Here is a 57,671-nt window from a genome sequence, read left to right on the forward strand (position 1 = left end):
GAACAGGACCGTGAAACGACTCCGCGCCGATGATAGTGCGGATTCCCGTGTGAAAGTAGGTCATCGCCAGGCTCTCCATCTAAACACCCCAGCTCCAACACAGAGCTGGGGTGTTTGCCTTTGCGCGTTCAACTTCGATATCCAGCTCCTCCTGGCGCATCCTAGGCCGTGAATCAGATCGGCTCATTGCAGTGCGAGTGCGCATCAAACAAAAAAGCCTCCGAATGGAGGCTTTTTGCGCTTATGCGAGTAGCTGAGTGATTAGCTGCGTGTCAGGAATTTCTCAACGAGACGAACCCAATACGTGGCGCCCAGCGGCAGCAACTCGTCGTTGAAGTCATAGCTGGGGTTGTGCAGCATGCAAGGGCCGAGCCCATGCCCTTGCTCGCGGTGGTCGCCATCACCGTTGCCGATGAAGGCGAAGCAGCCAGGCTTCTCGATCAGCATGAACGAGAAATCTTCTGCACCCATGGTCGGATCGATATTGGAATCAACGTTATCCACACCGACGAGTTCGCGCATGACGGCCGCGGCGAATTGCGTTTCGGCTTCCGTGTTGACGGTCGGCGGGTAGTTGCGGTGAAAGACGAAGTCGACCGTGCAATCGTATGCGGAGGCGATGCCTTTGGAGACTTCTTCCATGCGGCGCTCGATGAGGTCGAGCACTTCAGTGGAGAACGTGCGCACCGTGCCGCCGATCCAGGCTTCATTCGGGATGATGTTGGTCGCATCGCCGGCATGGAACTGGGTGACGGAAAGGACGGCCGTGTCGATTGGCCGCTTGTTGCGCGTAATGATGCCTTGCAACGCCGAGACCACCTGAGCGCCGACAAACACCGGGTCGTTGCCGTTGTGCGGTAGCGCTGCGTGCGCCCCTTTGCCTTTGATCGTGATGCGGAATTCGTTGCTCGACGCCATCAGCGCGCCGGCACGCGTCCCGAATGCACCGACCGGAACGCCCGGCCAGTTGTGCAGGCCAAAGACGGCGTCGCATGGAAAACGATCGAACAGGCCGTCCTTGATCATCTCGCGCGCGCCGCCGCCGCCTTCTTCGGCAGGCTGGAAGATGAGGTTGACGGTGCCGCTGAAATTGCGATGTTTAGCCAAGTAATGCGCCGCACCAAGCAGCATCGCAGTGTGGCCATCGTGACCGCACGCGTGCATCTTGCCGTCGTGCTTGGAGCGATGCTCGAACTCGTTGGCCTCCGCAAGCGGCAGGGCGTCCATATCGGCGCGCAGGCCGATGCTCTTGCCTTCACCGTTGCGGATGACACCGACCAGGCCGGTCTTGCCCAGGCCCCGATGCACTTCGATGCCCCATTCGGCGAGCTTGGCAGCGACCAGATCGGAGGTGCGCTGTTCTTCGAAGCAGAGTTCGGGATGCGCGTGGATGTCGCGTCGCAGCGCCTGGATCTCGGGCTGCGCGGCTTGGATTTCTGGGATCAGCTTCATGAGGATGCTCGTGTTCTGGCTGAAAGTTCGGAGTCACGTTCGATGATACGCCGAAGGGCGATTTTCGACCCGCACTCAGCCGATTGCTTGATCCGCCCATGCAGTTGCGTATGGATTGCCCGCACAACGGTTTGTGCGCCCGCGCGTACAGACGAAGCGGGGCGGCCGAAACGCCTACACTGGAGGTTCGCCAATTGACCGCGCGGCCGATGCCGGCTTCCCGCCGCGGTCTTGCCCGCTTTGTGAACGACTCCGAGCCCATCATGTCCGCCGACGTTATCGCTGCTGCATCGCAGCCCTCCGACGAAGTTCTGCAATTGATCCGCACGCTGGTGGCGTTCGATACCGTGAGCCGCAATTCGAACCTCGGATTGATCGAGTGGGTGCGCGATCGCTTGCGCGCGCAGGGCGCGGAATGCCGGCTGACGTATGACGCCACGGGCGGTAAGGCGAACCTGTTTGCGACGTTGTCGCCGGGCCGCAAGCCGGGGCTCGTGCTGTCGGGGCATACCGATGTGGTGCCCGTCGATGGCCAGCCGTGGGTTACGAACCCGTTCGAGGCACAAATCCGCGACGGTCGCCTGTACGGGCGTGGCACGGCCGACATGAAGAGCTTCATTGCCGTGGCGCTCGCAAATGTGCCGGCGTTCATGGCGGCGGAGGGCGACGCCAGTTTTCATCTCTCGCTGTCGTATGACGAAGAGATCGGTTGCGTGGGCGTGCGCAGCCTACTGCGTGACCTCGAAGCCAGCGGCATTCAGCCGGCCGGTTGCATCGTCGGCGAACCCACGTCGATGCGGGCCATCATTGCGCACAAGGGCAAGCGCGAATACCGATGCTGCGTGCGAGGCAAGGAAGCGCATTCCGCGTTGACGCCGCAGGGTGTGAATGCGATCGAGTTTGCGGCGCTGCTGATCGCGCATATCCGCTCGCTGGCCGCGCGTCTGGCGGCGGAAGAGGCGCGCGACGCCGCCTTTGTCGTGCCCCACACGACGCTGAATACGGGCACGATCAAAGGCGGTATTGCCACCAACGTGGTGCCCCGCGATTGCGAATTCACCTTCGATTTCCGCTATCTGCCGGGCACCGATCCGGATTGGCTTTTCGGCGAGGTGGAGCGCTATGCCCAGCAGACGCTGCTGCCGCAGATGCGCGAGATTTCCGCTGACGCTGACATCAGCTTCGCCATGAAGGCCAATACGCCCGGCTTGTCGATCGCCCCCTCGCACGAGTTGGTTGCGCTGGCACAAGCGCTGGCTGATAGCCGGGCCGCGGTCGGCAAGGTCGACTATGGGACGGAGGCGGGTCTGTTCTCGCGCGCGGGCATCCCGACGGTCGTGTGCGGCCCGGGCAATATCGAGCAGGCGCACAAGCCGAACGAGTACATCGAACTCGCGCAGATCGCGCAGTGTGAAGCGTTCATGCGGCGCCTCGCCCAACGGCAACCGCAATTGCTGCCGGCCTGAACAAAAAAACCGGGCACATGGCCCGGTTTCTTTTTGTGCGATGCCCGTTCAGCGGATGACCTGGCCGTTCGAATTGATGATCGTCATCTCAACGAATTTCGAGCCGACATGGTTGGATGGCGAGAAGTTCACGTTGAAGCCCCCCACGTCGTAATTGCCCATCGACTCGAGCGCCCCGATGAACTTCTCGCGCGTCAGGTCCCGGCCGGCACGCTTGAGACCTTCGACGAAGACGCGCGCGGCGACGTAGCCTTCGATGCTTCCGTAGTCGAAATCGGTAATGCCGTCGGACTTCAGCAGCTTCTGGTAGTCGCGCACCAGCGGCGACGCACCGCTATACGGATACGGCATCACCTGTGAGATGATCACACCACCGCCGGCCTTGCCCAGCGTATTGGCCAGCGCCTTGGTCCCGACGAACGATACGTTGTAGAACTGGCCCGCGTACCCCTGTTCCTGGGCGCCTTTCACCAGCGCCGCCACGGTCTGGTAAGCGCTGATGACGACGATGGCATCCGGCTTCTGCGCAAGCACGGTCCCAATGGCACCCTTCACGTCAGTGGTGTTGCGCACCACGCTCGCCTTTGCGGCCAGCGACACGCCCTGGTTGGCGGGAAGCTTCAGCGCGTGCTCCACGCCGTCCAGCCCGGCCTTGCCGTACGCATCGTCGTTGTAGACCACGGCGATGCGCCTGAGGCCGGTCGTGCGGATCTGCTGCACGATGGCGGCGGTTTCATCGTTGTATCCGGCACGCACGTGAAATACGTTACGCGCGAACGGCTCGCGCAGTGCTGTTGCGCCGGAGTACGGCGCAAAAAACGGCACGCCCGCCGGGTTGGCGATCTTCAGCGCCGCGAGGCTCGTCGGTGTGCCGACGTAGCCGAACAGCGCAAAGACTTTGGTGTCGTCGATCAGCGTCTTGGTGTTGCGGGCCGTCGCATCAGGCTCGTAGAAATCGTCGAGCACCTTCAGCTCGATCTTGCGACCGTTGACGCCGCCTGCTGCATTGACGGCGTTGAAGTAAAGCTGGGCGCCGCGGTTCATCTGCTGACCGAGCTGTGCCGCCGGGCCGCTCATCGGCGCCGATTGGCCGACGATGATTGCGTCGTTCGTTACGCCTGTTTCGGCGTGCGCGCCGCCCGACGCCATGCCGACGATGCCCGCTGCGAACATGGCCAGCAGCGCGGTGATTCTGCGAGATTGCATTGCTCTCCCCCGAGAGTTGATTTGCCCGGCATCATAGCTAAACGGGCAGGGGAGGCAAACAGAATCGGGCGGGTTGCGTCGCTTTTGAGCCTTTTTGAGACAGAGAAGGCGCGCGATGTGCTCGCTTTCCTTCATGCGGGGGGCGTTTCAGGCGCCTTCGGCCACCCGTCGCTTCATCACCGCCAGCAGCGCGGCCGTGACGACGGTGCCGGCAACCAGCGCCGCCACGTAGCCGCCCAGGTGCGTGACCGCGTTCGGGATCGGCAGCACGAACGCCCCGCCGTGCGGCACGCGCAGCTCCACCCCAAACAGCATCGACAGCGCGCCTGCGCAGGCTGAACCCGCCACGAGCGCGGGAATGACGCGGAACGGGTCGCGCGCGGCATACGGGATCGCCCCCTCGCTAATGAAGGCGAGGCCGAGCACGGCGGTGGCGCGCGCCGCCTGGCGTTCGTCTGGCGTGAACCGCGACGGGAACAGCCACGCCGCCAGCGCGATGCCCAGCGGCGGCGTCATGCCCGCGGCCATCGTGGCTGCCATGGGCGTATAGACCTGCGCGCCGATCAGCCCGGTGCTGAAGGCATACGCCGCTTTGTTGATGGGGCCGCCCATGTCGAAGGCCATCATGCCGCCCAGCAGAGCGCCCAGCGGGACCGCGTTGGCGCCTTGCATGCCGCGCAGCCAGGCGGTCAGGGACGCCAACAGCGCGGCAACCGGCGCGCCGACCACATACAGCATCACCAGGCCCGTCAGCAGGCAGCCGAGCACGGGCAGGATCAGCACGGGTTTCAGCCCTTCCAGGTTGCGCGGCAGCTTCAGCCAGCGGTTGAGCGCCTCGGTGCCATAGCCAGCGACGAACCCGGCGACGATGCCGCCAAGAAACCCGGCCCCCAGGCTGGCGGCCAGCATGCCTCCGACCATCCCCGGTGCGATGCCCGGACGGCTGGCGATCGAATACGCGATGTATCCGGCGAGCACGGGCACCATCAACGCAAACGCGGACTTGGCACCGATCTGGAACAGCGCGCCGCCAAGCGTGTGGCTGGCCGAGGCGTCCGTCACGTAGATGCCGCCGAGGGCGAACGCCAGCGCAATCAGGATGCCCCCCGCCACCACGAACGGCAGCATGAAGGACACGCCGGTCATCAGGTGCTTGTACGGGCCGGTGCGCTGCTGTTCCGCAGCCGCGCCCGCGGTCCGCGTCGATTGGGCCGCCCCGGAGGATTCCACGGCGGCCTCATCGAAGGCGCGGCGGATCAGCGCCTGCCCGTCATGGATGGCGGCTTTGGTGCCGGCGCGGAAGACGCGCTTGCCGGCAAAGCGCGACAGGTCCACCTGCGTGTCTGCGGCGATCAGCACGAGATCCGCACTCGCGATGGCATCGGCCGACAGCGTGTTCTGTGCGCCAACCGAGCCCTGCGTTTCCACGTGGATCGTGTGGCCGAGCGCGCCGGCGGCCTGCGTGAGCGCCTCGGCGGCCATGAAGGTGTGCGCGATGCCGGTCGGGCACGACGTGATGGCGACAATGCGCCGAGCTTGCACACCCGATTCCGGCGAGGGTGAGGCGTTATGCATAACGCGCGCCAGCACCGCCCGCGCGTCGGCCAACACCTCGTCGAGCGTGACTTCAAGCGTGCGCGGATTGGCGTGACGAGCGGCGGCATCGGGCGACAGGCCGGCCCAGACGACGGCCTCGGCGGTGGCCAGCGCCGCGGTGTCAACCACGGAGGTGATGTCCGGGCCGCGCACGTCGACGTCGAGCTTGTAGCCGGATTCGCGCGCCGCGTGGCGCAGGGCCGCGCCGGCGAGCATCGCGCGGGTGGTGCGGCCGTCCGCACCGAGAATTGCCAACAGGTTTGCCATGATCGGCTCCTTGAATGCGTTGAGCGTGTGGCGATGCGATGGTTGGTCGGGGCGTCAGGCCACGCGCTGCATCTGGACGGCGGCGGCGCATTCGCGCACTTCGCCAGGGGCGGGGAGGTGCGGCCCCAGACGCTGCAGCTTGCATGCGGCAAAGGCCACCGAAAGGCGCACGGTCTCTTCCATGCCGGCACCGGCATGCCAGCCGGCCAGCACGCCGGCCACCATGGCGTCACCCGCGCCGACGGTACTGGCGGCCCGCACCGGCGGCAGGCTCGCTTGCCACGTGCCGTCTGCCGTGACGAACAGCGCGCCGTCTTCGCCGAGCGAGACGATGACCTGCGCCACGCCCCGCGCGTGGATGGCGCGCGCCACGTCCGCCGTTTCAGCCAGCGTCGGCAGCGATGTGCCCGCCCACAGTTCCAGTTCGTGCCGATTGGGCTTGATGGCCGTCGGCAGCGCGTCGCGTGGTGCAGCCAAGACCTGTGCGAGCGGGGCGCCGCTCGTGTCGACCAAGGTCGGTACGCCGCGGCGGTTGAGCCGTGCCAGCAATGTCACATAGGCATCCGGCGGCAAGCCACCGGCCAGGCTGCCGCACAGCGCCGCGCCCGCCATGTCGGAGAGCCCGTCAATGCGTTCGCACAGCGCGTCGAAGTCGGCGGGCGTGGCGTCAATGCCGGGCAGATTGATGTCGGTGGTCTGCCCGTCTGCCTGGTCGCTGATCTTGATGTTGGTGCGATTGGTGCCGGGCACGCGGCAGAAGCCGTCCACCACGCCCTTGCGCGCAAACAGCGCCTCGAACAGTTCGGCATTGGCGTCGCCGAGAAGGCCCGTCGCAATCACCGGAACCTGCCAGTCGGCGAGGCAGGCTGCGACGTTGACGCCCTTGCCGCCGGCCTGTTGCGTGACGCTGCGGCCGATGTTGACGCGGCCGCGTTCGAGACGCTCCAGCCCGACAGTCATGTCGATGGCCGGGTTGAGCGTGACGGTGACGATGCGCGATTGGCGGCTCATGCGGCCTTCTCCTCGCCACCAGCCTGCATCGGGAAGGCGGTTTCCAGGGCGCGCACTTCCTGGGCGGAGGCACAGGCCAGCGCGCGTTCTGCGAGCTGCGACAGCGCGCGGGCGTGCGCCTCGCGCAGCCGCGCCTTGACCGGGGCAATATCGCGCGGGCTCATCGACAATTCGTGCACGCCAAGCCCTGTCAGCAGCAGCGCGCCGAACGGGTCTCCGGCCAGCCCGCCGCACACGCCGACCCAGCGCCCGTGGCGCGCGGCGCCTTGCACCGTCTGCTGAATCAGACGCAGCACGCTCGGGTGCAGGCTGTCGGCCTCGGCGGCGAGGTCGGGGTGCTGGCGATCGATCGCCAGCGTGTATTGCGTGAGGTCGTTCGTTCCGATGGAGAAGAAGTCGACGTGTTCGGCCAGCCGATCGGCCAGCAGTGCGGCGGCTGGCACTTCCACCATGATGCCCAGCGGCACCGTCGGCGCGTCGAGTTCTGCGCGGATGCGTTCGCACGCGGCGCGCAGGGCGGTCACCTCCTCCAATGACGTGATCATCGGGAACATGATCGACAGCACCGCGCTATGGCCGGTATTTCCGGCATCGCGGGCCGCCCGATAGAGTGCGCGCAGTTGCGGCTCCATGAGGTCGGCGCGGCGCAGCAGCAGGCGCGCACCGCGCACGCCGAGGAACGGGTTCTCTTCCGTCGGCAGGTTCAGATGCGGGACCTGCTTGTCGCCGCCGATATCCAGCGTGCGCACGATCAGCGGACGGCCGCCAAGGGCTTTGAGCATGTCGGCGTAGACCGCGTATTGCGTGTCTTCGTCCGGCGCGTGGTCGCGTTCGAGGAACAGGAATTCGGTGCGCATCAGGCCGACGCCTTCCGCACCGAGCGTGAGCGCTTCGACCGCTTGTGCCGGCAGGTTGACGTTGGCGGCGATCTCCACCGTGTGGCCGTCACGCGTGCGCGCGGGCAGGCCTCGCTCCGCCTCCTCACGCTGCGTGCGCGCGGCGTCTTCCTGCAGCCATGCGCGGGCGCTCGCGATGCTGGCGTCATCGGGATCGAGCACCAGACGGCCGCCCGTGCCGTCGATGATGGCCTGCGTGCCCGTCGCCACATCGAGCACGGCCGGGCCGGCGGCCACGACGGCCGGGATGCCCAGCGTGCGCGTCAGGATGGCCGTGTGCGAGGTCGGACCGCCTTGCGCCGTGACGATGCCGATGATGCGTCGCGTGTCGAGCGCCGCCGTATCCGAAGGCGACAGGTCCGCCGCCACCAGGATGCAGGGTGTGTCGGGCAGGGTCTGCGCTGCACTGCGCAGCGACGGATCGATATGGCCCAGCACACGCCGTCCCACGTCGCGCAAGTCGGCCGCGCGCGCGGCCAGCAGCGGATTACCCAGCGCGCCCAGCCGCTCGGCGAGGCGCTCGACGGCCTGATGCCAGGACCACGCCACCCCGTGGCCTTCGACCATCGCCTGGCATGTCAGCGTCATGAGATCGGTGTCGCCCAGCAGTTCAGCCTGCGCCTTGAAGATGCCCGCTTCGGCTTCGCCCAGACGGGCGGCGGTGTCGCGCGCCAGGGCTTCCAGCTCCGCGCGCGTGCTGGCCAGCGCCTGGTCCAGCAGGTCGCCGCCGGTGGTGAGTGCGACGGGATGATCGGGCACGGTCGACGCGCCGTGCTGCAACACGTGGATGGGGCCGATCGCCAAGCCGGGGCTCGCCGCAATGCCGCCGATGGCGGGCAGCGCCGTGTCGGCTTGCCAGCCGTGCGCGGTCTGGCGCGTGCGAGCCGCCTGCGTGTCGCGCGCCGCCTGAGCGCGCTCCTGCGCCGTCAGGCCTCGGATGGTCTGCAGCAGCGCGTCGAGCGCGGCCCCGGCGTCGGGGCCTTCCGCAGAGAGACTGAGTTTGGCGCCGGCCGCCAGCCCCAATTGCAGCAACGCCACGAGATTCTTTGCATCGGCGGTTTCGTCGCCATGGCGGACTTGCACCCGCGCGGCAAAGCGACGCGCGGTTTCGACCCACTGCGCGGCCGGACGCGCGTGCAGACCGCTCGGGTATTCCAGCGTCAAGGTGCGCTGCTCGGCGAGGTCGGTGCCTGGTGTGCCGGCGGCGGGCGCGGGCGCGTCGCTGGAGAGTGCGGCGACAAGCTCTTCAGCATTCTGCGTGGTGAAGAGCTGCCGCAGGCGCGCATCGTCATTCAGCAGCCGCGTCAGCCGGCGCAGCAGCGTGATGTGTTCGTCCGACTGCGCGGCGATGGCAAATACCAGGTGCGTCGTCTGGCCCGGGTGCCACTCCAGCCCGTCAGGAAACTGCAGCACCGCAATGCCGGTCTGGCGGATCAGGTGACGGTCCTCGCCCATGCCGTGCGGAATGGCGACGCCGTGGCCGAGAAACGTGTTGGCCACCGTTTCGCGGCGCAAAAGGCTGTCGATATAGGCGGGGTCGATGCAGCCGGCGTCGGCCAGCAATTGGCCGGCGGCGCGGATGGCGCTTTCCTTGTCGGTGGCGCGTTGTTGCAGACGGATGCGTTCGGCGCAGATCAGGGCGGAAGCCATGCGGCGGGGTCTCCTGCGGCTGCCGTGCTCCAAGGCCCGGCATGCGTGTCGTCGATGATCGCGAATTGAAATCGATTACAGTTGGGGTGTCAATGTGCGTCGCGACACAAAGTGACGTCTATCCCGGTATTTACGGGGTTTTCCCTAGGTGCTTCGAGCATTGGTGGGGGTGCGCTCCTTCGCTATGATGACGCTTTCTTTGGAAACGATTTCAGTATGACGGTTCGAATCAAGGACGTGGCGGCGGCAGCGGGGGTGTCGGTGGCCACCGTGTCGCGTGCGCTTGCTGGCGGCCCCGTGAGCGCAGAACTGCGCCGGCGTGTCGATGCGGCGGTGGCGGCGTCGGGGTATCGGCCGAACCTGTCGGCGCGGCGGCTGCGCTCGCAGCAGGCGCAGACCGTCGGGCTGATCGTCTCCGACATCCGCAATCCGTTCTTCACCGGCGTCAGCCGGGCCGTGGAAGACGCAGCCTACGCGGCTGGCCTGCGCGTCATCCTCTGCAATTCCGACGAAGACCCCGAGAAGGAAGCGATGTACCTGCGCCTGATGGAAGAGGAGCGCGTGACTGGCGTGATCCTCTCGCCGACGCGCGGCATTGCCGAAGCGCAGCAACCCGTGGACCTCGGCTACCCGGTCGTGCTGATCGACCGCGCCGGCCCCACATGCGGCACCGATGCCGTCGTGCTCGACAACCAGCAAGCCGCACAAACGCTGGCCGAGCACCTCGCCGCGCAGGGTTACCGGCGTATCGGTGGGCTGTTCGGGCGGACGAGCAGCACAGGCGCTGAGCGTCAAGCCGGATTCGCGACGGCGCTGGCACGCCACGGCATCACCGCCGAGGCACGCTTCATCCTGCCGACCGCCGAGGCCGCGGAGGCTGAGACGCTGGCGTGGCTGTCCGGCACGGAAGGTGATCGCCCCGACGCGCTGGTCGCGAGTAACGCGCAATCGCTGCTCGGCGTGCTGCGTGCGTTGCGGCGGCTGTCGCTCGACGTGCCGCGTGACATCGCCGTGGCGGGCTTCGACAACGAGCCCTGGACAGAACTCGCCGGCCCGGGCATCACCGTGATCGAGCAACCGGTCTACGACATCGGTCGCATGGCAATGGCGATGCTGCAGGAGCGCCTCGCGCAACCCACCTTGCCGACGCGCCGCGTGCTGTTGACGGGGCGGCTCGTCACGCGCGGCTCCACGCCGCTGCGAAGCCCCTAGCGGGCGATTACAATTTCCGGATACTCGCGGCGGTGCGACAACGCCGACATGCACCCGCCGCCACCCACTCCGGAGCCCCCTGATGTCCACCCAAGTCATCCGTGCTGCCTGCCCGCACGACTGCCCCGACACCTGCGCCTTGCTCGTCACTGTCGAGGACGGCCGTGCCACCCGCGTGCAGGGCGACCCGGACCACCCGACCACCGCCGGTGTGCTGTGCACCAAGGTCAATCGGTATGCCGAGCGCACGTACCACCCAAACCGCTTGTTGACGCCGATGAAGCGTGTGGGCGCCAAGGGCGAGGGCAAGTTCGAACCGATTTCGTGGGACGAGGCCATCGACACCATCGCCACGCGCCTGGGCGACATTGCTGCGCGCAACCCGGAGGCCATCCTTCCGTACAGCTACGCCGGGACGATGGGCCTGGTGCAGGGCGAAAGCATGGCTGCGCGTTTTTTCCACAAGCTGGGCGCGTCGCTGCTGGATCGCACAATCTGCGCATCGGCCGGTGCGACAGCCCTGCGCTACACCTATGGTGCGAGCCTCGGCATGGACATCGAGCACGTGCAGGACGCCAAGCTGATCCTGATCTGGGGCGCCAATCCGATCGCGTCGAACCTGCATTTCTGGACGCGCGCGCAGGAAGCCAAACGGCGCGGCGCCACGCTCGTTGCCATCGATCCGTATCGCTCGCTGACGGCCGAGAAGTGCCATCGCCATCTGGCGCTGCGCCCCGGTACCGATGCAGCGCTGGCGCTGGCGATGATCCACGTGTTGATCCGCGATGATCTGCTCGACCACGACTACATCGCCGATCACACGCTCGGTTTCGAGGCGCTGCGTGAGCGCGCGCAGCAATACACGCCGGAATACGCAGCGACGCTGTGCGGGGTGGACGCGGCGGATATCGAATGGCTCGCCAAGCTGTACGGCACGACCGTCGTGCGCGACGAGCAGCCCGCGGCCATTCGCCTGAACTACGGCATGCAGCGTGCGCATGGCGGCGGGCAGGGGGTGCGCGCGGTCGCATGCCTGCCGTCGCTGGTGGGCGCGTGGCGCGATGCAGCGGGCGGGCTGCAGCTGTCGACGTCGGGTTTCTTCCCCATCGACAATGCGAAGCTGCAGCGTCCTGACCTGCTGCCAAGCTGGCCCGCGCTGCCGCGCACGATCAACATGAGCACCATCGGCGATGCGCTGCTGCATGCGGGCGACGCATCGTTCGGCCCGAAGGTCGAGGCGGTGGTCGTCTACAACAGCAACCCCGTGGCGGTGGCGCCGGACTCGCGCAAGGTCGCCGCCGGCTTTGCGCGCGAAGACCTCTTCACCGTGGTGCTGGAGCATTTCCAGACCGACACCGCCGACTACGCCGACATCCTCCTGCCCGCCACCACGCAGCTCGAACATGTCGATGTGCACAAGGCGTACGGCCACACCTACGTGCTGGCCAACAACGCTGCCATCGCGCCCATGGGGCAGTCGCTGCCGAACACGGAGATCTTCCGCCGCATTGCCAAGCGCATGGGCTTTAACGACGCCTGCTTTGCCGACTCGGACGACGACATCGCCAGCCAGGCCGTGCGCCGCGACGACCCGGCCGCCGCGCACATCGACTGGGCCACGCTCAAGCGCGAGGGCTGGCAAAAGCTGGCGCACCCGGCCGCGCCGCTGGCTCATGGCGGCTATCGCACGCCGTCGGGCCGCTGCGAGTTCTATTCCGAACAGATGGCCAAGGACGGTCTTGACCCGCTGCCCGGCTATGTGCCGCCGCATGAGTCGGCGATCAGCACGCCTGAGCTGGCGAAGCGTTATCCGCTGTCGATGATCTCGCCGCCGGCGCGTAACTTCCTGAACTCGACCTTCGTCAACGTCGACAGCCTGCGCAACACCGAAGGCGAGCCGCATCTCGACATCCATCCCGACGATGCCAATGCGCGCGGCGTCATTGATGGCGAGCTTGTCCGCATCTTCAACGATCGCGGCACCATGCAGGCGCGCGCCCGCGTGACCGACCGTGCGCGGCGCGGCGTGGTCGTCGGCCTGTCGATCTGGTGGAAGAAGCTCGCGCCGGACGGCACCAACGCCAACGAGCTGACCAGCCAGCGCCTGACCGACATGGGGCGCGCGCCCACCTTCTACGATTGCCTGGTCGAGGTCGCGCCGTTGGCACAGGCCGCCTGACGGAACCATCATGCGTGCCGCACGCGCGCTGTGCCTTGCGCTGTCGTTTGCCGGTTCGGCGTTGCTCGCCGGTTGCGACACCGTCGGTTATTACTACCAGTCGGTCAGCGGACATCTCTCGCTGATGGCGCAGCGCGAGTCGATCGACCAGGCGATCGACAACGCCCGGCAGGCTCACAACGACAAGCTCGCCAAACGCCTGGAGGATGCGCGCAGCATCCGCATCTATGCGTCGCGCGAGCTGGGCCTGCCCGACAACGGCAGCTATCGCGTCTACGCCAATCTCAAGCGCCCGTTCGCGGTGTGGAACGTGTTTGCCGCGCCGGAGCTGTCGGTCAAGCTCAAGGAATGGTGTTTCCTCGTCGTCGGCTGCGTGACGTATCGCGGGTACTACGACCGGAACGCCGCCATGGCCTACGCCGACACCTTGCGCGCCCAAGGCCTGGACGTGGATGTGGCCGGCATTCCTGCGTATTCCACACTGGGTTATTTCGACGACCCGCTGCTCAACACCTTCGTCGGCCTGCCGGAAGGCGAGCTGGCGCGGCTGATTTTTCATGAGTTGGCGCATCAGGTCGTCTACGCCAAGGGCGATACCGCGTTCAACGAATCGTTTGCCACCGCCGTGGAAACCATCGGCGTCGAACGCTGGCTGGCCGATGCCGCCACGCCGGAAATTCGCGCGGAATACGCCACGTACGACGCCCGCCGCGTACAATTCCGCGCCCTGCTGCTGGAGTACCGCAACCGGCTTGAGACGCTGTATGCCAGCCCGGTGTCGGACGACCAGAAGCGCGCCGGAAAACGCGCCATCTTCGCGAGCCTGCAGGCCGATTACGCCAAGCTCAAGGCAAGCTGGGGCGGTTATACCGGTTACGACCGCTGGTTCGCGCAGCCGCTGTCGAATGCGCATCTGGGCGCTGTCGCAAGCTACCTGGAATGGGTGCCGGCGTTCACGGCGCTGTACCACCGTGATGGCGGCGACTGGGCGCGCTTCTATGCCGACGTCAAAGCCATGGCGCGCGAGTCCAAACCGCAACGCGAGGCCGCCCTGCGATTGCTGGCGCCGCCCGCGATGGCGACGTCGGCCGGCATCACGCAAAAGTGATGCCAACAGCGGTTTCTGCACTAGTTTCAAGCGGGGCAGGCGGGCTGAGGGAACCGTCTAAGTTATTGTTTTGACACAGACATCCGCGTAGGATGCCGAAAAAAACGAACGACCATTCGAAAAAAATCGACAATCGCCAGGAGACACGCCCATGGATAAGCCGTGGCTGAAGCAGTATCCCGCCGGGGTACCGGCCGAGATCGATGCGTCGCAGTATCGATCGCTGGCCCATCTGCTTGAGGATTCTTTCCAGAAGAACCGCAACCGCCGTGCATTCGAATGCATGGGCAAGGTGCTGACCTACGGCGAGCTGGATACGCTCTCGCGCCAACTGGCGGCGTGGCTGCAATCGCGCGGTCTCGCACCTGGCGCACGCGTCGCGCTGATGATGCCGAACGTGCTGCAGTATCCGGTGGCGCTGGCCGCCGTACTGCGTGCCGGCTATGTGGTCGTCAACGTCAACCCGCTTTACACCCCGCGCGAACTCGAACACCAGCTCAAGGACAGCGGCGCCGAAGCCATCATCATCCTGGAGAACTTCGCGACGACGCTGCAGCAGGTGCTGCCCAATACGCCGGTCAAGCACATCGTGGTGGCCAGCATGGGCGACATGCTCGGCGGGCTGAAGGGCATGCTGGTCAATTTCGTCGTGCGCAGCGTCAAGAAGATGGTGCCGGCGTGGGAACTGCCCAACTGCATCCGCTTCAACACCGCGCTGGAAGAGGGCGCCAAGCAGACGCTCAAGCCAACTTCCGTCGGCCCCGACGACGTGGCCTTCCTGCAATACACGGGTGGCACGACCGGCGTGTCGAAGGGGGCGACGCTGCTGCACCGGAACATCGTCGCCAACGTGCTGCAGTCGGAAGCGTGGATGAACCCGGCGCTCACCAAGCCCGGTCGCGATGGCCGCATGCTGGCCGCCGACGAAGAGATCGTCACCATCACCGCGCTGCCGCTGTATCACATCTTCGCGCTGACGGTGTGCTGCTTGCTGTCGATGCGCAAGGGCGGCCTGGCGGTGCTGATCCCGAATCCGCGTGACATCCCGGGCTTCATCAAGGTGCTCAAGCAGTACCGCTTCCACATGTTCCCGGCCGTAAATACGCTGTACAACGCGCTGCTGAACAATCCCGAATTCAAGGATGTCGACTGCTCCAATCTGCGCGTGGCCAACGGTGGCGGCATGGCGGTGCAGGAAGCTGTGGCCAAGAAGTGGCTCGAGGTGACGGGGTGCCCGATCATCGAAGGCTATGGCCTGTCGGAAACCTCGCCGTCGGCCATCTGCAACCCGACGGATACCGACAAGTTCTCCGGCACCGTGGGTTTGCCGATTCCTGGCACGGAAATCGCCATTCGCGACGACGAAGGCCGCGACTTGCCGATCGGCCAGGCGGGCGAAATCTGCATCCGCGGCCCGCAGGTCATGGCTGGCTACTGGAAGCGCCCCGACGAGACCGCCAAGGTCATGTACGCCGACGGCTTCTTCAAGACCGGCGACGTGGGCGTGATGGACGAGCGCGGCTATACCAAGATCGTCGATCGCAAGAAGGACATGATTCTGGTGTCGGGCTTCAACGTGTACCCGAACGAGATCGAAGGCGTGGTGGCGATGTGCCCGGGCGTGCTGGAAGTGGCCGCCGTGGGCGTGCCCGACGTGCATTCGGGCGAGGTGGTGAAGCTGTTCGTGGTGCGTCGCGATCCGTCGCTCACGGAACAGAAGCTGCAGGAGTTCTGCAAGGACCAGCTCACCGGCTACAAACGCCCGAAGTTCATCGAGTTCCGCAACGAGCTGCCGAAGACCAACGTCGGCAAGATCCTGCGCCGCGAACTGCGCGACGAGGCGATGAAGAAGCGTGCCTGAGTCTGCGTAGCTGCAATAAAAAAGCCGCGAGGAATCGCGGCTTTTTTCATGCGTATCAGCCGACGTACAGCAGGATGCTGACGAACTGGCACGCACTGCCGGCCAGCACGAACAGGTGCCAGATGCCGTGGAAGTGCCGCACCTTCTCGTCAAAGAGGAAGAAGCCGATGCCAGCCGTGTAAAGCGCGCCACCCGCCACCAGCCACCACAGGCCCGGGGCAGGGAGCGCCGCTGCCAGCGGCCCCATGGCAATCAGCACCAGCCAGCCCATCACCACGTAGATCAGCAGCGAGAACAAGCGCGTGCGGCGGCCGATCCAGAGTTCCTGCGCAATGCCGATGGCCGCCAGCGCCCAGTTGATGCCGAACAGCGCCCACCCCCAGGGGCCGCGCAACGTCACCAGCGCAAACGGCGTGTAGCTGCCGGCGATCAACAGATAGATGGCGCAGTAGTCGAGCCGCTGGAAGATGCTTTTGGCCGGCCCGCGTACGCTGTGATACAGCGTGGAGATGGTGTAGAGCAGGACGAGCGTCGTGCCGTAGACGACGGAGCTGACGACCTTCCAGGCGTCGTGGTGCAGGGCGGACGACGTTACCAGAACGGCCATGCCAGCGGCGGCAAGGATGGCCCCGGCCAGGTGGCTGAAGCCGTTGAAACGTTCTCCGCGATACATACGCTGATCTCCAGAAAAAACGGGTTCTCCCTACAATGCCCCAATGCCTGGCACCGATCTCAAAATCACCCCCCAATTGTCTATTCCGGAGTCCGAACTGGTCGAGCGCTTTGTGCGCGCAAGCGGGGCGGGTGGGCAAAACATCAACAAGGTATCGACGGCGGTGGAGCTGCGCTTTGACATCGCCCAATCGCCGTCGTTGCCGGAGGCATTGCGGGCTCGCCTGTTGGGAAAGCGCGACCGCCGCTTGACCGACCAGGGCGTGATTGTGATTGATGCACAACGGTTTCGCACGCAGGACCGCAACCGCCAGGATGCGCGTGAACGTCTGGTCGCGTTCATCGTGACGGGGCTTTCGGTGCCGAAGTCGCGGATCGCCACCAAGCCTACGCGCGCTTCCAAGACGCGCCGTCTGGAAGGCAAGCGTGCGCGTGGCGACGTCAAGCGTGGTCGCTCGGGTCGCCACTCGTGGGATTAAGCGCGTCGCTATGCGGGGTGCTTACATCAGCCGCGTATCACGCGTCTCGCGCATGCACAGCACGCCGATCAGGCTGACCACCGCCGCCGCCGACACATACATGCCGACCCAGCTCAGGCCGCCTTGCTCAGCCAGCTTCTGGGCGATGTACGGCGCAATCGACGCGCCGAGAATACCGCCCAGGTTGTACGACACGCCGGCGCCCGTGTACCGCACGTTGGTCGGGAACAGTTCCGGCAGCAGCGCGCCCATCGGCGCGAAGGTCACGCCCATCAGGAACAGCTCGATGATGAGGAATAGCGCCACCAGCGGCGTCTGCCCACTCCCCAGCAGCGGCGCCATCGTGAAGCCCGACAAGATGGCTGCGACGATGCCGACGATCAGCACCGGCTTGCGGCCAAAGCGATCCGACGCCCACGCTGACAGCGGCGTCGCCAGCCCCATGAACACCACGGCCAGGCACAGCAGCCCCAGGAAGCTCGGGCGCGAGAAGTGCAGCGTACCCACGCCGTACGACAGCGAAAACACCGTCGAGATATAGAACAGCGTGTAGCAGACGACCATGGCGAGCGCGCCCAGGAGCGTCGGCCACCAGTGGCGCGCCAGCAACTCGGCGACGGGCACCTTCACGCGTTCGTGCCGATCGATGGCCGCCTGGAAGGCCGGTGTCTCGGCGATCTTCAATCGCACATACAGGCCGAGCGCCACGAGCACGGCGCTCACCAGGAAAGGCACGCGCCAGCCCCAGCTGCGGAACTGCTCGTCCGATAGGGCGATCGCCAGGCCAAAGAACAGCCCGTTCGATGCCAGGAAGCCGACCGACGGTCCCAACTGCGGAAACATGCCAAACCAGCCGCGCTTGCCCGCCGGCGCGTTCTCGGTCGCCAGCAAGGCCGCGCCGCCCCATTCGCCACCCAAGCCGATGCCCTGGCCGAAGCGCAGGATGCACAGCAGGATCGGTGCGAGTGTGCCGATGCTGTCGTAGCCCGGCACCAGCCCGATCAGCGTGGTCGAAATGCCCATCACCAGCAACGATGCCACCAGCGTGGATTTGCGGCCGATGCGATCGCCAAAGTGGCCGAACAGGAACGAGCCGATCGGCCGTGCGATAAATGCGATCCCGAACGTGACGAACGCCGACAGCGCTTGCGCCGTGGCCGATCCGTGCGGGAAGAACACCGGGCCGATCACCAGCGCCGCGGCCGTCGCATACACATAGAAATCGTAGAACTCGATGGCCGTGCCGATGAAGCTCGCAAAGACGATGCGCGAGCGGCTGGCCTCCGTGGCAGCATCGGCGGCGGGCGCCGCCATGGCGGAGGAAGTCGAAGAGGACATGCAGGTCTCCCGGGGACGTTGCGTTGTTGTCGTTATGAAGGCCGCCCATTGTGCGCGCGGCGGGCGGCGTGCTCAATGGCTGCGCGGTCAATCCACCTTGGCGCCCGAGGCCTTCACGACCGAGGCCCACTTCGCCGTCTCGGCACGGATGTGCGCGGCGAACTGCTCGGGCGTGTCGCCCACGGGCTCGGCGCCTTGCGCTTCGAGCTTCTCCTTGACGGCGGGGCTTGCCAGCGATTTCGCCACCGCCTGCTGGATGCGCGACACGATGGCCGGCGGCGTGCCGGCTGGCGCCAGCAGCCCGAACCACGAACTCGCCTCGTATTGAGGCAGGCCGGCGGCTTGCGCGACGGTTGGCACACCGGGCAGCGCCGGCGAGGGTTTGGCGCTCGTGACGGCCAGCGCCTTCAGCTTGCCGCCCTTGATCTGCGGCATGGCCGAGGGCAGGTTGTCGAACATCAGGTCCATCGTGCCGCCGATCAGATCGGTCAGCGCTGGACCGCTGCCCTTGTACGGCACGTGGACCATGCTCGTGCCCGTCTGCGTCTTGAAGAGCTCGCCGGCCAGATGGATCGACGTTCCGTTACCCGACGACGCCATGTTCAGCTTGCCCGGATTGGCCTTCGCGTAGTCGATGAGGTCCTTCACCGAGTTGATCTTGTTCTTCTGCGCAAAGGCCGGGTTGACCACGAGCACGTTCGGCACGGAGGCCACCAGCGTGATCGGCGCAAAGTCCTTGATCGGATCGAAACCCAGCCGCACGCCGTTCTGCGAGTACAGGGTCTGGTTGATGGCGTGCGTACCGACCGTGCCCATCAGCAGCGTGTAGCCGTCGGGCGCGGCCTTGGCCACGAGCGTCGAGCCGATGTTGCCGCCCGCGCCAGGCCGGTTGTCCACGATGACGTTCCAGCCGGCGCCGCGCGTGAGTTCTGCGGCGACGGCGCGCGCCAGGATGTCGGTCGTGCCGCCCGGCGTGAACGGCACGACGATGGTGATCGGCTTGGCTGGATACGGCGGGGTTTGCGCCGCCGCAGGCAACGCGATGACGCCGGCAGCAGCACCGGCAAAGGCTGCGCGCAGCAAGGTGCGGCGCAGCGTGCAAGGCACGGTCATGTCTCCTCCGATGATGTTTTTGGGTCGGCACAGCATAGCGCGCGGCCATGCAAAAAGGCACCCGAAGGTGCCTTCCTGCGCCCGCCAAGGAGAGGGGCGGCGGGCAAAACCAAAGCGTGCGTCAGAACTTGTGGCGCACGCCGATCGCCACACCGACCTGGTTATCCGAGTTCGGCGTGATGAAGTACGTCTGCGATGCAGCCGGCAGGTAGCCCACCGAGGTCTGCGCGCCCGTTGCCGGGTTCGTCACATAGCCGATCGAATCCCAGTTCAGCGACGCATTGCGTGCATACGCCGCGCTCAGGTACACGTCGGTGCGCTTGGAGAAGTTGTAGTCGGCGATGAACTGCCACTGCTGCGGGTTGCGCGGGTTGACCGTTGCGCCGCCGATGGTCGCTTCCTTGATGTTGTCGTAGTAGTACGCCAGCGTCAGGCCCAGGGCAGGCGTCACCTGGTAGTTCACGCCCGCCCAGTAATAGTCGTCGCGGTGCGGCAGCAGCGCCAGCGTGGCGCCAGACGAAGCCGTGTCGGTCTTGCCGTAGCGATAGCCGCCCATGACCTTGACCGCGCCCACCGTGTAGCTCGCGGCGATGGCGGCGCGCTTGTCCTTGGCGTACTCGTTGCCGGGGCCGCCCAGGGCTTCGGCTGCCGTCAGGACCTTCACTTCGTCATAGGCGATACCCAGGCCGAACGGGCCGCCAAAGTAGTTTGCGCCCACGCCGTACGCCGAGTTGGCGGTCTGGCTGCCGGCGCGCTCGCCGAACGACCAGTGGCCTTCCACAGTCAGCGGGCCGAATGCGCCCGTGTACTTGATGACGTTGTCTTCGCGGAAGTTCGGGCCCAGCTGGCCGACCACCGGCTCGTACTGCGTGGCGTAACCGGTCGGCGAGAAGTTCGCCATCATGTCGAAGATCGTGGTGTATTGCCGGCCCAGCGTGATCTTGCCCCAGTTGCCCTGCAAGCCGACAAACGCCTGGCGGCCAAACAGGCGCCCGCCCTGCTGCAGCGTACCGGTGTCCATGCCGTAGCCCGATTCCAGAACGAACAGGCCCTTGAGACCGCCACCGATGTCTTCAACGCCGCGCAAGCCCCAGCGATTGGAAGACAGCCCGCCGGCCTGCATCGCCAGGCGCGAACCGCTGCTGCCCGGGATGACCACCCCCGCAGCCGTCACGGCTTGCGCGTGGTTGACGTACTCAACGTTGGCGTCGACCACGCCATACAGCGTCACACTCGACTGAGCCTGCGCAACACCTGCAAATGTGCCCAGCACTGCCAATGCCAGCAGCGATTTCTTCATCGGTCGGTCTCCAGATCTTTATTTATTGGGTTCGGTGGCAGGCAGACCCTCCGTTCTCGTCTTCCCGCCCCATGACTTTCAAACGAAGTCGCTGACTAATGTAGCAACGGGTTGCAGGCGTCGGTCGAAATTTGCGAACGAATGTTCGTAAACGCGCGTTTGCTGTCTGATCCCGGCAACAGGCTGTTTCCGAATTCGAAATAGATCGAGGATGTCCGCCGCCGATTCCTTGCGGTTTTAGATGCGATCCGCGCGCCCGCAGGGTTATCCCGTACAGTAGTGTTTGGTCCGCTGGTTTCTGACTGCGCGCAAAGTCCTTCGCCATGTCGGCCTTACAATGGCGATTGCGCCGCACGCCATTGCCGACGGCGCCTGTACTTATGCTCGACCGCTTCCTCTCCGAATTCGACCGCGCCTTGCGCGCTGTGGCGGGCGTCACCCGCGCCAGCCGACCGAACCCCGCCGATGCCGTCATCGCCTCCGCCGCCTCCGCGGATACGGCCGATGCCGCCGCCAAGCTTGCCGAGGCTGACCGCCGCCATGCCGCAGGCCTGATGCGCGTGAACCATGTCGGCGAGGTGTGCGCCCAGGCCCTGTATCAGGGGCAAGCCCTGTTTGCACGGGATCCGGCCATCCGCGCCCAGCTCGACGAAGCCGCCCGCGAAGAAGAAGACCACCTCGCCTGGTGCGCCCAGCGCCTGCAGGAGTTGAACGACCGCCCGAGCCTCCTGAACCCCCTCTGGTATGCCGGTGCCTTTGCGATCGGCGCGGTGGCCGGGCGCCTCGGCGACAAGATCAGCCTCGGTTTCGTCGCGGAGACAGAACGCCAAGTGGAGCATCACCTCGACGGCCATCTCGACAAGTTGCCTGAACAGGACACCCGCTCGCGTGCCATCGTCGCCCAGATGCGCGACGACGAAATCCGCCACGGCGATAACGCGCGCCAAGCGGGCGGCATCGAGTTGCCTGCGCCCATCCGCCAGGCCATGCGCGCTGCGTCGCGCGTCATGACGGCCACCGCCTACCGCATTTGACGCACGTCGCGGCTGACGCGCCGACGACAAATCGCACGCTCCTCCATTCGCCCGAGCGTTACCGCGAGCGATCAGCGCCCCCGCACAAGGGGCGCTGTCGCCTGCCGTTCTCTCACGTGGTTTCTACATAAACCACGCTATCTCCTTCATTTGATTGGGAAAAGTCGCGCACCCTTCTTGGGCGGGTGCGCTAAGTCATTGTTCTGATTGCAAATTTTCCGTCTCGCAGGCCTGTGCAAGCCTTGACCGCCTAAAGTCGTTCCTCTAAAGTGGGAAACAGTGTCAGAAAGTGTAGTTTTGTGGTTTAAAGAGGCCGTTTGCGGGCCAGTTGACGACAAGGTGAGTGGCGATCAAGTCGCCGCGCGGAGAGAGAAACCAACGTGTTCCAGGGTGCGTCAGCGCTGACGCTGGATGCCAAAGGGCGGATGTCCATTCCGTCGCGGCACCGCGAAGCGCTCCAGCTGCAGGCCGAGGGCCGGGTGACTGTGACCAAGCACCCGGACGGTTGCCTCATGCTGTTTCCGCGCCCGGAGTGGGAACGCTTCCGCGAGCGCATCGCCGCCCTGCCGATGGAAGCCCACTGGTGGAAACGGATCTTCCTGGGCAGCGCCGCCGATGTCGAACTCGATACCGCCGGCCGCGTCCTCATCACCCCGGAACTGCGCGCGGCCGCCTCCCTTGAACGTGACGTGATGCTGCTCGGCATGGGCAGCCACTTCGAAGTCTGGGACGCCGCCACGTACACCGCGAAGGAGCAGGCCGCCATGGCGCAAGGCATGCCCGACGCCCTCAAGAATTTCTCCTTTTGATGACGCGCGATGACAACCCAAGCCAGTACGGGACTGCGCCATCAGACGGTGCTCCTAGACGAAGCGGTCGACGCGCTCATCTGGCGCGACGACGGCATCTATATCGATGGAACCTTCGGGAGGGGCGGGCACAGCCGGCGCATCCTGGAACGGCTGGGGCCCGGCGGCAGACTTGTCGCCTTCGACAAGGACCCGGCAGCAATCACCGAAGCGGGCACCGTAGAGGATGCCCGCTTCGCTATTGAGCATGACAGCTTCGCGCAGATGGCCCAGTGCCTGGACGCGCGCGGCGTGGAGCGGGTGGCCGGCGTCCTGCTCGATCTCGGCATCAGTTCGCCGCAGATCGACGAAGGCGCACGCGGCTTCTCGTTCCGGATGGATGGCCCGCTCGACATGCGGATGGACACCACGCGCGGCATCACCGCAGCCCAATGGCTGGCCGAGGCTGATGAGCGCGACATTGCGAGGGTGATACGGGACTATGGGGAAGAACGGTTTGCTGTACAGATTGCAAAGGCGATTGTTGCTCGCCGGGGCCAATCCGGGGATCGAGGTCCTCTCGATCGCACATCCGAGCTTGCCGCGCTCGTGGCGCAAGCCGTCAAAACACGCGAGAAGGGCCAAGACCCTGCGACCCGCACCTTTCAAGCTTTACGGATTCACGTCAATCAAGAGCTTGCGGACCTCGAAACCGGTCTGAAGGCCGCCTTTGAACGCCTGGAACAGGGGGGACGTCTCGTCGTGATCAGCTTCCATTCGCTGGAAGACCGCATCGTCAAGCGCTTCATGCAGGCCCTGGCGCGCCCGGAGCAATCCGCCGCGCCGGAGCTGCGTCGGGCGCCGCTGCGTGCGCATGAGTTGCCGGCGCCGCAGTTGCGCCTGCTGGGCCGTGTGAAGCCGTCGGAGGCCGAGGTGTCGGCCAACCCGCGTGCGCGCTCGGCCATCATGCGCGTGGCCGAACGCTGCTGACCGACGAGGCCGCCACATGAACCGCCTGAACATGTTCCTGCTGACCGCGCTGGTGCTGTGTGCGCTGTCGCTGGTCAACGCACAGCATCAGGCGCGGCAACTGTTTGTCGCGCTGGATCGCGCGCAGGCGGAAGAGAAGCAACTCAACACCGACTGGTCGCGTCTGCAATATGAGCAGAGCGCGCTGGGCAAGAGCGCTCGCATTGCCGACATCGCGAGCAGGCAATTGAAGATGTCGCCCGCACAGGCGGGCCGCACGCAGTATCTGCAGGGGTTTGCCGATTTGCCGGCCGCTGGGACGTCCTCGATGGCGTCCTCGGTGGAGGGCAGCGCGCCCACGGCTTCCGGAGTCCAGCCATGAGCGGCGCACGCAAATCCAACGGCACCACGGCGCGTGCGCGCCTGGGCCAGTTTTCCGCCAGCCCCGTGCTGGGCCTGCGCCTGCCGATGTGGCGCTCCAAGCTGGTCGTGTTCCTGATGTTCGCGGCCTTCCTGGCGTTGATCGGTCGCGCGCTGTGGATTCAAGGCCCCGGCAACCGTTTCTATGAGGCCGAGGGCAAGAAGCGCTTCCAGCGCACGCTGGAATTGCCCGCCACGCGCGGCAAGATTCTCGATCGTAATGGTCTGGTGCTGGCGACGAGCCTGCCGGTGAAGGCCATCTGGGCGGTGCCCGAAGACGTGCCCAACAACGTGCCTGGCGAGGACATGAAGAAGCTCGCCAAGCTGCTCGGCATGAACAATAAGGAGTTGTCGGGCAAGCTCGGCGAAGACAAGGGCTTCGTCTACCTCAAGCGTCAGGTGCTGCCCGAGGTGGCCGATCAGATTGCCTCGCTGAAGATCGAAGGCATCTATCAGACGCGTGAATACAAGCGCTTCTATCCGGAAGGCGAGGCGATGGCGCACATCGTCGGTTTCACCAACGTTGAGGACAAGGGCCAGGAAGGCATGGAGCTGGCACGCGAGTCCGATCTCGCGGGTGCCGCTGGCCAACGCCAGGTGATCAAGGACCGGCTGGGCCGCGTGGTGGAAGACGTGGGCGTGCTCAAGGCCCCGCGTGACGGGCATGACCAGACGCTGTCGATCGACGCCAAGATCCAGTACCTGACCTTCAACGAACTGAAGGCCGCCATCGAGCGTACCCACGCCAAGGCCGCCAGCGCCATCGTGCTGGATGCCCAGACCGGCGAGGTGCTGGCGCTCGCCAACTACCCGACCTACAACCCGAACGACCGCAGCCGCCTGTCAGGCGAGCAGTTGCGCAACCGCGTGCTGACCGACACCTTCGAGCCGGGCTCGATGATGAAGCCGATCACCATCAGCCTGGCGCTGCAGCTCAAGCGCGTGACGCCTAACACGCTGGTGCAAACCAACGGCAAGTACAGTTTTGAAGGCGCGACCATTTCCGATACCGGCAACTACGGCACGCTGACGGTCGCCCAGGTCATCCAGCACTCGAGCAACATCGGCACGACCAAGATTGCGATGACGCTCAAGCCGCAGGAAATGTGGGACATGTTCACGAGCGTCGGCCTGGGGCAGGCGCCCAAGATCGGCTTCCCGGGTGCGGTGGCGGGGCGGCTGCGGCCCGCCAACAAATGGCGCCGCATTGAGCAGGCGACGATGTCGTATGGATATGGCCTGTCGGTCTCGCTGTTCCAGATCGCCCATGCCTACACCATCTTCGCGCACGATGGCGAGCTGATCCCGATCACGATGTACCGCACCAATGGGCAGCCGCCGCAGGGCGAGCGCGTGATCTCTCCGGAAGTGGCGCGGCAGGTCCGCCAGATGCTTGAGACGGTGACGGCACCCGGCGGCACCGCGCCCCAGGCGCAGGTGATGGGCTATCGCGTGGGCGGCAAGACCGGCACGGCGTGGAAGCACACCGGGCGCGGCTATGACCGCTCCAAGTATCGCGCCTCGTTTATTGGTCTGGCGCCGATGTCGAACCCGCGCATCATCGTCGCGGTGAGCGTGGACGAGCCCACGGTCGGTAACCGCTACGGTGGTGGCGCGGCCGGGCCGGTGTTTTCGCAGATCGTGGGCGGCACCTTGCGCGCGTTGAACGTGCCGCCGGATTCGCCGGTCCGTCAGCTCGTGATGACGCCGGACGTGCCGGAAGAGCCGGTAGGGGGGCTGCAATGACAGCCAAGCCGACCTCCGATCGTCCGACCATCGCAGCGCGCCTGGCGCCCGTGGTGGACTGGCTGCGCGTACAAGCGCCGGCGGGTGCGAACCTCACGAGCGACACACGCAAGCTCAAGACCGGCGATGTGTTCGTCGCCTACGTGCTCGGCAATGTGCGCCAGCATGGCGATGGCCGTCCGCATATTCCGCAGGCTATCGAGGCCGGGGCTTCCGCCGTGCTGGCCGAAGCCCATGGCTACGCGATGCCCGCCGACGCCCCCGTGCGCATTCTGCCGGTGGACGGCCTGGCGGAACTGGCCGGGCCGCTGGCCGCGCAGTGGTACGGCGTGCCGGGCCCGGAAGCGCTGCGTGTGATCGGCGTGACGGGCACCAACGGAAAGACTTCGTGTTCGCAATGGATTGCGCAGGCGCTGACCAAACATGGTGAGCGCTGCGCAGTGGTGGGTACGCTCGGCACGGGGTTTGTCGATGCGCTGGCCGCGACCGGCTTCACCACGCCCGACGCCATCCAGCTCCAGCGCAGCCTCGCCGATCTGCATCGCGCGGGCGCCCGCGCCATTGCCATGGAAGTGTCCTCGCATGGGTTGGAGCAAGGCCGCGTGGATGGCACCTGCTTCGACATCGCGGTGTTCACCAACCTGACGCAGGATCACCTCGACTACCACGGCACGATGGCCGAGTACGAACTCGCCAAGGCGCGTCTGTTCAGCTGGCCGGGCCTGCGCGCCGCAGTCATCAACCGTGACGATGCGGCCGGTGTGCGCTTGCTGCAGAACGCCCGTGCCGAAGTCGAAACCATCGAATACGGCATCGACGGCGAAGCGGCTGCGCAGCACGGCGCCAGGCAATGGCTGCGCGCCGGCAACGTGCGCGCGCATCGCACCGGCACGACGTTCGACGTGGACGGCAGCTTCGGTCACGCGACCGTGCATGCGCCCACCGTCGGCCTGTTCAACGTATCGAATCTGTTGGGTGTGCTGGGCGCACTGCTGGCGGCTGGCGTGCCGTGGCAGGACGCCATTGTGCGCCTGGAAAAGCTGCAGCCCGTGAGCGGCCGCATGGAGCGTTTCGGCGGCGAAGACGGCCCCCTCGTGGTGGTCGATTACGCCCATACGCCCGACGCGCTGGAGCAAACGCTGCGCGCACTCGCGCCGATTACCGAAGCGCGCGGCGGCAAGCTGTGGGCCGTGTTCGGCTGCGGCGGTGACCGCGACCCCGGCAAGCGTCCGCAGATGGGCGCCATCGCCGAGCGCCTGGCGCCGCACGTGGTGCTGACCTCCGACAACCCGCGCAGCGAAGATCCGCAGCACATCCTCGACGAGATCGCCGACGGCATGGACAACCCGCGCGCCGCCACCCAGATCGAAGACCGCGCGGCCGCTATCCTGCACGCCGTGCGCCACGCCGATGCACACGACGTGATCGTCGTGGCCGGCAAGGGACATGAATCGACACAGGAGATTGCCGGTCGCAAGCGGCCGTTCTCCGATCAGGAACATGTGCGTCTGGCGCTCGCCGCCCGCGGGGTGAATGCATGAGCGCCGCGACCGTCATGATGCACGCCACCGACGCCGCTGCCTGGATGGCCGGCGCCTATCTTGCCGGCCCCGACGCAGCGATCCTGCGCGTGACGACCGACAGCCGGGCCGTGCAACCCGGCGACCTGTTCGTCGCGCTGATTGGCGAGCGTTTCGATGCGCACGACTTCCTGCCCGAAGTGGTGGCGCGTGGCGCTGCTGCCGTGCTGGTGTCGCGCGCACCGGCCGCCACGCTCGATGTCACCAATGTGGCCGTGCTGACCGTCGCCGACACGCGCATCGGGCTCGGCCAGCTTGCCGCCGGCTGGCGCCGCCAGTTTCCGATTCCCGTCGTCGCCGTCACGGGCAGCAACGGCAAGACCACGGTCAAGGAGATGATCTCCGCGATCTTTGCGCAGGCCGTCGGTGAAGACGCCCGCCTGGCGACTGCCGGCAATTTCAACAACGACATCGGCCTGCCGCTTACGCTGTTCCGCCTGAACGCGCAACACAAGCTGGCCGTGCTCGAACTCGGCATGAACCATCCGGGCGAGACGGCCGTATTGGCCGCCATTGCGCAGCCGACCGTCGCGATGATCAACAACGCCCAGCGCGAGCACCAGGAATTCATGGTCAGCGTGGAAGCGGTGGCTGAAGAACACGCCGCTGTGCTGGCCGCGTTGCCGGCCGATGGCGTAGCGGTGTATCCGCGCGATGCGGCCAACGGGGGCGAATACGCGCCGGTGTGGCAAGCCGCGGCCGGTTCGCGCCGCGTGCTCGACTTCGGCATCGAGGCCGGGGCTGTGACGGGCACGGTGGTGGACACCGCCGCCGGGCAACGCATCGATGTGCAGGCCCCTGGCCAACGCTTCGTCATCACCTTGCCGCTGCTTGGCTTGCACAACGCACGCAATGCGCTGGCGGCGACGGCGTGCGCGCTGGCCGCCGGTGTCGCCCCGGAGGTGATTGCACACGCGCTCGACAACTTCGCGCCCGTCAAGGGGCGGTTGCAGCGCAAGCAGGGCGCACACGGCGGCCTCGTCATCGACGACACATACAACGCGAACCCGGATTCGATGCGCGCGGCGATCGACGCACTGGTTACGCTGCCGGCGCCGCGCTGCCTGGTGCTGGGCGACATGGGTGAAGTGGGCTCGCAGGGCCCGGCATTCCACGAAGAGATCGGCGCGTATGCGCGCACGCACGGCATCGACGCGGTGCTCGCAACCGGCGAGCTTGCGCGTCACACAGTCGATGCATTCGGCGCGGGCGCGCAGCATTTTGCGTCGGCGGAAGACTTGATCGAACACGGCCTGGGCGCCATTGCGCCGGCCGCGACGGTATTGGTGAAGGGCTCGCGCTTCATGCGGATGGAACGCATTGTGGAAGCGCTGGTCTTGAAAGACCCGGTCGCGGATTTGCCGACCGGTTCCAACACACAACAGCAGCATTAAGGGAAGCAAGAACCCATGTTATTGGCATTGGCGCAATGGTTGCAGAACGACTACGGCTTCCTGCGCGTCTTCAACTATCTGACGTTCCGCGCCGTGATGGCATCGCTCACGGCGCTCGTGATCGGCCTCGGGTTCGGGCCATGGGTGATCCGTCGCCTGACGGAACTGAAAGTCGGCCAGGCCGTGCGCAGCTATGGTCCGCAGACGCACCTGGTCAAGGCCGGCACGCCCACCATGGGCGGCGTGCTGGTGCTCATCGGCATTGCCGTGTCGACGCTGCTGTGGGCTGACTGGGGCAACCGCTTCATCTGGATCGTGCTGCTCGTCACGCTCGGCTACGGCGCTGTTGGCTGGGTGGATGACTACCGCAAGGTCGTGCACCGTGATCCGAAGGGCATGTCTTCGCGTGAGAAGTTCTTCTGGCAGACGGTGATCGGCCTGTTTGCAGCCGCGTATCTGGCGTTCTCGGTGTCCGAGACGAGCAACATGCGCGTGCTGGAGCTGTTCATGGAGTGGGTGCGCAGCGGCCTGTCATTGAACCTGCCGGCCAAGTCGCACCTGATCGTGCCGTTCTTCAAAGAGATCAGCTATCCGCTCGGCGTGTTCGGCTTCATCATCCTGACGTACCTCGTGATCGTCGGCTCCAGCAATGCGGTGAACCTGACCGACGGCCTCGATGGCCTCGTCATCATGCCCGTCGTGCTGGTGGGCAGCGCGCTGGGCGTGTTCGCCTACGTGATGGGTAGCGCGGTCTACAGCAAGTACCTGCTGTTCCCGCACATTCCGGGGGCGGGCGAGTTGTTGATCTTCTGCTCGGCGATGGCGGGTGCGGGGCTTGCCTTCCTGTGGTTCAACGCGCATCCGGCACAGGTGTTCATGGGTGACGTCGGCGCGCTCGCGCTGGGCGGGGCGCTGGGCACCATCGCCGTGATCGTGCGTCAGGAAATCGTGCTCTTCATCATGGGCGGCATCTTCGTGGCGGAGACCGTCTCGGTGATGCTGCAGGTGACGTGGTTCAAGTTCACCAAGAAGCGTTATGGCGAGGGCCGGCGCCTGTTCCGCATGGCGCCGCTGCATCATCATTTCGAGCTGTCCGGCTGGAAGGAAACGCAAGTGGTCGTGCGCTTCTGGGTCATCACCATGATGCTGGTGCTGATCGGCCTGTCGACCCTGAAGCTGCGGTGAGCACGGACATGACAACCATGACCGACGCCCCCATCACGCCGGACGACGACATGGCCGCCACGCCGCCGGACGCCGCCGTGGACGCCGTTGTCGCGACGCTCGATTCGGCCGAGCCGATGCCCGCCGCTGAAACCGCACAAGCGCCGCGCATGTTCGGCGAGTTCGACGCGCCGGTGGTGCTGGTGCTCGGCCTTGGTGAATCCGGCCTCGCCATGGCACGCTGGTGCGCACGTCATGGCGCGCGCGTGCGCGTGGCCGACACGCGCGAGGCACCGGCCAACCTGCCGGCGCTGCGCGCCCATGTGCCGGACGCCGAATTCGTGAGCGGTCCGTTTGCTGTGTCGCTGCTGGACGGCGTGACGTTGGTGGCGATCAGCCCGGGCCTGTCGCCGCTGGATGCCAACGTTGCAGCGCTGCTGAGCGCCGCCCAGGCGCAGAGCGTGCCGGTGTGGGGCGAAATCGAACTGTTTGCCCGCGCGTTGGCGGGTCTCAAGACCGCGCAAGGCTACGCGCCGCGCGTGTTGGCCATCACCGGGACGAACGGCAAGACGACCACCACGGCGCTTACGGGCGCCCTCGTGGAGCGCGGCGGCAAGACCGTGGGCGTGGCAGGCAACATCAGCCCATCTGCCCTCGACAAGCTGAGCGAATGCGTTGATGCCGACACGCTGCCTGACGTGTGGGTGCTGGAGCTTTCCAGCTTTCAGCTCGAAACCACGCATACGCTGGACGCCGATGCGGCCACTGTGCTCAACATCACGCAGGATCACCTTGACTGGCACGGCACGCTGGAGGCCTATGCCGCTGCGAAGGGCCGCATCTTCGGCACCAACACCGTGCGCGTGCTGAACCGCCAGGACGCGGGCGTGATGGCATTCGCGAGCAAGAACGGCGGCGATATCACCTTCGGCATCGATGAGCCGGGCACGCCTGATGCGCTCGGCCTGCTGCGCGATGGCGGCATGCCGTGGATCGTCCTGGCCGAAGCCGACGAGGAAGATCTGCCCAAGCCCACGCGCCGCAAGAAGGGCGACAACGCGCCCGCCGCCCCGGTGCCGGTGCGCCTCAAGCGCCTGATGCCCGCCGACGCGCTGCGCATCCGCGGCTTGCACAACGCCACCAACGCGATGGCCGCGCTGGCGCTGTGCCGCGCGATCGGCCTGCCCGTGAGCGCGCTGCTGCACGGCCTGCGCGACTACGCCGGCGAGCCGCACCGCGTCGAACTGATCGCCGCATTTGACGACATCGAATTCTTCGACGACAGCAAGGGCACCAACGTCGGTGCGACGGTGGCAGCGCTGTCGGGCTTGTCCAAGCACGTCGTGCTGATCGCGGGCGGCGATGGCAAGGGCCAGGACTTCTCGCCGCTGGCCGAGCCGGTCGCCCAGTACGCGCGCGCCGTGATCCTTATCGGCCGCGATGCACCGCGGATTCGTGAGGCGCTGGCCAACACCGGTGTCGCGCTGATCGATGCGCCGACGCTGGAAGCGGCCGTGCAGGAAGCCGCCGCGCATGCGCAGCCGGGCGACGCCGTGCTGTTGTCGCCGGCGTGCGCAAGCTTCGACATGTTCCGCAATTACGAACACCGCGCCCAGGTATTCCACGAGGCCGTGGTCGCATTGGCGGCAGACCGAGGAGTCCTCCTATGAGCGACACCCAGATCAAGCGCAGCGGCTTCATCGGCGCGACCATCGGCAATGCGTGGGATGGCCTGCGCGACGCCGTTTCAGGGGTCAAGCCGACCCGCTCCAAGATGATGGAGTACGACCAGCCGCTGATGTGGGTGGCGATCGTGCTGCTCGGCCTCGGGCTGGTGATGGTGTATTCGGCGTCCATCGCGTTGCCGGATTCACCCAAGTACGCCAACTACAGCAACGGGCATTTCCTGGTTCGCCACATCTTCTCGCTGGTGATCGGGCTGATCGGTGCGATCGTCGCTTTCCAGATTCCGGTCAAGTTCTGGGACAAATACGCACCGAAGCTCTTCATCATTGCATTGGTCCTGCTGGTGATCGTGCTCGTGCCGCACGTCGGCAAGGGCGTGAATGGCGCGCGCCGCTGGCTGCCGCTGGGCGTCATGAACTTCCAGCCGTCCGAGCTGATGAAGCTGGCGGTCGTGCTGTACGCCGCCAACTACACCGTGCGCAAGCAGGACTGGATGCAGAGCGTGCGCAAGGGCTTCCTGCCGATGGGCGTGGCCGTGGCGTTTGTCGGCTCGCTCCTGCTGTTGGAGCCGGACATGGGCGCGTTCCTGGTGATCGCGGCGGTGGCCATGGGCATCCTGTTCCTGGGCGGCGTGAACGGCAAGCTGTTCGGCGGCCTCGTGCTGACTGCGGTTTCCACTTTCTCGCTGCTGATCGTGGCGTCGCCCTGGCGGCGTGAGCGGATCTTCGCCTACCTGAACCCGTGGCAAGAGGAATACGCACAGGGCAAGGCATATCAACTCACGCACTCGCTGATCGCTTTCGGCCGTGGCGAGTGGACCGGCGTCGGCCTGGGCGGCAGCATCGAGAAGCTGCACTACCTGCCTGAAGCGCATACCGACTTCATCCTCGCCGTCATTGGCGAGGAACTGGGCTTTGTCGGCGTGCTGATCGTGATCCTGCTCTTTTACTGGATGGTGCGCCGCGCCTTCGAGATCGGCCGCACCGCGCTGCAACTCGACCGTACGTTCGCCGGCCTCGTTGCCAAGGGGCTGGGGATCTGGATCGGCTGGCAGGCCTTCATCAACATGGGTGTGAACCTGGGCCTGCTGCCGACGAAGGGCCTGACGCTGCCGCTGGTCAGCTACGGCGGCTCCGGCATCCTGATGAACTGCGTCGCGATCGCGGTGCTGCTGCGCATCGACTATGAAAACCGCGTGCTGATGCGTGGGGGCAAGGTATGACGGCGGGCAATTCGGCCGGCCTGGCGCCGCGCACGCTCCTCGTCATGGCCGGCGGTACGGGCGGTCACATCTTCCCCGCGCTGTCCGTGGCCAAGCTGCTGGCCGCGCGCGGCTGGAAGGTGGTGTGGCTCGGCAACGCGAACGGCATGGAAGGCCAACTCGTGCCCAAGCACGGCTTTCCGCTGGAGTCGGTGCAGTTCGGTGGTCTGCGCGGCAAGGGCCTCGTCACCAAGTTTCTGCTGCCGCTCAATCTGCTGCGTGCCTTCTGGCAGAGCCTCGGTGTGGTGCGCCGCGTGCGTCCGAACGTGGTGCTGGGCATGGGCGGCTATATCACCTTCCCGGGCGGCATGATGAGCGTGCTGCTTGGCCGCCCGCTGGTGCTGCACGAACAGAATTCGATTGCGGGCCTCGCCAACCGTGTGCTCGCGCGCGTGGCCGATCGCGTGCTGTGCGCGTTTCCGAATGCACTGGCCGGTGCTGAGTGGGTCGGCAATCCGATCCGCGCCGATCTGGCCCTGCTCGCTTCGCCGCAAGCGCGCTACGCCGAGCGAACCGGCCCGTTGCGCGTGCTGGTCGTGGGTGGCAGCCTCGGCGCGGCGGCGCTCAACGACGTGGTGCCCAAGGCGCTGGCATTGCTGCCGGCCGATACGCGGCCCATCGTCATCCACCAAGCGGGCGCCAAGCAGATCGACACGCTGCGCGCCAACTATGCCGCTGCCGGCATCGACGATGCCCACGCGCAGCCCGTGCCCTTTATCGACGACATGGCGGCAGCGTATGGACACGCCGATCTCGTGATCTGTCGCGCGGGCGCCATGACCGTCTCAGAAGTGGCCGCGGCGGGTGTCGCGGCGTTGTTCGTGCCGTTCCCGCATGCCGTGGACGATCACCAGACCACCAATGCGCGCTTCCTCTCCGAACGCGGTGCGGCGCTGTTGGTGCCGCAGCAGGAACTGGGTCCGGCATCGCTGGCAGATACACTCGCGTCCCTGACGCGTGCGCAATTGGCCGATATGGCGGCTAAAGCACGTGAGCAGGCACGGCCCGAAGCGGCCGAGCGTGTCGCCGACGTGTGTGTAGCGGTGGCACGGGCATAGGGAACGAATCGATATGAAGCACATCGTCAAGAACATCCATTTTGTAGGCATCGGCGGCGCCGGCATGAGCGGCATCGCGGAGGTGCTGCTGAATCTGGGCTACCGCGTGACGGGCTCGGATCTGGGCAGCAGCGCGACCACGCAGCGTCTGGCAACGCTGGGCGCGACGATCATGCAGGGCCACGCGCCGGAACATGTGATCGGCGCCAATGCCGTGGTGGTCTCCACCGCTGTGCGCGGTGACAACCCGGAAGTGCTGGCCGCGCGCGCCAAGCGCATTCCCATCGTGCCGCGTGCGGTGATGCTGGCTGAGCTGATGCGCCTGAAGCAGGGCATCGCCATCGCCGGCACGCACGGCAAGACGACGACCACCAGCCTCGTCGCCTCCGTGCTGGCCGAAGGCGGGCTGGACCCGACGTTCGTGATCGGCGGCCGTCTCAACTCGGCGGGCGCCAACGCGCGCCTCGGCACGGGCGACTTCATCGTCGCCGAGGCCGACGAATCCGATGCGTCGTTCCTCAACCTGTTCCCCGTGATCGAAGTCATCACCAATATCGATGCCGATCACATGGAGACCTACGGGCACGATTTCTCGCGCCTGAAGCAGGCGTTCATCGAGTTCACGCAGCGTCTGCCGTTCTACGGCATTGCCGTGCTGTGCGTGGACGATCCGAACGTGCGCGAAATCCTGCCGTTCGTCTCCAAGCCCGTCGTGCGCTACGGTTTTGCCGAAGACGCGCAGGTGCGTGCCGTCAATGCGCGTGCCGTCGATGGCCGCATGGAATTCACCGTGATCCGCCAGCTCAACGGCCATGCCGAGCCGCCGCTGTCGATCACGCTCAACCTGCCGGGCCTGCACAACGTGCAGAACGCGCTGGCCGCCATCGCCATCGCCACCGAACTGGAAGTGCCGGACGAGGCGATCGTCAAGGCGCTGGCCGAGTTCAACGGCGTAGGCCGCCGCTTCCAGCGCTACGGCGAAGTGCCGACCGCAGACGGCAAGGGCCGCTTCACGCTCATCGACGATTACGGCCATCACCCCGTCGAGATGGCCGCCACGCTGGCCGCTGCGCGCGGTGCATTCCCTGATCGACGCCTCGTGCTGTCGTTCCAGCCGCACCGCTTCACGCGCACGCGCGATTGCTTTGAAGATTTCATCAAGGTGCTGGGCACCGTAGACGCGCTGCTGCTGGCCGAGGTGTACGCCGCCGGCGAGCCGCCCATCGTCGCCGCCGACGGCCGCGCGCTGACGCGTGCGCTGCGCGTGGCCAACAAGATCGAGCCGGTATTCGTGGAACAGATTGAAGACATGCCGCAAGCGATTCTGGATGCAGCGCAGGACGGCGACGTGGTCATCACCATGGGCGCAGGGTCGATCGGGCAGGTGCCCGGTCAAGTGGTTGCGTTGCAGGCGCAGGCGCACACCGCCAACATTGTGGATCTGAACGGAGGCGCAGCAGCATGACGACCGGTCCGTTTGTTCCAAATCCGACGATCGATCCGAAGTCCCTCGGCAAGGTCGGCGTGCTCATGGGTGGCCGGTCCGCCGAGCGCGAGATCTCGCTGATGTCCGGCAACGGCGTGCTGGCTGCGCTGCGCGCGCGCGGCGTCGATGCACATCCGTTCGATCCGGGCCTGCAGGCCGTGGCCGATCTCGCCAAGCAAGGGTTCGACCGCGTGGTGATCTCGCTGCACGGCCGCTTTGGCGAAGACGGCACGATCCAAGGCCTGCTCGAGCAATTCGGCATTCCCTATACCGGCAGCGGCGTACTCGCGTCTGCGCTGGCGATGGACAAGGAAGCCACCAAGCGCCAATGGCAGACGCACGGCCTGCCCACGCCCGATTTCGTGATGTTGCACGCCGGCGCCGACTGGCAAGCCGTGGCCGACCGCCTGGGCCTGCCGCTGATCGTCAAGCCCGCGCGCGAAGGTTCGTCGATCGGTCTGACCAAGGTCGCGAGCGTCGCCGAGCTGCCCGCCGCCTACGAAAAGGCCGCGCGCCTGGACCGCGATGTGATGGCCGAGCAGTTCATCGAAGGCGACGAGCTGACCTGCCCGATCATCGGCGAAGGCGAAAGCGCCACCGCGCTGCCGCTCATTCGCATCGTCGCGCCGCAGGCCAACTACGACTACCAGAACAAGTACTTCACCGACGACACGCGCTACGAATGCCCGGCACCGATTCCCGCCGATGTGGCCGCGCGCGTGCAGGCGCTGGTGGTGCAGGCATATCGCGGGCTGGGCTGCCGTGGCTGGGGCCGCGCCGACATCATGCTACGCAAGTCCGACAACGCGCCGTTCCTGCTGGAGATGAACACGTCGCCGGGCATGACCGGCCATTCGCTGGTGCCGATGGGCGCGCGCGCTGCCGGCATCAGTTATGAAGATTTCGTGCTGCAACTGGCGGCGAGTGCGTCGCTGGAGCTGCACGCGAGCACCGACTGGAAACCCGAATAATCGACGCAACGTCAGCGAAACCGGACAACACAACGTTATGTGGCACAACACCCGTCTCCTCAACGCCGTCGCGAGTGCGCTGTATGCGCTGCTCGCGCTCGGCGCGTTGGGCGTTGGGGCGTTCTGGCTGATGCAGCGACCGATGTTCCAGCTGCAGCAGGTGCGTGTGATGCCGATGGCGGGCAGCGAGTTGCGCCACGTGAATGTGCCGAGTCTGCGCGCCAATGCGCTGCCCAAGCTGCGCGGCAATTTCTTCTCGCTGAATCTGGACGAGGCACGTGCCGCGTTCGAATCGGTGCCGTGGGTGCGGCGTGCAAGCGTGCGCCGCGTGTGGCCGAACGGGTTGCTGGTGGAAGTGCAGGAACACGAAGCACTCGGCACCTGGGGTGGCAATGAGTCCGGGAAGCTGGTCAACACGTATGGCGAAGTGTTCGTCGCCAACCTCGCCGAAGCCGAGGACGACACCGACCTGGTGGCGCTGGCCGGCCCCGAAGGTACCGAACAGGACGTGGTCGACAAGCTGGAGACCATGACCGAGTGGTTCAAGCCGATGAATGTCGAGCCGCTGAGCGTCACGCTCACCGACCGCTACGCATGGCGCGCGCGGTTGTCCAACGGCACGGTCATCGAGCTGGGCCGCGAACTGAACGACGATGACCGCGCCGCGCTGGCCGCGCGTGCCCGCCGCTTTGTGCGCGCGTGGCCGGACGTGACCAAGCGCTGGGGCGGTCAGATTGAATACGCCGATCTGCGGTATCCCAACGGATTCGCAGTTCGTGCGGCGGGTGTGCGCTTCCTGACCGATGCGCAGGCTGCGGTGCTGGCCAAGGGGGGCAAGCTGCCCGGCACCGCGAATGGCACCAGCGGTGCTGCAAAGCCGAAAGCCACGCTGGGGGGTAAGCCGGCGGCCAACAACAAAGCAACGCGAAGCACAGAGAAAACGCGATGAGCAAGGAATACAAGGATCTTCTGGTCGGGCTGGATATCGGCACCTCCAAGGTGGTGGCGGTGGTGGCCGAGCTGCGTCCTGACGGCGCCTACGAGGTCATCGGCATGGGCCAGACCGAATCGAAGGGGCTCAAGAAGGGCGTGGTCGTCAACATCGAGGCGACCGTCCAGTCGATCCAGAAGGCGCTCGAAGAAGCGGAGCTGATGGCCGACTGCAAGATCGGCGAGGTCTTCACGGGCATCGCCGGCAGCCATATCCGCAGCTTCAACTCGAGCGGCATGGTGGCGATCAAGGACAAGGAAGTCACCTCCACCGACGTGGCCCGCGTGATCGAGACCGCGAAGGCCGTCAACATCCCGACCGACCAGCAGATCCTGCACATCCTCACGCAGGAATTCATCATCGACGGCCAGGAAGACGTGCGCGAGCCGATCGGCATGAGCGGCATCCGGCTCGAGGTGAAGGTGCACATCGTGACTGGCGCGGTGAGCGCCGCACAGAACATCGTCAAGTGCGTGCGACGTTGCGGGCTCGAAGTGCACGACCTGATTCTGCAGCCGCTCGCATCGAGCCTCGCCGTGCTGACCGAAGACGAAAAGGAACTCGGCGTCGTGCTGGTCGACATCGGCAGCGGCACGACCGACATCGCGATCTTCAGCGAAGGCGCGATCCGCCACACGGCCGTGATCCCCATCGCCGGCGACCAGATCACCAACGACATCGCCATGGCCCTGCGCACGCCAACGCCGGACGCCGAGGACATCAAGATCCAGTACGGCATCGCCAAGCAGGTATTGGCCGATCCGGACGAGATGATCGATGTGCCGGGCGTCGGCGACCGCGGCCCGCGCACGTTGAGCCGCCAGGCGCTGGCTGCCGTGATCGAGCCGCGCGTGGAAGAGCTGTTCTCGCTCGTGCATCAGGTGGTGCGCGAATCCGGTTACGAGGAACTGCTCTCCAGCGGCGTGGTCCTCACCGGCGGTACCGCAATGATGCCCGGCATGGTCGAGCTGGGCGAAGACATGTTCTTGAAGCCGGTGCGCGTGGGCGTGCCGGAGTACCGCGGCAATCTGCACGAGGTGGTGAAGAGCCCGCGTTACGCGACGGTGATGGGCCTGTTGCAGGAAGGTCGCGTGCAGCGTGTGCGCGGGCGCAAGGTCGTGGTGCAGTCCGGTTCGGCCAAGCAGATCTGGACGCGCATGAAGGAATGGTTCATCGGCAACTTCTGAGCACGTCAGTGCCGGGTGTTGGCGATGTGCTCCCTGGGGGGAGCGAGTTGAGTTTCTTGTTTTGATGTTTTTTGTTCAGGAACCAGGAGTTGCGGCGGGGAGGCTGCATCGTCTGGGACTGATCACTTCTGGAGGCAATGATGGACTTCGACATGATTGAAACGGAAATGCAGGACGGCACCATCATCAAGGTGGTCGGCGTCGGCGGCGCGGGCGGAAATGCCGTGCAGCACATGATCAACCGCGGCGTGCAAGGCGTGGAATTCATCTGCATGAACACCGATGCGCAGGCGCTCAAGCGCTCGACCGCATCGCGCGTGCTGCAGCTTGGCAGCACCGGCCTGGGCGCTGGGGCCAAGCCGGAAGTGGGCAAGCACTGCGCAGAAGAAGCCCGTGAGCAGATCGCCGACGCACTGCGCGGCGCGCACATGGTCTTCATCACCGCCGGCATGGGCGGCGGCACGGGCACGGGCGCAGCGCCGGTGGTTGCACAGGTCGCCAAGGAAATGGGCATCCTGACCGTGGGCGTGGTCTCCAAGCCGTTCGACTTCGAAGGCGCACGCCGCTCGAAGGTCGGCGAGCATGGCGCGAATGACCTCGAAGGCAACGTCGATTCGCTGATCGTCGTGCTCAACGAAAAGCTCTTCGAAGTCATGGGCGACGACGCCGAGATGGACAAGTGCTTCCAGTGCGCCGACGACGTGCTGCACAACGCGGTCGCCGGCATCGCGGAAATCATCAACGTCGACGGTCTGGTGAACGTCGACTTTGAAGACGTGAAGACCGTGATGGGCGAACAGGGCAAGGCGATGATGGGCACGGCTACCGTGTCCGGCGTCGACCGTGCGCGTCTGGCGGCTGAGCAAGCCGTTGCGAGCCCGCTGCTGGAAGGCGTGGACCTGTCGGGCGCGCGTGGCGTGCTGGTCAACATCACGGCAAGCCGCTCGCTCAAGCTGTCCGAGACCAAGGAAGTGATGAACACCATCCGCAGCTATGCCGCGGAAGATGCCACCGTCATCTTCGGTACGGTCTACGACGACGCCATGGGCGACGCACTGCGCGTGACCGTGGTTGCCACGGGTCTGGGCCGCGCTGCTCGCAACAAGCAACAACAGCCGCAGACGATGACGCTGCTGAAGACCGGCACCGACAACCAGCCGGTCGCGTTCGGCGGCGGCGCCGGTCACTCGGTGGCAGCTGCACCGGACTACAGCAACTTCGACACCCCGGCCGTGTGGCGCAGCTCGCGCGAGTCGGCATCGGCTCACGTGGCAGCACTGCAAGAAAAGGGCGTCGACACGTACGACATTCCGGCATTCCTGCGCAAGCAGGCCGACTGATCGGGCCCGCGTTGGTTCGATAGCGCTCGCGCACGTCCGACTGCCTGCGGCACCGCACGCCGCGCGCGATTCACGGCTCCCCTCCCGTGATCGCCGTTGTGTGATGGCCGGCCGCCCGTCAGTCGACAGCGCTCGACGAACCGGACACAGTCGTTGCCGCCGGGCAGGTTGGCCTCTGGCCGCCTCCCCGGAAGGGTTCACCCCGCCCGGCGGGTGTGTCCGTTCGTTGTGCCGCGCGCGCTGCGCTCTGAGCCAAGCGGCCTGATGATGTTGTCTCCCAAGACCGCCCGCGTGATGCGTTCACGCGGGCGGTCTCGTTTTACGAACCGGCTGCGCGGTCGCTCGGCAGGTTCTATGATCGCGATATCCACGCAACCGCTTCCTGACGATCATGATCCAGCCTGGTCAACCGCTTCCCGACGCGACGCTCTACGAGTTCTTTGAAGTGGAAAAGGACGGCTGCGCGCTCGGCCCCAACGCCTTCTCCGTTCGGGATTTGGCAGAAGGCAAGACGATCGTCATCTTCGGGCTGCCCGGTGCGTTCACGCCAACGTGCTCCGCGCGGCATGTGCCGGGCTACCTCGCCAACTTCGACGCACTGCGCGCCAAGGGTGTCGACGAGATCTGGTGTGTGTCCGTCAACGACGCCTTTGTGATGGGCGCCTGGGCCCGCACGCAGGGCACCGACGACAAGATCCGCATGCTCGGCGACGGCAGTGCAGAGTTCACCAGCAAACTCGGACTCGACCAGGATCTGTCGAAGCGCGGCATGGGCGTGCGTTCACAGCGCTATGCGATGGTCGTGAAGGACGGTGTGGTAACAGCGCTACAGGTGGAAGCGCCGGGGCAGTTCGCCGTCAGCAGTGCCGAATCGATCCTCGCGATACTCTGACGCCACGTCGTGCCCTCCCCTGAATGGCGGAGTAGCGCCGTCATCCCGCCCGGCTTCAAGGCTGAGGCGACCGTGGCGCCGAATCTGCGTGCACTAATGTTGAGTCAATTCTGTGCACCCCTAACATCCCGATACAAAAGTCGTTTTGAAGGCAGGGATGTGAAAATGGTATGCTTAGGGTTATCACCTATGCAGACCGCATAGATAAAAACAATCGTACAAATTTCGTGAGTTGAGGGCGGCCATGTTGAAACAACGCACCATCAAGTCCCTCGTCAAGACCGTCGGCATCGGGTTGCACTCGGGCCGCAAGGTGACGTTGACGTTGCGCCCGGCAGCCGCAGGCACCGGCATCGTCTTCACGCGCGTTGACCTCGACCCGGCCGTCGAGATTCCCGCCACCGCCAGCGCGATCGGCGACACCCGCTTGGCGTCCGTGCTGCAAAAGGACGGCGCCCGCGTGTCGACCGTTGAACATTTGATGTCCGCTTGCGCCGGCCTTGGTATCGACAATCTGTATGTCGACGTCGACGCCGAAGAAATCCCCATCATGGACGGCAGCGCGGCCTCGTTCGTGTTTCTGCTGCAATCGGCGGGTATCGAAGAGCAGGGCGCGGCCAAGCGGTTCATCCGCGTGACGAAGCCGGTGGAAATCCGCGAGGGCGACAAGCTTGCCCGACTCGACCCTTACTTCGGCTTCAAGCTGTCGTTCACGATCGAATTCCGCCACCCGGCCGTCGACAAGACCGGCCAGACGTTCGAGATCGACTTTGCCGATACGAGCTACACGCGCGAAATCGCCCGCGCCCGTACGTTCGGTTTCGCACACGAAGTCGAGATGCTGCGGGAGGTCGGCCTGGCGCGCGGCGGCAGCCTCGACAACGCCATCGTGCTCGATGAGCACCGCATGCTGAACAACGACGAACTGCGCTACGGCGATGAGTTCGTCCGTCACAAGATCCTCGACGCGATTGGCGACCTGTATGTGGTGGGCCACCCGCTGATCGCTGCATACACCGCGCACAAGTCGGGTCATGGCCTGAACAACGCGCTGCTGCGCGCGCTGCTGGCCGACGAAACGGCTTACGAGATCGTGACGTTCGACAAGGTGGAAGAAGCGCCGCGCGCGTTCCTGCCACAGTTGCAACCGGCATTCTCGTGATTCGCTGAGCGGTCGTTCGTATGAAAAAAGCGCCCTGTGGGGCGCTTTTTATTTGGGCTTGGCGGCCGGTGCAACGTGCCGCGCAATCATTTCGGCCAAGGCCTGCCGAAGCGGCGAATCGGGCAGTTCATTGGCGAGGGCCGCCAGGCTGTTGACTCCAACTGCGGTCATCTTGGCGCGTTTAGGCGGCTTTTCGGTCTCTTGTGGCCATAAACTGTCGTTGCCGCCCTGCGGTTGTACCCGTACACGAATTGCGGTAATCTGCGATCCCCGGCGCTGCAGACGCTCCAGCAAGGTGGGTACCACCTGCCGTAAGCGCGCCGCAGCCGCACTATGTGCGGCGAGCAACACCAGAGTCGCTTCGCGGCTGTCGCGCGCATCGTTCTTAATGCCACCGACCGCCACCCCGCCGCCCAAACCGGGCGGCAGCAGCGACAACACCTCCGCTTCCAACGTCGCCAATTGCCTGGCCGCCTGCATCAGCGGGCCGACCGAACCGGCACCCGAGAGCCAGTCCTGGACGGGTTTAGCCACAGGCGTCTTGAGAGCGGGATGAACAAAGATTCGCATGCCGGCATTGTAGGGCGCTTCATCGCGCTTTCGTGCTGGTGGGCAGCTTTTTTGTCCGGAAAACGAGCGATGCAGATTATCCTGATTCACCCGCGCAAAGCTGGCGCGACGCATCTGTCGCGACGCGGCGTCTTCGTGACGATTGGCGCGGCGCTGCTGGCCGTGGCGGCGTTGTCCGTCGGCGGTACGTGGCTGGCGGCCAAGCAGGGCCTGCTGCCGGGGGCAGCCGCGCCCGAAGTTGCCGGCGCCGACCAGCGTGTCACCCGCGAAAACCTCAACCTGATGGCCGCGCGCATCGGCGAAATGCAGGCGCAGATCGCACGCCTGGACGCGTTGGGCGCCCGGGTGTCGGGCTTGGCCGGTGTGCCGCCGCGCGAGTTCGATTTCAAGTCGCAGCCGAGCCGGGGCGGGCCCGCGGGCGCGTTCTCGCGGCCGATGTCGATGCCGGAAATCCAATCCGAGTTGAGTCGCCTGACGCGCTCGGCTGATCAGCGCAACGATTACCTCAGCGTGCTCGAGAGCACCCTGATGGACCGCCAGATCCACGCGAAGATGATGCCGACCGTGCGCCCGGTGGCGACGGGTTACGACTCCTCCGGTTTCGGCACGCGGATCGATCCGTTCACGGGCCGTCGCACGCAGCATGACGGCGTCGACTTTGTGGGCCCGGTTGGCACGCCGATCGTGGCGGCTGCCGGGGGCGTGGTGGTGGCCAGCGAATTCCACCATGAATACGGCAACATGATCGACATCGATCACGGCAATGGCTTGAAGACGCGCTATGCCCATGCGTCCAAGGTGTTCGTGAAGGTCGGTGACATCGTCAAGGCGGGCGAGCGCATCGCGCTGATCGGCCGCACGGGCCGCGCCACCGGCCCGCACCTGCACTTCGAGGTGCACGTCAACGACGTCCCGCAGAATCCGGTGGCCTTCCTGGAGAACGCCGGCCAGCCCAAGATGGCTGCCAACAAGGCGCCGGCGAAGGTCGCGGCGGCCGATATCGGCAAGAGCATGGCTGCTGCGGGCCATTGAACCCGCCCGGGTTGCAATCAGGGGCGCCCGTCCCCAATTCAGCGTGAGTGTGCGCCTGCGCGGACGACGTTCCGCGCGGCCCAGAAGTGCGGCGTCCCTGCCACATCTGGCGGGCCTGCTGCCATCAAGCGGGTGTTTTGCACATGCTAAACTCCCGCCTTTGCGCCAACCCTTTCCGGGCCGTTGTGCTGCCTGTGTTTCGCGGTCTCTCTCGACGCGCTCCCCGGGTGGCTCGCCGGCCCTAGCCATCGATGATCACGGGCCTTCTCAAGAAGATTTTCGGCAGCCGTAATGAACGGCTGATCAAACAGTACCGCCGCAAGGTGGCGCAGATCAATGCGCTCGAGCCCAAGTTCGAAGCGCTCTCCGATGCCGAGCTGCAGGCCAAGACCGAAGAATTCCGCCAACGCTTTGCCAAGGGCGAGACGCTCGACGCGCTGCTGCCCGAAGCGTTTGCCGTGTGCCGCGAGGCCAGCAAGCGTGTGATGAAGATGCGGCACTTCGACGTGCAGCTGATCGGCGGCATGGTGCTGCACGACGGCAAGATCGCCGAAATGCGCACGGGTGAAGGCAAGACGCTGACTGCGACGCTGGCTGTGTACCTGAACGCCATCTCTGGCCAGGGCGTGCACGTCGTGACGGTCAACGATTACCTGGCGCAGCGCGACGCCGAGTGGATGGGGCGCCTGTACAACTGGCTGGGCCTGTCGGTGGGGGTCAACCTGACCACCATGGATCACGACCAGAAGCAGGCCGCCTACGCGTCGGACATCACCTACGGCACCAACAACGAGTTCGGCTTCGACTACCTGCGCGACAACATGGTGTACGACGCCGGTCAGCGCGTGCAGCGTCCGCTGAACTACGCGATCGTCGACGAGGTTGACTCGATCCTGATCGACGAGGCGCGTACCCCGCTGATCATCTCCGGCCAGGCCGAAGACCACACCGACCTGTACCGCCGCATGAACGGCATCCCGGCGCAGCTCACGCGCCAGATCGGCGAAGAGAAGTCGGATGGCACGGGCGTCGAGAAGCCGGGCGACTACTACGTCGACGAGAAATCGCACCAGGTCTACCTGACCGAAGCCGGTCACGAGAAGGCCGAGCAGATCCTGCTGCAAGCCGGCTTGATCGGCGAGGGCGAGTCGCTCTACGCGCCGCAGAACATCACGCTGATGCATCACCTGTACGCCGCCCTGCGCGCGCACAGCCTGTTCTTCCGCGATCAGCACTACGTGGTGCAGAACGGTGAAGTGGTGATCGTCGATGAATTCACCGGCCGCCTGATGTCGGGCCGCCGTTGGTCCGACGGTCTGCACCAGGCCGTGGAAGCCAAGGAAGGCGTGCAGATCCAGCAGGAAAACCAGACGCTGGCGACCATCACGTTCCAGAACTACTTCCGCATGTACAACAAGCTGTCGGGCATGACCGGTACGGCGGATACGGAAGCGTATGAATTCCAGGAGATCTACGGCCTGGAAACCGTGGTGATCCCGACGAACCGCACGCCGCAGCGCAAGGACTTGCAGGATCAGATCTACAAGACCTCGAAGGAGCGCTACGACGCCGTCATTCGCGACATTCGCGATTGCTACGAGCGTGGCCAGCCGGTGCTGGTGGGCACGACCTCCATCGAAAACTCCGAGCTGCTGTCGAACCTGCTGAACCAGGTCAAGTTGCCGCACCAAGTGCTCAACGCCAAGCAGCACGAGCGCGAAGCCGCCATCATCGCGGAAGCGGGCCGCCCGAAGGCGATCACCATTGCGACGAACATGGCCGGCCGCGGTACCGACATCGTGCTGGGCGGCAACGTGGAGAAGCAAGCGGGCTTCGTGATGGCCGACGCGTCGCTCTCCGACGAAGAAAAAGCCGCGCGCGTGAAGCAACTGCAGGACGAATGGCAATCGCTGCACGAGCAGGTGAAAGCGGCAGGCGGTCTGCACATCATCGGCACCGAGCGCCACGAGTCGCGCCGGATCGACAACCAGTTGCGTGGCCGTGCAGGCCGTCAGGGCGACCCGGGTTCATCGCGCTTCTATCTGTCGCTGGACGATCAACTGCTGCGCATTTTCGCGGGCGATCGCGTGCGCGCGATCATGGATCGCCTGAAGATGCCCGAAGGCGAACCGATCGAAGCCGGCATCGTCACGCGCTCGATCGAGTCGGCGCAGCGCAAGGTCGAAGGCCGCAACTTCGACATCCGCAAGCAACTGCTGCAATACGACGACGTCTCCAACGACCAGCGCAAGGAACTCTACAAGCTGCGTAACGAGATTCTCGAAGCGCAGGATGTGGGCGACTTGGTCAAGAACCTGCGTGAATCCGTGTTCACCGAGCTGTTCCGCACGTACGTGCCGGCCGAGACCATGGAAGAGCAGTGGGATGTCGCCGGGCTGGAAAAGACGCTGCGCGAGGACTGGGGCGTCGATCAGCCGCTGGTGAAGACGCTGGAAGCTGCGCAGTCGATCGAAGACGAAGACCTGCTCAAGATGGTGCTGGATGCCGCCGAAGCGGTGTACGAAGGCAAGGTGGCGCAGGTCGGCCGCGAGTCCTTCGCCGGCTTCGAGCGTTCGGTGATGCTGCAAAGCCTGGATACGCACTGGCGCGAGCACCTCGCTGCGCTCGATATGCTGCGCCAGGGCATCCACCTGCGCGGCTATGCGCAGAAGGACCCGAAGCAGGAATACAAGCGCGAGTCGTTCGAGCTGTTCGGCCGCCTGCTCGATACCATCCGCAACGAAGTCACGCGTATTGTCTTCACGGTGCGCATCCAGTCGCAGGAAGAGCTGGAGCAGGCTTCCGAGCAGATCGAAGAAGATCTTTCCGCGCTGAGCAACGTGCAGTACAAGCACGACGAGTTCAGCGAACTGGCCGAAGTGGCTGCCGGCGATGCCGAAATTCACGGCGCAACGCCGGCCATGGCCGCACCGCGATCGGCGGCATCGGCCGCTGCGGCCGCACTGGCCGGCGAAGTGCCGAAGGTTGGCCGCAACGACCCCTGCCCATGCGGTTCGGGCAAGAAGTACAAGCAGTGCCACGGCAAACTCGTCTGACGCTGTTTCGCTCCGTTTTCTGTTGATTCACGATGCCCGCACTGCGGGCATCCTCATTTGAAAGGTGTGCTCCATGGCTGTGAATCTCGTCGCGCCCGCCGCTGACTCCCTGTTGCCGATCGACGGCGTTGACCTCGGTTGGGCCGAGGCCGGTGTGCGCAAGGCCAATCGCAAGGACGTGCTGCTGGTTCGTATCGCCGAGGGCTCGACGGTGGCCGGTGTGTTCACGCAGAACCGTTTCTGCGCGGCGCCCGTGCAGGTGTGCCGCGAGCATCTGGCGAGCGGCAAGGGCGCACGCGCAATCGTCGTCAACACCGGCAATGCAAATGCCGGCACCGGCGCGCCTGGCCTTGCGCATGCGCGCCAGACCTGCGATGCCGTGGCCAAGCTGCTGGGCGTGTCGCCGGAGCAGGTGCTGCCGTTCTCCACGGGCGTGATCCTGGAGCCGCTGCCGGTCGACCGCATCATTGCCGGACTGCCTGCTGCTGAGGCGAACGCCAAGCCGGACAACTGGCTGGCCGCCGCCGAGGCCATCATGACCACCGACACCGTACCCAAGGCAGCGTCGGCCACGTGCACGCTGTCGGGCAAGACGGTGCGCATGTCGGGCATCAGCAAGGGCGCAGGCATGATCCGTCCGAACATGGCGACGATGCTCGGCTTCATCGCCACCGATGCCAATGTGGATGAAGCTGTGCTTCAGGGGCTGGTGCGCCACGCGGCCGATCATTCGTTCAACAGCGTGACGGTGGATGGTGATACCTCCACCAACGACTCGTTCGTCGTCATCGCGACGGGCCGGGCCGGTACGCCGCGCATCGATTCCGAATCGCACCCCGACTACGCTGCGCTGCGCGATGCGCTGACGGGCCTCGCACAAGAGCTGGCGCAGAAGATCGTGCGCGACGGCGAGGGCGCGACGAAGTTCATGGCCATCCAGGTTGAGGGCGGCCGCAACGTTGAGGAGTGCCGCCTGATCGCCTATGCCGTCGCGCATTCGCCGCTGGTCAAGACCGCGTTCTACGCATCGGACCCCAACCTGGGACGCATCCTGGCGGCCGTCGGCTACGCCGGCGTGACGGATCTCGATGTGAACGGCGTCAACCTGTGGCTCGACGACGTCTGGGTCGCGCGCGACGGTGGCCGCAACCCCGAATACTGCGAAGAAGACGGCCAGCGCGTGATGAAGCAGGCGGAGATCACCGTGCGCATCGCGCTCGGCCGCGGTGACGCCGCCGCCACCGTGTGGACGTGCGACTTCTCGCACGACTACGTCTCGATCAACGCGGATTACCGTTCGTAATCCGGAGTCCACCGCCATGTCGTCCGACCTTTCCGCACGCCTCGACCGCTTTCTCGGGCGGCTCGAGCAATGGCTGCCGCCCGAGCTGACCGAAGCCGACTGGAACGAGGCCGTTGCCTTCCGCTGGCGCAAGCGCCAGAGCCTGTTCGGCAACATCGGCTATCTCGCACCAATCCGCCAGCTGCCGCCGATCCACCTGAGCGATCTGCACAACATCGAGCGCCAGAAAGACGCCATCGTCGCCAACACGCGCCAGTTTGTACGCAAGTTGCCAGCCAACAACGTGCTGCTGACGGGCGCGCGGGGCACCGGCAAGTCGTCGCTCATCAAGGCGTGCCTGAACGCGTTCGTGAAGGAAGGCCTGCGTCTGGTCGAAGTCGACAAGGACGATCTGGCCGACCTGGGCGATATCGTCGAGCAGCTCTCGACGCGTCCGGAGCGCTTCGCGATCTTCTGCGACGACCTTTCGTTCGAAGAGGGTGAATCGGGTTACAAGGCGCTGAAGTCTGCGCTGGACGGCTCGGTCGCCGCGCAATCAGACAACGTGCTGATCTACGCAACGTCGAACCGGCGCCATCTGCTGCCGGAATACATGAAGGACAACGAGACCTATCAGCACACCTCGGACGGCGAAATCCATCCGGGCGAGGTGGTGGAAGAGAAGATCTCGCTGTCGGAGCGCTTCGGGCTGTGGTTGTCGTTCTATCCGCCGAAGCAGGACGAATACCTGACCATCGTCGGCCACTGGCTCAAGCATTTCGGTTGCAGCGACGAGGATATCGCCGCTGCACGTGGCGACGCGCTGGTTTGGGCGCTGGAGCGTGGTTCACGTTCGGGGCGCGTAGCCTGGCAATTCGCCCGCGACTGGGGCGGCAAGCATGGGCGGCAGCATGTCGACTGACAATCGGACGCAAGTGCCCCCCACGCACACGCCCGACGGCCGCAAGATCACCGAAGTGGCCGTTGGCGTGCTCGTGCAGCCGGACGGCCGGTTCTTGCTGGCCCAGCGTCCTGAAGGCAAGCCGTACGCGGGCTACTGGGAATTTCCCGGCGGCAAGCTGGAAGCTGGCGAATCGGTGGAAGCCGCGCTCACGCGTGAGCTAAAGGAAGAGCTTGACGTTACGCTGCGCGCCTGTGTGCCCTGGCACACCATCGAGCACGACTACCCGCACGCGTACGTGCGCCTGCATTTCTGCAAGGTGACGGCATGGGACGGAACATTGCGCGCGCTGGAAGGCCAGGATTTCGCTTGGCAGACGCTGCCGATCAGCGTCGATCCGGTGCTGCCGGCAACGTTGCCCGTCTTCGAATGGATGCGCGAGGAAGCGGCGGCTAGTTGAGCCTGCCGCTTGTATCGTTGCCGGGTGCGTCGGGCAGGTCGTCTTCTTCGACCACGGGGATGGTGTACTGCTCGGCGGCCCAGGCGCCCAGGTCGATCTGCTTGCAGCGCTCGGAGCAGAACGGGCGGTAGCGGCTCTCAGGCACCCAAGGCACGGGCTTGCCGCAGCTGGGGCATTTGACGGTCTTCACATTCATGGTGCGGCTCAGAAATTACAGAGCTTCAGCTGGAACGGGATATCCGCGTCGACCGGCTTGGGTCGCAGGTCGCCATCCTGCTGGGTAAAGCGCACCCAGAGCATGTATTTGTTGGCGCTGATCTCGGGAATGAACCCCAGCGCCGTCTCATCCAGGCGCACCTGCATCAGCTGGTACACGCGGCCCGACAGCATCTGCTGATAGCTTCCAGCGTTAGCAATCACCTTGCCACTCTGACCCGATTCGCGCAGCAGGCGCAGCACGATCATCGTCGCGTCGCGCAGCGGCACCAGCGGTTGGGCCCATTTGATGATGTCGGCGCGACGGCGCTCGGCCGGATGATGCTGCCATGCAAAATACGCCGGCAGATCAAATTCACACGTACCACCGGGGATGATGGCGCGGCTGCGGATGCTCGTCAGCCACTCGTTGTCGGCGATGAGCTGGCCGGCCTTGCCATGTGTGGCAGTGAGATTGCCGGAGGCGGTTTCCAGCTCGCTGATGACGGCATCAAGCGCGTCCTGGTCGATCTGCGGATTGGCGCGCAGCGCGGTGAGCGTCTGGCGCTGACGATCGAGTTCTTTCAGCAGATCGGATTTGAGGTCGGCACGCCCGGCCACGTCCACGACTTCGAACAGCGTGGTCAGTGCCACGTGGTGTTGCAGCGGGTGCTCCTGCACGAGAAAGAAATCCAGCCGCTCGAACAGGTCTTCGAGGCGCAGCAGCGTCCGAATGCGTTCGTTGAAGGGATATTCGTACAGGATCAAAACTTGGTGCCCGGTTTGCTGGCCTGCTGGCGTATGAGGCCCCGAAGCGCATTTGGCCTCGATCTGCCCGCATTCTATGCGAGACCCTCGCTCATCACAATGCAAAGGGATGTGACCGCAACTTTCAGTGCGTTTCAGTTCGACCGGTAGGCTGGGTCCAGACGGTCGATCTGCGGCAGCAAGTCCGCCAGCGTGCCGCTGTTGTCGATCACGTCGTCGGCGGCGGCGAGGCGGGCTTCGCGTGAAGCCTGGCGGGCGATGATGGCTTCCACTTGCGCGCGCGGCAGGCCGTTCCGAGCCATCACCCGGGCAATCTGTGTCTCAACGGGACAGTCGACCACCAGAATGCGATCGACGAGCGAGCGCCAGCTGTGATGCCCGGCCAAGGATTCCACCAACAGGGGGACGACGTAGACGAGGTACGGATGCGCGCCCGATGCCTGAGCGGCGCCCCCACGCGACAGCGCAATCTCGCGGATGAGCGGATGCGTGATCTGCTCCAGTCGCGATTTGGCCGTGGCGTCCGAGAAGGCGAGGGCGCGCATGGCATCGCGGTCCATGGCGCCGTCCGGGCGTAGGATGCCGGCGCCGAAAGTCTCGACCAGCTTTGGGATGGCGGCGCCGCCCGGTGCGGTGATCTCGTGGGCGATGGCGTCGGTGTCCACAATGGCAGCGCCGCGCTCCGCAAGGCGATCCGCCACGTAGCTCTTGCCGCTGCCGATGCCGCCGGTCAGGCCGATCACGCGCATGCCGATCGTGCCCTTATGGCGAAAGCAGGGGGCCGAGGCCTGCCAGCATGAGCAACTGCGGGCCGGCCAGCAGTGCGATCACGCCGGCCCCGGCAATGAACGGTCCGAACGAGAACGGCGATTCGCTCGTCGCGCCGCGCGCAATGCGCACCAGCCCAAACACCAGTCCGACGACCGACGACAGCAGCACGAGCAGCGGCAGCGCCTGCCAACCGAACCACGCGCCCAGCGCGGCCATCAGCTTGAAGTCGCCGTAGCCCATGCCTTCACGGCCGCGCAGCAGCTTGTAGGCCCAGTAGATCGACCACAGGAACAGGTAGCCGGCCATCGCGCCAATCACCGCGTCGTGCAGGTGCGCGAACATGCCGAACAGATTCACGCCCAGGCCGAGCCAGAGCAGCGGTTGCGTGATGGCGTCCGGCAACAGCTGCGTGTCTGCGTCGATCATCGTGCCTGCGATCAGGAACCACAGCAGCACCGCCGAGGCCACCGCGACCCACGTGGGACCGAAGTGCCACAGGCAGGCTGCGGTCAGCAGCCCCGTGACCAGCTCCACTGCGGGATAGCGCCATGAGATGCGTGTCTTGCAGGCACTGCAGCGGCCCCGCAGCGCCAGCCAGCTCAATACGGGAATATTTTCGATCGCCTTGATCTGATGGCCGCACGACGGGCACGCCGAGCGCGGCACGACCAGGTTGTATGCGTCGGGGTGAGGCAGTGGCTCTTCGCGCAATTCGGCGATGTAGTTGGCTTCTTCCCGCTCGATCATGCGCGGCAGGCGGTGAATCACCACATTGAGAAAACTGCCGACCAGCAAGCCGACGAGCCCGCCGGTCGCAATCACAAACCACGCCGGCAGTTGCGCCAGCGTGGGGATGACGAACATCTCGGGCATTGCGTCAGACCACCGTACCAAGCTTGAAGATCGGGAGATACATCGCCACCACCATGCCGCCGATCAGCACGCCGAGGAAGACGATGATGATTGGTTCGATCAGGGTCGAGATGTTGGCCACCGCATCGTCCACCTCGCGCTCGTAGAACTCGGCAACCTTCAGCAGCATGTTGTCCAGGGCGCCGGACTCTTCACCGATCTGCGTCATCTGCAGGACCATGTTGTCGAACACGTGCGTGGCCTGCATGGCGTTGGTGAGACTGGTGCCGATACGTACCGCTTGCTGAACCTCCAGCGTTGCATCGTGGTAGATCCAGTTGCCAGCGGCACCGGCGACCGACTCCATCGATTCCACGAGCGGGGTACCAGCCGCGAACATGGTAGCCAGCGTGCGAGTCCAGCGCGCAATGGTCGCCTTGCGGATGATGTCCCCAAAAATGGGAATCTTCAGGATAAAGCGATGTGTCGAGCGCTGGACGTTTTCAGACCGCTTGAAGGCGCGCGAAAACAGCGCGATGCCGGCGATGGGCCCCAGCACGATCGGTATCCACCATTTGACGAAAAAGTCGGAAATCGCAATCACGAACAGCGTTGGAGCGGGCAGGTCCGCGCCGAAACTGGAGAACACGCCCTTGAACGAGGGCACCACAAAAATCATCAGGACCACGGTCACCGCAAACGCCACCGTCAGCACCGAGATCGGGTAGATCATCGCGGATTTGATCTGCGCCTTCAGCGCGATCGACTTTTCCATGTACAGCGAAAGCCGCTCGAGCAGGGCATCCAGAATACCGCCCTGTTCACCGGCGTCGATCAGGTTGCAGTACAGCGTGTCGAAGTACTTCGGATGACGGCGGAAGGCTTGCGCCATGCTGCTGCCCGACTCGATATCGACACGGATTTCCGTTAGCAGCTGCGTGAAGTTCGGGTTGGCATGGCCCTTCGCGATGATGTCGACCGACTGCAGCAGCGGCACGCCGGCCTTCAGCATTGTCGAGAGCTGGCGCGTGAAGTACGCCACGTCCTTCGGCGTGATCTTCTTGCCGCGGGCCGCGCGGCGACGTTTCGATTTGGTGATCGACAGGCCTTGCTTGCGCAGGATGGCATTCACCTCGGTGATGCTCTCGGCGCGCATCTCGCCCTTGAAGATCTTGCCCTTCCGATCTTTGCCTTCCCACTCGAAGATGTACTGCGTGGGCGCCTTGGTCTTGGCGGTCTTTCGTGCCGGCGCGGCGGCCGCGCGGTTTGCGGCAGGTGCTCGTGTGGCCATGGTTGGTTCCTACCCCCCGGTATGGGAACGATTGATCGAGAAGGTTATTGGTTCGTGGTGGCCAGCACTTCCTCAAGGGAAGTCAGCCCCTGCTTCACTTTTCGCAAGCCCGATTCGCGCAGCGACAGCACGCCTTCCTTGCGCGCCTGCTCGGCGATCTGCAGCGCCGTGCCGTGCGTGAGAATGATTTCCTGGATCGCCTCGGTAATCGGCATGACCTGGTAGATGCCGACCCGGCCTTTGTAACCGCTGCCGTTGCAGACCTCGCAACCGACCGGGTGATACGGCTGCCATGAGCCGTCGAGATCGGCTTCGGTGAAACCTGCGTCGAGCAGCGTTTCCTTGGGCAGCGGACCAGGCTTCTTGCATTCCTTGCACAGCCGTCGCGCCAAGCGCTGCGCCGTGATCAGCAGCACCGACGACGCGATGTTGAACGGTGCCACGCCCATGTTCATCAGGCGGGTCAGGGTGGTCGGCGCATCATTGGTGTGCAGCGTGGAGAACACCAAGTGTCCGGTCTGCGCGGCCTTGATCGAGATATCGGCCGTCTCCAGATCCCGGATTTCGCCCACCATGATGATGTCCGGATCCTGCCGCAGGAACGACTTCAGCGCCGCCGCGAACGTCAGCCCTGCCTTGTCGTTCACGTTGACCTGGTTGATGCCGGGCAACTGGATTTCCGCCGGGTCTTCGGCCGTGGAAATGTTGATGTCGCCCTGGTTCAGCCGGTTCAGGAAGGTATACAGCGACACCGTTTTGCCTGAGCCCGTCGGGCCGGTCACCAGCACCATCCCGTACGGGCGCTTGATCACGTCCAGCAGCAGCTGCTTTTGCTCGGGCTCGTAGCCGAGCTGGTCGATATCGAGCCGCTCGGTGGACGACTCCAAGATCCGGATCACGATCTTCTCGCCGAACAGCGTCGGCAGCGTCGACACCCGGAAGTCGATGGCGCGTTCGATCGTCTCTTTGTTGTCCTTGTCCTTGCGGTCTTTCGGGACCGTGATGAGCAGCTTCATGCGGCCGTCTTGCGGCACGCGTTTTTCCGAGATGTCCAGGCGCGACAGCACCTTGATGCGGGTCGCGATCTTGTCGCGGATATCCAGCGGCGGCTGCGCGACCTGCGCGAGGATGCCGTCGATGCGGAAACGCACGCGGTAAAACGTTTCAAACGGCTCGAAATGCAAGTCCGACGCGCCGCGCAGCAGGGCTTCGGTAAAGAGCTTCTGCAGAAAGCGCACCACGGGCGCATCGTCGATGCCGTCGGGCGTGGTGCGACGCGTGGCGGCTGCGGCGCCCGGGTCGTACTCGATCTGCGTGGCTTCCTGCTTGGGGAAGAGCGATTTGATCTCGGCCGGTGCCTCGTTGGCGAGGCTCAGTTGGCGCACGAGCTTGTCATGCTCGACGACCACCGTTTCGATGGCCACGTTCATCTTCTGACGCAGCTCTTCGATCGGCTTCGGGTCGCTCGGGTCCGACGTGGCGAGGATGAGGCGGTTTTCGCGCCGGCCCAGCGGCAACAGTCGCAGCTGGGCGAAGTGCTTGTTGGCAGACAGCACGGCCGGCACGGTGTCGAGCTTGTACTGCGCAAGGTCGAGCAGCGGCATCTGGTACTTGCCGGCAACAAACACGGCAAGGTCGTGCGCACTCATGATCCCGCTGCCCACCAGTTCGTCGATCAACTGCGTGCGTTTTTCACGCGCGCTCTGTTCGAGCTGAGTGAGTAACGTCGGCGCGATCCGCCGGCTCTGCGCTAGAGCGAGTCCGAGTGTCATGAGTCCAGTCCGTCAGGCTGAAGCTGACCATTTCAGCGCGCGCCGGGCCCCACCGCCTCCAGCGCTCGCTCGCCCCCCAAGGCGATTGTTCTATGTTCTGCAGCCGGTACCCCACCCATTCGTGGGGGGTGGTGCCCGGAACCGGGGCAGTTTGCCGACCGCCCCTGCATTTGTAAAGCGCACATCAAAGCGCAGCTTGCATTTGTGCCACATCGGCAGAAAACCGCTGCAACTGAAGCGCTCGGACCTGAGTGTGGCGTCAACTACGCTTGGGTTGCGGCGGCTGATGCAGCCGTACCGTGCGGATCGACTGGCTGTCCATCTGGACGATATCCATCACGCAGTTCGCAATCTTCACGCTGACCGTCGCCTCCGGAATCTCTTCCAGCACTTCCAGCACCAGCCCGTTGAGCGTCTTTGGACCGTCCGTCGGCAGGCTCAGGCCCAGACGACGGTTCAGGTCCCGCAACGACATTCCCGCATCCGCAAGATAGGTGCCTTCCTTGTCCCAGGCCAGCTTGCCGGCGTTGGGCAGCGTGGTGGTGAACTCGCCGATCATCTCTTCGATGATGTCTTCCAGCGTGACCAGCCCCAGCATGTCGCCGTATTCATTGACGATCAGCCCGAGGCGGCGGCGGTTCTCCTGAAAGTACTGTAGTTGGCGGAAAACGGGCGTGCCGCTCGGTACAAAGTACGGCTCGGCCAGCAGGTGGCGAAAATCGTCGTGCGTAAGTTCGGTGTGCCCGAGCAACGACAGCGCCTTGCGTACGTGCAGGATGCCGACCACCTGATCGCTGTCCTGCTCGAAGACGGGCAGCTTGTTGTGATAGCAGGTTTCGAGCTGCTGGATGACCTCTTCGATCGGGCGCGACAGGTCGAGCGACTCCACCCGCGCGCGCGGCGTCATCACGTCGTCCACGGTGATGGCGTCCAGATCGAACAAGTTGAGCAGGATGCTGCGGTGCTTGTGCGGGATGAAGTTGCCCGATTCCAGCACCAGCGTGCGCAGTTCCTCGGTCGACATGCGTTGTTCCGGCGCCTTGCGCGTATTGATGCGCACCAGCCGCAGCACCCCCATGGCGAACGCGTTGACCACCGCGACCAGCGGCGTCGAAATCTGCATCAGCGGCTTGATGATGAAGCTGGCGGGAAACGCAACGCGCTCGGGGTAGGTCGCGCCCACGATCTTCGGGGCGATCTCGGCGAACACGATGATCAGAAACGCGACGATGGCCGTGGCGATCGACAGCGTCGTTCCGTTGTTGCCGAAGTAGTGGATTGCCAGCGTGGTGATCAGCACCGGCACGGCGGTGTTGATCAGGTTGTTGCCGATCAGGATGAGCGAGAGCAGCTTGTCGGTCTGACCGAGCAACTGCTGTGTATTGCGCGCGCCCGATACATTGGACTTGGCAAGATGCCGCAGGCGATGGCGGTTGAGCGCCATCATCGCGGTTTCGGAAATCGAGAAGAAGGCGGAGCAGCACAACAGCAGCACGACGGCGCCGATTTGTGCCCAGAGCGGCCAAGAGTCCAAGGCAGGAGAGGAGGGGCGGCGAAGTGCCCACTATAACAGAGGGGTTTGTCGCGCCGATGTGGGCAGCCGTTGCGCATGCCCCTTAACGCAGACTGCCTCAGATGGCCGTTCAGAAACAAAAAAGCCCAGCAATTTGCTGGGCTTGATGTCCTTGATCGACAAGGGAATTTCTGGTCGGGGTGAGAGGATTCGAACCTCCGGCCTCTACGTCCCGAACGTAGCGCTCTACCAGGCTAAGCTACACCCCGATGCTTCTTCGCAGATCTCGTGCGTGTCAGGACTGACGTTGCAGCGAGAAAGCACACAAGTCTATCAGCGTCTGACGGAAAAGGGAAGGGGGTAATGCGTTTGCTGCTGCTTCGGCGGCAGCGGCTTCGCGCTCGGCGGCCTGGCGCGTGTACTCCAGCGCGCCGGAAGCCTGGATGGCCGCGAAGATGGCGTCGAAATGTTCCGTGCCGCCTTGCTCGATGGCCTGGCGCACCAGCGCGCGCTGTTCTTCCGTGCCGTTCGATAGCAGATGGATGAGCGGCAGCGTTGGTTTGCCTTCGCGCAGGTCATCGCCTGCGTTCTTGCCCATCTGGTCGGCGGTGGACGTGTAGTCGAGCAGGTCGTCGACGATCTGGAACGCGGTGCCGATGCGGCGTCCGTATTCAGCCGCGGCTTCTTCGGTCGCGGCGTCCGCGCCCGAGAGCACCGCGCCGATCTGCGCGGCGGCTTCGAACAGCTTGGCGGTCTTGTAGCGGATGACCTGCAGGTAGCGCTCTTCCGTCACGTCGGGATCGTGCATGTTCAGCAGCTGCAGAACTTCGCCTTCGGAGATGATGTTGGTCGCGTCGGCCAGGATCTGCATGATGCGCATGCTGTTGGCCTGCACCATCATCTGGAAGGCGCGCGAATACAGGAAGTCGCCCACCAGCACGCTCGCAGCGTTGCCGAACACGGCGTTGGCGGTCTTGCGGCCGCGGCGCAGGTCGGATTCGTCGACCACGTCGTCGTGCAGGAGCGTGGCGGTGTGGATGAACTCGACCACGGCGGCCAGTTCGTGCTGATGCTCGCCCTTGTAACCGAGCGCATTCGCCACCAGCAACAGAATCACGGGGCGCAGTCGCTTGCCGCCGGCGCTGATGATGTATTCGCCGATCTGGTTGATCAGCACCACCTCCGAGCCCAGGCGGCGGCGGATCACGGCATCGACGGCGCGCATGTCTTCAGCGACAGGGGCGAGCAGGACGGAGGCGGAGGTCTGGGTCAA

At 65.2% G+C, this 57,671-nt stretch carries 47 protein-coding genes and 1 tRNA gene; 29 read left to right on the forward strand and 19 right to left on the reverse strand.

Annotated elements, in window-relative coordinates:
- Positions 1-261: 261 nt before the first annotated feature.
- Positions 262-1,452: a M20 aminoacylase family protein gene (locus ABIC76_RS12910; RefSeq protein WP_354534220.1), complete on the reverse strand. Its 1,191-nt coding sequence runs from the start codon at positions 1,450-1,452 to the stop codon at positions 262-264.
- A 263-nt stretch (positions 1,453-1,715) separates the two neighbouring features.
- Between ABIC76_RS12910 and argE the strand changes: the two genes are divergently transcribed.
- Complete coding sequence (gene argE, locus ABIC76_RS12915) at positions 1,716-2,918, forward strand: acetylornithine deacetylase (RefSeq protein WP_354534221.1); 1,203 nt, start codon at positions 1,716-1,718, stop codon at positions 2,916-2,918.
- A gap of 48 nt (positions 2,919-2,966) precedes the next feature.
- On the opposite strand, the gene ABIC76_RS12920 is transcribed toward argE, so the two are convergent.
- The 4 genes from ABIC76_RS12920 to ptsP all read right to left on the reverse strand — a co-directional run bounded on the left by ABIC76_RS12920 (position 2,967) and on the right by ptsP (position 9,544).
- A complete protein-coding gene (locus ABIC76_RS12920) occupies positions 2,967-4,124 on the reverse strand; it encodes an ABC transporter substrate-binding protein (protein WP_102066894.1) in 1,158 nt (385 codons plus the stop codon).
- 147 nt (positions 4,125-4,271) lie between these two features.
- Positions 4,272-5,987, reverse strand: coding sequence for a PTS fructose transporter subunit IIC (locus ABIC76_RS12925; RefSeq protein ID WP_354534222.1), 1,716 nt, complete (start codon positions 5,985-5,987; stop codon positions 4,272-4,274).
- Between the two features lie 54 nt (positions 5,988-6,041).
- The gene (gene pfkB / locus ABIC76_RS12930) at positions 6,042-6,998 is read right to left on the reverse strand and encodes a 1-phosphofructokinase (protein WP_354534223.1); all 957 of its coding nucleotides are present in this window, start codon (positions 6,996-6,998) and stop codon (positions 6,042-6,044) included.
- Complete coding sequence (gene ptsP, locus ABIC76_RS12935; RefSeq protein ID WP_354534224.1) at positions 6,995-9,544, reverse strand: phosphoenolpyruvate--protein phosphotransferase; 2,550 nt, start codon at positions 9,542-9,544, stop codon at positions 6,995-6,997. The genes pfkB and ptsP overlap by 4 nt, the downstream gene beginning before the upstream one ends.
- Positions 9,545-9,760: 216 nt before the next feature.
- Between ptsP and ABIC76_RS12940 the strand changes: the two genes are divergently transcribed.
- The 4 genes from ABIC76_RS12940 (at position 9,761) to ABIC76_RS12955 (ending at position 15,904) form a co-directional block, all read left to right on the forward strand.
- On the forward strand, positions 9,761-10,756 hold the full coding sequence (locus tag ABIC76_RS12940; protein ID WP_354534225.1) for a LacI family DNA-binding transcriptional regulator: 996 nt from the start codon (positions 9,761-9,763) through the stop codon (positions 10,754-10,756).
- Between the two features lie 82 nt (positions 10,757-10,838).
- On the forward strand, positions 10,839-12,935 hold the full coding sequence (locus ABIC76_RS12945; RefSeq protein WP_102066889.1) for a molybdopterin-containing oxidoreductase family protein: 2,097 nt from the start codon (positions 10,839-10,841) through the stop codon (positions 12,933-12,935).
- 10 nt (positions 12,936-12,945) lie between these two features.
- Positions 12,946-14,043: an aminopeptidase gene (locus ABIC76_RS12950; protein ID WP_354534226.1), complete on the forward strand. Its 1,098-nt coding sequence runs from the start codon at positions 12,946-12,948 to the stop codon at positions 14,041-14,043.
- Positions 14,044-14,194: 151 nt separating this feature from the next.
- Complete coding sequence (locus ABIC76_RS12955) at positions 14,195-15,904, forward strand: long-chain fatty acid--CoA ligase (RefSeq protein WP_102066887.1); 1,710 nt, start codon at positions 14,195-14,197, stop codon at positions 15,902-15,904.
- A gap of 55 nt (positions 15,905-15,959) precedes the next feature.
- Here ABIC76_RS12955 and trhA read toward each other — a convergent pair whose 3' ends face one another.
- The gene (gene trhA / locus ABIC76_RS12960; protein ID WP_316872634.1) at positions 15,960-16,577 is read right to left on the reverse strand and encodes a PAQR family membrane homeostasis protein TrhA; all 618 of its coding nucleotides are present in this window, start codon (positions 16,575-16,577) and stop codon (positions 15,960-15,962) included.
- 43 nt (positions 16,578-16,620) lie between these two features.
- Here trhA and arfB point away from each other — a divergent pair, with 43 nt between their 5' ends.
- Complete coding sequence (gene arfB / locus ABIC76_RS12965) at positions 16,621-17,055, forward strand: alternative ribosome rescue aminoacyl-tRNA hydrolase ArfB (RefSeq protein ID WP_102066885.1); 435 nt, start codon at positions 16,621-16,623, stop codon at positions 17,053-17,055.
- A gap of 21 nt (positions 17,056-17,076) precedes the next feature.
- Here the strand turns inward: arfB and ABIC76_RS12970 are convergent, their stop codons facing one another.
- The 3 genes from ABIC76_RS12970 to ABIC76_RS12980 form a co-directional block, all read right to left on the reverse strand.
- On the reverse strand, positions 17,077-18,393 hold the full coding sequence (locus tag ABIC76_RS12970; protein WP_354534227.1) for an MFS transporter: 1,317 nt from the start codon (positions 18,391-18,393) through the stop codon (positions 17,077-17,079).
- An 87-nt stretch (positions 18,394-18,480) separates the two neighbouring features.
- Positions 18,481-19,500 (reverse strand): Bug family tripartite tricarboxylate transporter substrate binding protein, encoded by a 1,020-nt coding sequence (locus ABIC76_RS12975; protein WP_502947861.1) that lies wholly within the window; start codon positions 19,498-19,500, stop codon positions 18,481-18,483.
- Positions 19,501-19,627: 127 nt separating this feature from the next.
- Positions 19,628-20,806: a porin gene (locus tag ABIC76_RS12980; RefSeq protein ID WP_354534229.1), complete on the reverse strand. Its 1,179-nt coding sequence runs from the start codon at positions 20,804-20,806 to the stop codon at positions 19,628-19,630.
- A gap of 380 nt (positions 20,807-21,186) precedes the next feature.
- On the opposite strand from ABIC76_RS12980, the gene coq7 reads away from it, so the two are divergent.
- The 18 genes from coq7 to lpxC all read left to right on the forward strand — a co-directional run bounded on the left by coq7 (position 21,187) and on the right by lpxC (position 41,935).
- Positions 21,187-21,840, forward strand: a complete 654-nt coding sequence (gene coq7, locus ABIC76_RS12985; protein ID WP_354534230.1) for a 2-polyprenyl-3-methyl-6-methoxy-1,4-benzoquinone monooxygenase — start codon at positions 21,187-21,189, stop codon at positions 21,838-21,840.
- Positions 21,841-22,220: 380 nt separating this feature from the next.
- Complete coding sequence (mraZ, locus tag ABIC76_RS12990) at positions 22,221-22,649, forward strand: division/cell wall cluster transcriptional repressor MraZ (RefSeq protein ID WP_004633088.1); 429 nt, start codon at positions 22,221-22,223, stop codon at positions 22,647-22,649.
- Between the two features lie 9 nt (positions 22,650-22,658).
- Positions 22,659-23,618, forward strand: coding sequence for a 16S rRNA (cytosine(1402)-N(4))-methyltransferase RsmH (rsmH, locus tag ABIC76_RS12995; protein WP_027680304.1), 960 nt, complete (start codon positions 22,659-22,661; stop codon positions 23,616-23,618).
- Positions 23,619-23,634: 16 nt separating this feature from the next.
- Positions 23,635-23,979 (forward strand): cell division protein FtsL, encoded by a 345-nt coding sequence (ftsL, locus tag ABIC76_RS13000; protein WP_027680305.1) that lies wholly within the window; start codon positions 23,635-23,637, stop codon positions 23,977-23,979.
- Positions 23,976-25,763, forward strand: a complete 1,788-nt coding sequence (locus ABIC76_RS13005) for a peptidoglycan D,D-transpeptidase FtsI family protein (RefSeq protein WP_027680306.1) — start codon at positions 23,976-23,978, stop codon at positions 25,761-25,763. Before ftsL ends, ABIC76_RS13005 begins: the two co-directional genes overlap by 4 nt.
- Positions 25,760-27,304 (forward strand): UDP-N-acetylmuramoyl-L-alanyl-D-glutamate--2,6-diaminopimelate ligase, encoded by a 1,545-nt coding sequence (locus ABIC76_RS13010; protein WP_354534231.1) that lies wholly within the window; start codon positions 25,760-25,762, stop codon positions 27,302-27,304. The genes ABIC76_RS13005 and ABIC76_RS13010 overlap by 4 nt, the downstream gene beginning before the upstream one ends.
- The gene (locus ABIC76_RS13015; RefSeq protein WP_354534232.1) at positions 27,301-28,737 is read left to right on the forward strand and encodes a UDP-N-acetylmuramoyl-tripeptide--D-alanyl-D-alanine ligase; all 1,437 of its coding nucleotides are present in this window, start codon (positions 27,301-27,303) and stop codon (positions 28,735-28,737) included. Before ABIC76_RS13010 ends, ABIC76_RS13015 begins: the two co-directional genes overlap by 4 nt.
- Before the next feature lie 15 nt (positions 28,738-28,752).
- Positions 28,753-29,922 carry a phospho-N-acetylmuramoyl-pentapeptide-transferase gene (mraY, locus tag ABIC76_RS13020; RefSeq protein ID WP_009241610.1) on the forward strand — a complete coding sequence of 390 codons (1,170 nt, stop codon included), beginning with the start codon at positions 28,753-28,755 and terminating at the stop codon, positions 29,920-29,922.
- 149 nt (positions 29,923-30,071) lie between these two features.
- Positions 30,072-31,571: a UDP-N-acetylmuramoyl-L-alanine--D-glutamate ligase gene (murD, locus tag ABIC76_RS13025; RefSeq protein ID WP_354534714.1), complete on the forward strand. Its 1,500-nt coding sequence runs from the start codon at positions 30,072-30,074 to the stop codon at positions 31,569-31,571.
- Positions 31,568-32,809: a putative lipid II flippase FtsW gene (gene ftsW / locus ABIC76_RS13030; RefSeq protein WP_102066878.1), complete on the forward strand. Its 1,242-nt coding sequence runs from the start codon at positions 31,568-31,570 to the stop codon at positions 32,807-32,809. The genes murD and ftsW overlap by 4 nt, the downstream gene beginning before the upstream one ends.
- Positions 32,806-33,906 (forward strand): undecaprenyldiphospho-muramoylpentapeptide beta-N-acetylglucosaminyltransferase, encoded by a 1,101-nt coding sequence (gene murG, locus ABIC76_RS13035; RefSeq protein ID WP_354534233.1) that lies wholly within the window; start codon positions 32,806-32,808, stop codon positions 33,904-33,906. Before ftsW ends, murG begins: the two co-directional genes overlap by 4 nt.
- Before the next feature lie 13 nt (positions 33,907-33,919).
- The gene (gene murC, locus ABIC76_RS13040) at positions 33,920-35,371 is read left to right on the forward strand and encodes a UDP-N-acetylmuramate--L-alanine ligase (protein WP_354534234.1); all 1,452 of its coding nucleotides are present in this window, start codon (positions 33,920-33,922) and stop codon (positions 35,369-35,371) included.
- On the forward strand, positions 35,368-36,363 hold the full coding sequence (locus ABIC76_RS13045) for a D-alanine--D-alanine ligase (RefSeq protein ID WP_102066876.1): 996 nt from the start codon (positions 35,368-35,370) through the stop codon (positions 36,361-36,363). Before murC ends, ABIC76_RS13045 begins: the two co-directional genes overlap by 4 nt.
- Before the next feature lie 37 nt (positions 36,364-36,400).
- The gene (locus ABIC76_RS13050) at positions 36,401-37,312 is read left to right on the forward strand and encodes a cell division protein FtsQ/DivIB (RefSeq protein WP_354534235.1); all 912 of its coding nucleotides are present in this window, start codon (positions 36,401-36,403) and stop codon (positions 37,310-37,312) included.
- On the forward strand, positions 37,309-38,541 hold the full coding sequence (gene ftsA / locus ABIC76_RS13055) for a cell division protein FtsA (protein ID WP_004633059.1): 1,233 nt from the start codon (positions 37,309-37,311) through the stop codon (positions 38,539-38,541). The genes ABIC76_RS13050 and ftsA overlap by 4 nt, the downstream gene beginning before the upstream one ends.
- A 140-nt stretch (positions 38,542-38,681) precedes the next feature.
- On the forward strand, positions 38,682-39,881 hold the full coding sequence (gene ftsZ, locus ABIC76_RS13060) for a cell division protein FtsZ (protein ID WP_012763009.1): 1,200 nt from the start codon (positions 38,682-38,684) through the stop codon (positions 39,879-39,881).
- A 391-nt stretch (positions 39,882-40,272) separates the two neighbouring features.
- Complete coding sequence (locus ABIC76_RS13065; protein WP_354534236.1) at positions 40,273-40,773, forward strand: peroxiredoxin; 501 nt, start codon at positions 40,273-40,275, stop codon at positions 40,771-40,773.
- 244 nt (positions 40,774-41,017) lie between these two features.
- Positions 41,018-41,935: a UDP-3-O-acyl-N-acetylglucosamine deacetylase gene (gene lpxC / locus ABIC76_RS13070; protein ID WP_027680317.1), complete on the forward strand. Its 918-nt coding sequence runs from the start codon at positions 41,018-41,020 to the stop codon at positions 41,933-41,935.
- A gap of 48 nt (positions 41,936-41,983) precedes the next feature.
- On the opposite strand, the gene ABIC76_RS13075 is transcribed toward lpxC, so the two are convergent.
- On the reverse strand, positions 41,984-42,505 hold the full coding sequence (locus tag ABIC76_RS13075) for a DciA family protein (protein WP_027680318.1): 522 nt from the start codon (positions 42,503-42,505) through the stop codon (positions 41,984-41,986).
- 69 nt (positions 42,506-42,574) lie between these two features.
- On the opposite strand from ABIC76_RS13075, the gene ABIC76_RS13080 reads away from it, so the two are divergent.
- The 5 genes from ABIC76_RS13080 to ABIC76_RS13100 all read left to right on the forward strand — a co-directional run bounded on the left by ABIC76_RS13080 (position 42,575) and on the right by ABIC76_RS13100 (position 49,236).
- Positions 42,575-43,537, forward strand: a complete 963-nt coding sequence (locus ABIC76_RS13080; protein ID WP_102066872.1) for a M23 family metallopeptidase — start codon at positions 42,575-42,577, stop codon at positions 43,535-43,537.
- A 251-nt stretch (positions 43,538-43,788) separates the two neighbouring features.
- The gene (gene secA, locus ABIC76_RS13085) at positions 43,789-46,593 is read left to right on the forward strand and encodes a preprotein translocase subunit SecA (protein WP_027680320.1); all 2,805 of its coding nucleotides are present in this window, start codon (positions 43,789-43,791) and stop codon (positions 46,591-46,593) included.
- Between the two features lie 73 nt (positions 46,594-46,666).
- Positions 46,667-47,896: a bifunctional glutamate N-acetyltransferase/amino-acid acetyltransferase ArgJ gene (gene argJ, locus ABIC76_RS13090; protein ID WP_354534237.1), complete on the forward strand. Its 1,230-nt coding sequence runs from the start codon at positions 46,667-46,669 to the stop codon at positions 47,894-47,896.
- Positions 47,897-47,912: 16 nt separating this feature from the next.
- Positions 47,913-48,797 carry an ATP-binding protein gene (locus tag ABIC76_RS13095; RefSeq protein WP_102066870.1) on the forward strand — a complete coding sequence of 295 codons (885 nt, stop codon included), beginning with the start codon at positions 47,913-47,915 and terminating at the stop codon, positions 48,795-48,797.
- Positions 48,787-49,236, forward strand: coding sequence for an NUDIX domain-containing protein (locus ABIC76_RS13100; protein WP_354534238.1), 450 nt, complete (start codon positions 48,787-48,789; stop codon positions 49,234-49,236). Before ABIC76_RS13095 ends, ABIC76_RS13100 begins: the two co-directional genes overlap by 11 nt.
- Here the strand turns inward: ABIC76_RS13100 and ABIC76_RS13105 are convergent.
- The 9 genes from ABIC76_RS13105 to ispB form a co-directional block, all read right to left on the reverse strand.
- On the reverse strand, positions 49,229-49,432 hold the full coding sequence (locus tag ABIC76_RS13105; protein ID WP_024972078.1) for a DNA gyrase inhibitor YacG: 204 nt from the start codon (positions 49,430-49,432) through the stop codon (positions 49,229-49,231). The two genes, ABIC76_RS13100 and ABIC76_RS13105, sit on opposite strands and share 8 nt — an antisense overlap.
- A gap of 8 nt (positions 49,433-49,440) precedes the next feature.
- Positions 49,441-50,199, reverse strand: coding sequence for a cell division protein ZapD (gene zapD / locus ABIC76_RS13110; RefSeq protein WP_102066868.1), 759 nt, complete (start codon positions 50,197-50,199; stop codon positions 49,441-49,443).
- Positions 50,200-50,333: 134 nt separating this feature from the next.
- The gene (gene coaE / locus ABIC76_RS13115) at positions 50,334-50,948 is read right to left on the reverse strand and encodes a dephospho-CoA kinase (RefSeq protein ID WP_354534240.1); all 615 of its coding nucleotides are present in this window, start codon (positions 50,946-50,948) and stop codon (positions 50,334-50,336) included.
- 13 nt (positions 50,949-50,961) lie between these two features.
- Positions 50,962-51,843 (reverse strand): prepilin peptidase, encoded by an 882-nt coding sequence (locus ABIC76_RS13120; RefSeq protein WP_354534241.1) that lies wholly within the window; start codon positions 51,841-51,843, stop codon positions 50,962-50,964.
- Between the two features lie 4 nt (positions 51,844-51,847).
- A complete protein-coding gene (locus ABIC76_RS13125; RefSeq protein ID WP_354534242.1) occupies positions 51,848-53,113 on the reverse strand; it encodes a type II secretion system F family protein in 1,266 nt (421 codons plus the stop codon).
- A 44-nt stretch (positions 53,114-53,157) separates the two neighbouring features.
- Positions 53,158-54,885: a type IV-A pilus assembly ATPase PilB gene (gene pilB / locus ABIC76_RS13130; protein WP_027680329.1), complete on the reverse strand. Its 1,728-nt coding sequence runs from the start codon at positions 54,883-54,885 to the stop codon at positions 53,158-53,160.
- A 259-nt stretch (positions 54,886-55,144) separates the two neighbouring features.
- On the reverse strand, positions 55,145-56,419 hold the full coding sequence (locus ABIC76_RS13135) for an HlyC/CorC family transporter (protein ID WP_354534243.1): 1,275 nt from the start codon (positions 56,417-56,419) through the stop codon (positions 55,145-55,147).
- Positions 56,420-56,590: 171 nt separating this feature from the next.
- A tRNA-Pro gene (locus ABIC76_RS13140) sits at positions 56,591-56,667 on the reverse strand.
- A 26-nt stretch (positions 56,668-56,693) separates the two neighbouring features.
- On the reverse strand, positions 56,694-57,623 hold the full coding sequence (gene ispB, locus ABIC76_RS13145; RefSeq protein WP_050775659.1) for an octaprenyl diphosphate synthase: 930 nt from the start codon (positions 57,621-57,623) through the stop codon (positions 56,694-56,696).
- Positions 57,624-57,671: the final 48 nt, after the last annotated feature.

The sequence above is a fragment of the Ralstonia sp. 1138 genome (genome assembly GCF_040544795.1).
Lineage (GTDB): Bacteria > Pseudomonadota > Gammaproteobacteria > Burkholderiales > Burkholderiaceae > Ralstonia > Ralstonia flatus.

What these genes read in the sequence shown, in the direction of transcription:
- ABIC76_RS13100 (WP_354534238.1), top strand. Translation starts at nt 48,787, where the DNA reads ATGTCGACTGACAATCGGACGCAAGTGCCCCCCACGCACACGCCCGAC.
- argE (WP_354534221.1), top strand. Translation starts at nt 1,716, where the DNA reads ATGTCCGCCGACGTTATCGCTGCTGCATCGCAGCCCTCCGACGAAGTT.
- ABIC76_RS12955 (WP_102066887.1), top strand. Translation starts at nt 14,195, where the DNA reads ATGGATAAGCCGTGGCTGAAGCAGTATCCCGCCGGGGTACCGGCCGAG.
- coaE (WP_354534240.1), bottom strand. Translation starts at nt 50,948, where the DNA reads ATGCGCGTGATCGGCCTGACCGGCGGCATCGGCAGCGGCAAGAGCTAC.
- mraY (WP_009241610.1), top strand. Translation starts at nt 28,753, where the DNA reads ATGTTATTGGCATTGGCGCAATGGTTGCAGAACGACTACGGCTTCCTG.
- ABIC76_RS13075 (WP_027680318.1), bottom strand. Translation starts at nt 42,505, where the DNA reads ATGCGAATCTTTGTTCATCCCGCTCTCAAGACGCCTGTGGCTAAACCC.
- ABIC76_RS13120 (WP_354534241.1), bottom strand. Translation starts at nt 51,843, where the DNA reads ATGCCCGAGATGTTCGTCATCCCCACGCTGGCGCAACTGCCGGCGTGG.
- ABIC76_RS12940 (WP_354534225.1), top strand. Translation starts at nt 9,761, where the DNA reads ATGACGGTTCGAATCAAGGACGTGGCGGCGGCAGCGGGGGTGTCGGTG.
- ABIC76_RS13045 (WP_102066876.1), top strand. Translation starts at nt 35,368, where the DNA reads ATGACGACCGGTCCGTTTGTTCCAAATCCGACGATCGATCCGAAGTCC.
- ABIC76_RS12970 (WP_354534227.1), bottom strand. Translation starts at nt 18,393, where the DNA reads ATGTCCTCTTCGACTTCCTCCGCCATGGCGGCGCCCGCCGCCGATGCT.
- ABIC76_RS12945 (WP_102066889.1), top strand. Translation starts at nt 10,839, where the DNA reads ATGTCCACCCAAGTCATCCGTGCTGCCTGCCCGCACGACTGCCCCGAC.
- murC (WP_354534234.1), top strand. Translation starts at nt 33,920, where the DNA reads ATGAAGCACATCGTCAAGAACATCCATTTTGTAGGCATCGGCGGCGCC.
- murD (WP_354534714.1), top strand. Translation starts at nt 30,072, where the DNA reads ATGTTCGGCGAGTTCGACGCGCCGGTGGTGCTGGTGCTCGGCCTTGGT.
- ABIC76_RS12980 (WP_354534229.1), bottom strand. Translation starts at nt 20,806, where the DNA reads ATGAAGAAATCGCTGCTGGCATTGGCAGTGCTGGGCACATTTGCAGGT.
- ftsZ (WP_012763009.1), top strand. Translation starts at nt 38,682, where the DNA reads ATGGACTTCGACATGATTGAAACGGAAATGCAGGACGGCACCATCATC.
- ftsA (WP_004633059.1), top strand. Translation starts at nt 37,309, where the DNA reads ATGAGCAAGGAATACAAGGATCTTCTGGTCGGGCTGGATATCGGCACC.
- arfB (WP_102066885.1), top strand. Translation starts at nt 16,621, where the DNA reads ATGCCTGGCACCGATCTCAAAATCACCCCCCAATTGTCTATTCCGGAG.
- ABIC76_RS12925 (WP_354534222.1), bottom strand. Translation starts at nt 5,987, where the DNA reads ATGGCAAACCTGTTGGCAATTCTCGGTGCGGACGGCCGCACCACCCGC.
- coq7 (WP_354534230.1), top strand. Translation starts at nt 21,187, where the DNA reads ATGCTCGACCGCTTCCTCTCCGAATTCGACCGCGCCTTGCGCGCTGTG.
- rsmH (WP_027680304.1), top strand. Translation starts at nt 22,659, where the DNA reads ATGACAACCCAAGCCAGTACGGGACTGCGCCATCAGACGGTGCTCCTA.
- ABIC76_RS12950 (WP_354534226.1), top strand. Translation starts at nt 12,946, where the DNA reads ATGCGTGCCGCACGCGCGCTGTGCCTTGCGCTGTCGTTTGCCGGTTCG.
- secA (WP_027680320.1), top strand. Translation starts at nt 43,789, where the DNA reads ATGATCACGGGCCTTCTCAAGAAGATTTTCGGCAGCCGTAATGAACGG.
- trhA (WP_316872634.1), bottom strand. Translation starts at nt 16,577, where the DNA reads ATGTATCGCGGAGAACGTTTCAACGGCTTCAGCCACCTGGCCGGGGCC.
- argJ (WP_354534237.1), top strand. Translation starts at nt 46,667, where the DNA reads ATGGCTGTGAATCTCGTCGCGCCCGCCGCTGACTCCCTGTTGCCGATC.
- ABIC76_RS13015 (WP_354534232.1), top strand. Translation starts at nt 27,301, where the DNA reads ATGAGCGCCGCGACCGTCATGATGCACGCCACCGACGCCGCTGCCTGG.
- ABIC76_RS13050 (WP_354534235.1), top strand. Translation starts at nt 36,401, where the DNA reads ATGTGGCACAACACCCGTCTCCTCAACGCCGTCGCGAGTGCGCTGTAT.
- pfkB (WP_354534223.1), bottom strand. Translation starts at nt 6,998, where the DNA reads ATGAGCCGCCAATCGCGCATCGTCACCGTCACGCTCAACCCGGCCATC.
- ABIC76_RS12920 (WP_102066894.1), bottom strand. Translation starts at nt 4,124, where the DNA reads ATGCAATCTCGCAGAATCACCGCGCTGCTGGCCATGTTCGCAGCGGGC.
- ABIC76_RS13095 (WP_102066870.1), top strand. Translation starts at nt 47,913, where the DNA reads ATGTCGTCCGACCTTTCCGCACGCCTCGACCGCTTTCTCGGGCGGCTC.
- ABIC76_RS12910 (WP_354534220.1), bottom strand. Translation starts at nt 1,452, where the DNA reads ATGAAGCTGATCCCAGAAATCCAAGCCGCGCAGCCCGAGATCCAGGCG.
- murG (WP_354534233.1), top strand. Translation starts at nt 32,806, where the DNA reads ATGACGGCGGGCAATTCGGCCGGCCTGGCGCCGCGCACGCTCCTCGTC.
- ABIC76_RS13005 (WP_027680306.1), top strand. Translation starts at nt 23,976, where the DNA reads ATGAGCGGCGCACGCAAATCCAACGGCACCACGGCGCGTGCGCGCCTG.
- pilB (WP_027680329.1), bottom strand. Translation starts at nt 54,885, where the DNA reads ATGACACTCGGACTCGCTCTAGCGCAGAGCCGGCGGATCGCGCCGACG.
- ABIC76_RS13105 (WP_024972078.1), bottom strand. Translation starts at nt 49,432, where the DNA reads ATGAATGTGAAGACCGTCAAATGCCCCAGCTGCGGCAAGCCCGTGCCT.
- ispB (WP_050775659.1), bottom strand. Translation starts at nt 57,623, where the DNA reads ATGCGCGCCGTCGATGCCGTGATCCGCCGCCGCCTGGGCTCGGAGGTG.
- lpxC (WP_027680317.1), top strand. Translation starts at nt 41,018, where the DNA reads ATGTTGAAACAACGCACCATCAAGTCCCTCGTCAAGACCGTCGGCATC.
- ftsL (WP_027680305.1), top strand. Translation starts at nt 23,635, where the DNA reads ATGAACCGCCTGAACATGTTCCTGCTGACCGCGCTGGTGCTGTGTGCG.
- ABIC76_RS13065 (WP_354534236.1), top strand. Translation starts at nt 40,273, where the DNA reads ATGATCCAGCCTGGTCAACCGCTTCCCGACGCGACGCTCTACGAGTTC.
- ptsP (WP_354534224.1), bottom strand. Translation starts at nt 9,544, where the DNA reads ATGGCTTCCGCCCTGATCTGCGCCGAACGCATCCGTCTGCAACAACGC.
- ABIC76_RS13010 (WP_354534231.1), top strand. Translation starts at nt 25,760, where the DNA reads ATGACAGCCAAGCCGACCTCCGATCGTCCGACCATCGCAGCGCGCCTG.
- ABIC76_RS13080 (WP_102066872.1), top strand. Translation starts at nt 42,575, where the DNA reads ATGCAGATTATCCTGATTCACCCGCGCAAAGCTGGCGCGACGCATCTG.
- ABIC76_RS13125 (WP_354534242.1), bottom strand. Translation starts at nt 53,113, where the DNA reads ATGGCCACACGAGCACCTGCCGCAAACCGCGCGGCCGCCGCGCCGGCA.
- ftsW (WP_102066878.1), top strand. Translation starts at nt 31,568, where the DNA reads ATGAGCGACACCCAGATCAAGCGCAGCGGCTTCATCGGCGCGACCATC.